Genomic DNA, 56,116 nt, shown 5'->3' on the forward strand with positions numbered 1-56,116 from the left:
GGATCCTCGCATCCGTTCTCCGCCGCCGTCGCCCTTCGCCGGCTCCCGAACCCCACCGGTTCTACCCCATCTACGACCCATCACGTCCGCACAGCGCACCCAAGCAGGTGCCCCATGACTGACCAGGAACGCTTGTCCACAATCCAGAGCTACGCCTGGACCCTCGAACTGCTCGGCGAAGCCCTGGTGCAGCATGACGAGATGCTCGAGTGTGAACACAACCCTCACTTGAGCTTCCGGAACACCGCAGGTATCCACCAGGCGATACGGATCATCAGCCAGTTGGCCAGTGAGCAGTGCGCGAAAGTGAGCCTGTTGAAGGGCGAAGCCTGCTAAGGAGGGGCACATCCGGTTACAGGGCGCGTTCAGGTACCTCCTGATCATGCGTTTTAGCCTGTAAACCGTTCCCTGCCTTGAACCGCGAACGCGGCCTCCGGTTCGTACCGGAGGCCCGCCCACATAGGGTGCCCTTCGATTGAAACCTCACCCGCTCACGCTTCGCGCACCGCCCCCGGCAACTGCACGGCCTTCGGTCGCAACAGCGTGCTCAACCCCAGCAACAACACCGCACCGATGGCCATTATCCCCCAGGCCCAGTGCAACGAACTGAGCTGGTCACGGACGATGCCGGCAATCAGTGGCATGGTCGCTGCGATCAGGTAGCCACCGCCCTGTACGAACGCCAGCAGGGCGCCGGCTTCGGTTGGCGAGTGGGTGTGGTCGAGGGTGACGATGAGCGACAACGGGAACAATGCGCCGATGCCAAGCCCCAGGCACAGGGTGGCCACCACCGCGAGCTGCACGGGGGCGAGCATCAGGCAGGCCAGGCCGGCAAGCAACAGCAGTATCACCACGGTCAGAGGCTGTCTGCGGTCTGGGTAGCGGTGAATGAGGGCTGAAACCAGTAGGCCGGCGATGACCTCGGTGACGGTGAGGGCGCCAAGCAGGTAACCCGCCTGGGTGGCCGTCCAGCCCAATTCAACATAGAACGGCGGCAACCAGGCCAGCACCAGGGTGTAGGCACCCGTGCCAATGCCGAAGAACAACAACAGCAACCAGGCTCGCCCGCTGCGGTACGGCAAGGTGGCATCGCTGTGGCTACCGGGGTCGCTGCCGGCGGAAAGCAACCAGGCGATCAAGCCGAACAGCGCCGGCAAGGCTGCAACCCCCAACGTCAGTTGCCAGCCGAAGGTGCTGGCACCCGGCGCCGCAAAGGCAGCGGCCAGCGCGGCGCCGCCCATGATGCCGGTGGTGAACAGCCCCATCAGCATGCCGGCGCTTTGCGGGTGGTTGCGCTTGATGAACGCGGGCATCAAAGCCTGGATGACCGCAATGCCGACCCCGCCCAACGCGGCTGTTGCGATCAGCGCCGTGCCGGACGTGATATAGGCCCGTGCGGCGCAGCTGATGACGATCAGCGTGATACCCATCGCCACACCTCGCACTTCACCTACCAGGCGCAGCAGCCAGGGGCCGGACAGCGCGAACAACCCCATCATCATCACTGGCAGGGTGGTCAGCAGGCCGCCTTGGGCGTTGCTCAGGCCCAGGTCTTGTTGCAGGGTGCCGAGCAAGGGGCCGATGGCCGCCATGATGGGGCGTAGGTTCAAGCCGATCAGCATGGCCAGTAGGCCGATGCACGCTTTGCTTGGCAGATCACGCATGTTGGAGTGGCTCCTGCAGGAAGGTGCATATCGCCTGGTTGAAGGCCTGGACGTACGGAATGTTGAATACGTGGCCGTCACCCGGCAAGGTGATCTGGCGGGCATGGTCGATACGTTGGGTGATGTCTTCGGCTTCCGAGCGTGGGCTGATGAGGTCGCCTTCGGCGGCGAGCACCAGGGTTGCCGCTTGGATTGCTGGCAATTGATTGCTCAGGTCGTAGCGCTTCATGCCATTGCACCAGCGGATCTGGCTTTGCGCTGACAGTTGAGCGGCCTGGGCGTGCCAGGCCTGGTACAGGCATTGGCCTTCGGCCGAGGCGGCATAATCAGCACCAACCAACGCCGGCCAGGTGGCCTTGAACCGCTTCAGGCAGCCGTCCGCTTGCGCAAGGTTTGCGGCCCAGTCGTTCAGCAGCCCCTGGCGGTACGTGCTGTTCATGCTGGCGAATGTGCCGGCGACCACCAGTTGCTGTACGGCCTCAGGTGCATGGCAGGCCATTTCGAGCGCCACCATGCCGCCCAGGGAGAGGCCGATCAGGTGGGTACTTTCCAGCCCCAGGTGGTCGAGCAGTGCCAGCATTTCCAGTGCCTGGGCATGGGCCGTGATACCTTCGGGCGCTTCGCTGGACGCGCCGTGGCCCAGCAGGTCGGATACGATAACGCGGTGGCCCAGGCTGAGCAGTGCACTGGCCTGGGGCGCCCAGGCGCGCCCGCTGTTGCCCAGGCCATGCAGCAGCAGCACCGGGCTGCCAGCGCCTGAGTCGTAGTAGTAGTGCCGATGCGGTCCGTGTATGAAAAATGCCATGTGTTCTCCTGATCCTTCAGTCGTATCGTCAGCAAGATAACTTAACGTTAAGATAGTTTAAAGGCGTCGGAGTTCAGGGGTTTGCGCGGGTTAACAATTGATCAATTGCCCGGTGAAGGGGAGCTATGAACGATCATGTGGATTTCGTCGTCGCGCAGTGGGCGCAGGCGATGCCCTCGGTGGACGTCACATCCATGGAGATTTTCGGGCGCATGGCGCGCATCCAGAAGCATCTGGAGCGCATGCGTGCCGAAGCGCTGGCACAGTACGGCTTCAAGGAAGGCGAGTTCGATGTGCTGGCGACGCTGCGAAGGGCAGGGGCGCCGTACCGCCTGACGCCAACCGAGCTTTACCGCTCGCTGCTGATCACATCCGGGGCGATGACCAACCGGCTGGCCCGGCTGGAAAGCGCCGGCATGGTCGAACGTATTGCCGACGATCACGACAAGCGCAGCTACCAGGTAGCACTGACCGCGGCAGGTAAGGTGTTGATTGAGAAGGCTCTGCTTACACATACTGAGATTCAGGAGCTGGTACTGGCCCCTTTGAGTGCGAAGCAGCGCGCAGGGTTTGCGCAGCTGTTGAAGCAGATGCTCGCGTGTCTGCCTGGCGAAGGGGCGCCCAGCCAATGAACTGGAAAATTCAGGAGGAATTTTCATGCTGCACAGCAACTACCTCAAGCAGTTGGATCTGCAGGACATCGTGGTGTTTCTCAACCTGCTCGAGTTGCGCAGCGCCAAGCGCACCGCCTAGTTGATGAGCGTCAGCCAGCCCACCGTCAGTTATTGCCTCAAGCGCCTGCGCGGCTGCTTCGATGACACGCTGTTCGCTTCTTCCCAGGGCGTGCTGCTGCCCACCACCAAGGCCGAGAAAATCGCGCCCTACCTGCGTATGGTGATGACTGCCAAAGACAAGCCCATCGCAACGGTCGTCGGCAACAATGTCGGCCAGTTGAAGGCTGGTGCGCCAATCGCTGTGGCCGTGCCGCTGGCCAGCTCCTACGTGGTGGCCGGACCCAAGCGAGGGTAAAGCCCTGCGGCAGCCAAAGCGAAGAAGGCAGTGTCGAGGCCAGCATCGCCACGGGCACGGAAAAGCAGTCAGGAAAAGTAAGATTGATGTGGGATGCAAATCGGGTCACGTTTGCGTAGCTATAAGCGGGGCAGCCTGACGTACTGCTGGCCGAAGGCACTTGCGAAAGCGGTGGCATGGGGATAAATTGCCTCAGTCGCCGAAGCATCGGTGATGCGACCTTGGCCGGTCGGATTCGAAAGGCGCATCAGCGCTCAGTCTTCATCGCAGGCGCTTTTTTTGTGCCCGCGATGTCGTGTTTTGGCGGTGGTGCGCGGGACACCTTCGGGTGTGCCGGGCTCCTTTCGTCCCGGTCGGCCAACCCGCGTACTGCTGCCACCTTAACTTGCTTGGCCGCGAGCGGTGGCAGTTCCACAACGAAAGGAACTCATGCATGACCACCCGAAATCCGTTACTGATCCTCGCATCCGTTCTCCGCCGCCGTCGCCCTTCGCCGGCTCCCGAACCCCACCGGTTCTACCCCATCTACGACCCATCACGTCCGCACAGCGCACCCAAGCAGGTGCCCCATGACTGACCAAGAACGCTTGTCCACAACCAGAGCTACGCCTGGACCCTCGAACTGCTCGGCGAGGCCTTGGTGCAGCATGACGAGATGCTCGAGTGTGAACACAACCCTCACTTGAGCTTCCGGAACACCGCAGGTATCCACCAAGCAATACGGATCATCAGCCAGTTGGCCAGTGAGCAGTGTGCGAAAACGAGCCTTTTGCAGGGCGAAGCTGGCGAGGCGGGGAAGGGAAGTCGGTGAGGTAGGTTGTATAAACGGCAAGTTACTGAACCGTTAACCAGGGCGGTTAGCAGTTCAGTAATTTGCCTGTGGGATTTTGGGGCTGCTTTGCAGCCCTTTCGCGACACAAGGCCGCTCCTACAGGGGGGTGCGGGTATCAGGCTCGAATTAGTGCTGGTACCACTCGCACGTAAATCAACTCACTGACCAACTCCACCATCGTCTGGGTGATCACCGCCGCGGCCGCCAGCCCACGTATGTCCTCCGGCAGCGCCAGCGCCAGGGGCAACACCACCAGGGAGTTGCGTGTCGCGGCGCTGAAGGTCGCCGAGCGTACTTCTTCCACCGGCAACTGGAACAGCCGCGCCGAGGCAAACCCGAGCACCGGCGCCAGCAGCATGAAGCCGATGTACACGGGGATCACCGGCAGCAGGCGGTCGAAATCGTGTACTACCACGGCAATCTGCGAGCCGATCACTGCCACCAGCACCAGTGCCATCGCCGGCACCGGCATCCACGCCCAGGCCTCATTCCACACAGAAACGCTACCTGACCGGCGTGCTCCGGCCGAGGTGAGCACCGCTAGGATCAGCGGCAGCCCAATCAGCAGCACGAACGCCTCCATGAATGGCGTGATGGAAATCGCCACTTCGCTGCTGTCACCCAGCATCAGCGCCAGGTACACCGGCAACAGCACCAGTTGCACCAGCAACAGCACGGGGGTGGCGGCGAGGGTAAGGCGCGAGTCGCCTTTGCCGATGTGGGTGAACACCACCACGTAGTCGATGCAGGGCGTCAGCAGCACCAGCAGGGCGCCGATGAGGATGGCCGGGTGCCCGACCAAGCCTCGGGTGGCGGCCCACACCAGTAGCGGGACGAAGATGAAGTTGGCCAGCAGCAGCGCGGCCATGAAGCGGCGGTTGCCCAGGCCTTGGCGCAGGTCGAGGAAGGGGATTTGCAGGAACATCGCGTATATCAGTACGGCGATGGCGGGGGTGACCAGTGCTTCCAGGTGGCGCGCGGTGTCGGTGGCCAGCAGGCCGAAGGCAGCGGCGGCGAGCACGGCGGCGAAATACAACGCAATCTGATGGGTTTCGAGTTGCTCTCTGGTCAAGGCGGCGTCCTGGCGTTCGCGGTGGGCGTGAGGGTGCACAGGGTAATATGCTGCGCCGCAATTGTGGTCGCCCGCTTGTTGTGGCTTGCAATGGCAAGGCTTGCCCGCAGGCATGAAAAAGCCCGGCACAAGGGCCGGGCTTTTCACATCAGGCTATCGCCAATCAGTTGCCGTACACCGGCAGCTTCTTGCAGATGGCCTTGACCTTTTCACGTACGGCGTCGATGACGGCGTCGTTGTTCAGGTCGGCGAGGATGTCGCAGATCCAGCCGGCCAGTTCTTTACACTCGGCTTCTTTGAAGCCGCGGGTGGTGACGGCCGGGGTGCCGAAACGCAGGCCCGAGGTCACGAACGGCGAACGTGGGTCGTTAGGTACCGAGTTCTTGTTGACGGTGATGAAGGCTTTGCCCAGGGCGGCGTCAGCGTCCTTACCGGAGATTTCCTGCTTGATCAGCGACAGCAGGAACAGGTGGTTCTGGGTGCCGCCGGAAACGACGTCGAAACCACGCTCGATGAACACGCTGGCCATGGCCTGGGCGTTCTTCACCACTTGCTGCTGGTAAGCCTTGAACTCAGGCTGCAGGGCTTCCTTGAAGCAGATGGCCTTGGCCGCGATGACGTGCTCCAGCGGGCCGCCCTGGGCGCCCGGGAAGACGGCGGAGTTCAGCTTCTTCTCGATGTCGGCGTTGGCACGGGCCAGGATCAGGCCGCCACGCGGGCCGCGCAGGGTCTTGTGGGTGGTGGTGGTGACCACGTCGGCGAACGGCACCGGGTTCGGGTACACGCCAGCGGCAACCAGGCCGGCAACGTGGGCCATGTCGACGAACAGGTAGGCACCTACTTTGTCGGCGATGGCGCGGAAGCGCGGGAAGTCCAGGACCTGCGAATAGGCCGAGAAGCCGGCAACGATCATTTTCGGCTTGTGCTCGACGGCCAGGCGCTCGACTTCGTCGTAGTCGATCAGGCCGTTGGCATCGATGCCGTACTGGATGGCGTTGTACAGCTTGCCCGAGGAGCTTACCGAAGCACCGTGGGTCAGGTGGCCACCGTGGGCCAGGCTCATGCCCAGGATGGTGTCACCGGCCGACAGCAGGGCCAGGTAGACAGCGGCGTTGGCCTGGGAGCCGGCGTGCGGCTGAACGTTGGCGTAGTCGGCGCCGAACAGCTCCTTGGCGCGGTCGATGGCCAGTTGCTCGACCACGTCGACGTACTCGCAACCACCGTAGTAACGCTTGCCCGGGTAGCCTTCGGCGTACTTGTTGGTCAGGACCGAACCCTGGGCTTCCATGACGGCTGGGCTGGTGTAGTTTTCCGAAGCGATCAGCTCGATATGCTCTTCCTGGCGCAGAGCTTCTTGCTGCATGGCTTCGAAGAGCTCGGCGTCGTACTTGGCAATGGTCAAATCACGGCTGAACATAACGGTCCTCAAGGATCGGGCTGAATTGGGGGGGCATTCTAACCGATTGATTCGCGCCTGGCATATGAAGTGGCATCAAGTCGCGGACCAATGGCTTTCATGTTGCATCCCGCGCCCTGCCTGGGCTGGATGGGGGTGGGAGTTGACTTTGAAGTCCGGTTTGAACAGGTCAGGGCCGCGCCGGCGGGCACCGGATCACTGGAACATGAACAGCGTCTCGTTGCTGAACTGCGCCTCGAACTGGCTGGCCGGCATCGGCCGCCCGAACAGGTAGCCTTGCACCTCGTCACAGCCATGCTCACGCAGGAACTCCAGCTGCTCGTGGGTTTCGACGCCCTCGGCGATCACCGCCAGGTTCAGGCTGTGCGCCATGGCGATGATCGCCCGGGCGATCTGCGCGTCCTGCTCGCCCTCGGGCAGGCCGTCGACGAAGGTGCGGTCGATCTTCAGCACGTCGATGGGGAACTGCTTGAGGTAGTTGAGCGACGAGTAGCCGGTGCCGAAGTCGTCCACCGCAATGCTCAGGCCCAGCACCTTCAGGCTGTCGAGTATCTGCATCGCTTCGTTCACATCGCGCATCAGGATGCTTTCGGTCAGCTCCAGCTCCAGGCACGCAGGCGGCAGGCCGGTTTCTTCGAGCACGGTGGCGATGCGCTTGCCCAGCTGGCCGTCGGAGAACTGCCGGGCCGAGATGTTCACTGACACCTTCGGCACGCGCACCTTGGCCTTGTGCCAGGCCTTGAGCTGGCGGCTGGCCTCGCGCAGCACCCAGTCGCCGACATCCACCACCAGCCCCAGCTCCTCGATCACCGGGATGAAGTCGCCCGGCGGCACCAGGCCGCGCGTGGGGTGGCGCCAGCGCAGCAGCGCCTCGGCACCGGTCAGGCGCTTGCCGTCGCCGCTGAACTGCGGTTGGTAGTAGAGGATGAATTCGTTCTGCTCCAGTGCATGGCGCAGGTCGCTTTCCAGCTCCAGGCGCTCCAGGGCGCTGGCGTTCATCTCGGCCTGGTAGAACTGGAAGTTGTTCTTGCCGCGCTCCTTGGCGTGGTACATGGCGGTGTCGGCGTTCTTCATCAGTTGGCTCAGTTCGCCGCCGTCCTGCGGGCTGAGGGCGATGCCGATACTGGCGGTGACGAAGAACTCGCGGCCTTCGAGCACGAATGGCCGCACCAGGCTGGCGAGGATGTTCTCGGCCACATGGATGGCGCGGTTGAGCGCTATTTCGCGGGTGGCGCGCGATTGCAGCAGCAGGGTGAACTCATCACCGCCCATGCGCGCCACGGTGTCGTCATCGTCGACACAGGCCAGCAGGCGCAGGGCCATGTCCTTGAGCATGCGATCGCCCGCGGCGTGGCCCAGGGAGTCGTTGATCGGCTTGAAACGGTCCAGGTCGAGGAACATCAGTACCACCCACGACTTCTGCCGCTCAGCTTGTTGCAGGGCAGTGTGCAGGCGGTCCTGGAACAGCGTGCGGTTGGGCAGGTGGGTCAGGGCATCGTAATAGGCCAGGCGATGAATGCGCTGTTCGCTGGCCTTGCGCTCACTGATGTCAGTGAAGAAACACACGTAGCTGGCCAGGTCGCCCTCGTCATCGAGCACCGCGGTTATACCGACCCAGGCTGGGTAGTGCTCGCCACTGCGGCGCTTGAGCCACACTTCGCCTTCCCAGCTGCCGCGCAGGTGCAGCTGTTTGAGTACGTAGCGCAGGTGGCCCTCCTGCTGGTCGTCCACAGTCAGCATGCTTGGCAGCTGGTCGAGCACATCGCTGACCGAATACCCGCTGACCCGGCTGAACGCTTCGTTGGCCTGCACGATGTAGCCGGCCGGGTCGGTGATGAGGATGGCCGAGGTTGAGTGTTCGAAGACCGTGGCGGCCATGCGCAGGTCTTTTTCCGCACGGCGTTGCTGGCTGATGTCGCGGCCCACGCCCAGCACACCCTCGAAGCGCTCGCGGTCGTCCCACACCAGCACCAGGCGCAGCTCGATAGGGATCTTGCGGCCATCGGCGCGCAGGCAGTCGAACAAAAACAGCTGGTTGGGCAGGTGCTGGCGCAGTTGTGCCAGCTGTTCCCGGTCGCCCATGGCCTTGCTGACCCGTTCCATCAGGCTGTAGATGCCGGTGAGCTGGGACGGGTTGGCGACAATCGACTGCCAGCCGTTTTCAAAGATCCAGTCGGTGTTGTAGCCCAGCACTGCCTGCACCGAGGGGCTGACGTAGTTGAGCTGCAGCTTGCTGTCGGTGGAGAAGATCACGTCGCTGATGCTTTCGGCGAGCATGCGGTAGCGCTGCTCGCTGTCGCGTAGCGACTGGCTGGCCTCGATCTGCACGGTGACGTCCTTGCCCACACCGATGATGCGGGTAACCTGGCCATCGCTGTCGCGGGTCAGCACTTGCTCACGGATGTCGTAGCAGCGCCAGCCGCCGTCGCGGTGGCGGAAGCGCAGCTGGCAATGCAGTGACTGGCCGTGGCCGTTGGTGCGTTGCTGCTGGCGCAGGGCCTGGTAGTGCGCCGCATCCTCGGGGTGCAGCAGCAGCTCCCAGAAGCGGTCGCCCATCTGCGCAAGCTCGGTGCGGTCGTAGCCCAGGGTCTGGCCGAGGTGGCGGTTGCTGAAGATCATCCGCTGGCTGAGCACGTCCTGCACGTACAACTGGTCGGGCACGGTACGCACCACGTCCGACCAGAAGCTTTCGCGCTCCAGCAGCGACAGCTCCACCTGCTTGCGGCTGGTGATGTCGCTGATGCTCAGGATCACCGCCTGGTAGTCGCGGCGCTGTTCCGGCAGCCGCGCCATCAGCCACAGGTGCAGCTCACCGCCCAGGGGGGCGGGCAGGCGCACTTCCAGTTCCAGCAGCGGGCGCTGCTCGATCAGCGCATCGATCAGTTGCATGCCGACGCTGTCCCGGCCGTCGCCGCTGCCGTCGATCAGCCGTTGCCAGGCGCCTGCGTGGCAGTCGACGTTGAGCAGTTGGCGCGCCACTTGGTTGATTTCGGTGATCTTCAGTTCCAGCAGCAGCGAGCGGCGCAGGCTGGAGTCGAGTGCCAGGCTCTGCTTGAGCGCGGCGAGGTTGCGCAGGTGGTAGCGGTCAAGCTGGCCGGGCAGGCTGGAGAGGTCGAGCACGCACAGGGCTACGCCGGTGCCCTCGAAGATTTCCTGGTAGCGCCGGCGGTCCTCCTGCAGGGCGCGCTGGCGGCGGCGCATGTTGATCAGCGCCAGTACCGGCAGCAGGGCACAGAACAGCGCCAGCAGGCACTTGCCCAGCAGTGCCGGCAACAGTTTCTGCTGGGCAAGGCCGGCATCGAACAGGCCCCGCAGCTGCCAGACACTGTTGTCGATGAAGACCAGCATCACGCTCTGCAACGGCTGGTCGCTGGTCTGTGCTGGGGCGTGGCGTTCCAGCACCTCGCCGCTGCGGCTGTTCTCCAGCAGCCACAGGGGGTGCCCGGGGCCGTCCAGGTGCTGGGTCAGGGTGCGGTAAAAATCGTTGGACAGGCGCAGCAGCCAGTAGCCGCGACCCTGCTCGGTGGCCTGGCGCAACAGCAGGTAGACGGTGCGGTTGTCCGCCGAGTTGGCGAAGAAGTAAGGCCGGCCCTGGTTCAAGCCGAACAGCTCGTCAATCAGCGGGCGGTCGGGGCTGCCGGCCAGGCTGTCGCCCTGTAGCCGCCCACTGTGGTCCAGCCAGGCCAGGTCGCGCAGGTTTGGCAGGCGCTCGCGCAGCGTGTCGAGCAGGCTGGGCAAGGCGGCAGGCGACGGCGCTTTGACATACGGCTGCACCACATTCAGCGCCTGCTGGGCCTTGAGCGCCATGTTCAGGCCCAAGTGGTCTGCCAGTTCGACGCTTGCGTCCAGGTGCTGCTGGCGCTGCTCGGCCTGGGTGTGGCGGAACTGCGAGAACAGTTGCCAAAGCAGCAAACCCAGCAGCAGCAAAGCCAGCAGGGCCAGCGCACCTTTGACCGAGCCGCGCACCGGAGCGGCTGGGGCCGGCGTGACAGTGCGCGGCGAGGACGGATGATTGAGATTGGTCAAACCTTGGTCCTGCTATTGGGCTGGCGACGGCAGGGATTGATATGCACGGTGTATGCCGGTGCCTGGGCGACCGCACCGCGGTTGCGCACTATAAGGCCGTATACCCGAAACGGGCTAGCATGCCTGTCATTATGGCAAAGTGCCAGCCCTGCTATCGGGTGCCGATGGTCGCGATGAAACCTGCCCGTTCGGCAATGCCTTGCTTGCTGTGCGAGAATGCCGCCCGCTTCAATGACAACGCATCGGAGATGTTCGGTTTTGGTTACTCACTTTTCCACCAATGGCCTCGATTCCGCCTGTGGGCGCAGCAGTCAGACCCTTGTCAGCACTGCCGTGACCGAGGATGTATCCTGCAAGTCGTGCCAGCGTTCGCTGGTCAAACCTGAGGCCTCGGCCTCGAAAGCCAAGGCGCCGTCGCTGGCCGAGCTGCGCAAGACCGCCAAGGCGGCAGTAGCCCCGGTCGAAGCTGGGGCTGAGGCTGCAGTGAAACCGGCCAGCAAGGCCGTGAACAAACCTGCCGCCAAGCCGGCCAAGGCTGCCGAGCAGCCTGCCCGCCAGGGTGGTTTCAGCGTGAAATCCGCCTGGGCCGCGCGCCTGGCCGGGCAGGGCGACCGTTGCCGCTTGCCGCGGGGCAAGGCAAAGCAGCGTCACGTCTGATTCGTGTGGGGCCAGCACCGGCCTCATCGCCGCCAATGGGCCGCACCGCGGCCCCTGTTGACCCCACCATCCGACCACCCTGTGCAACGCCGCGCGTTGGCGTAGAATGGTCGACTTTGTTCAATGACACCCCGTAAACACATCCGCCTGGCCACCTGGCCGGGGCGATCGTCGATGTCTTTACCTATCTGATTAGAGGGCTTGGTTTTGGCTCAATACGTCTACACCATGCATCGGCTGAGCAAGGTCGTGCCGCCGAAGCGGGAAATTCTCAAGAACATTTCCCTGTCGTTCTTCCCGGGCGCCAAGATCGGCGTACTCGGCCTGAACGGCGCGGGTAAATCGACCCTGCTGCGGATCATGGCGGGCGTCGACAAGGAATTCGACGGCGAAGCCCGTCCGATGCCCGACATCAACGTCGGCTACCTGCCCCAGGAGCCGCAACTGGACCCGAGCAAGACCGTACGCGAAGTGGTCGAAGAAGCGGTCAGCGTGATCAAGGACGCCCAGGCCCGCCTGGACGAGGTCTACGCTGCCTACGCCGAACCCGACGCCGACTTCGACAAGCTGGCCGCCGAGCAGGCCAAGCTCGAATCCATCCTGCAGGCTGCCGACGGCCACAACCTCGAGCGCCAGCTCGACGTCGCCGCCGACGCCCTGCGCCTGCCGGCCTGGGATGCCCGCATCGAACACCTGTCCGGTGGTGAGAAGCGCCGTGTGGCCCTGTGCCGTCTGCTGCTGTCGGCACCCGACATGCTGCTGCTCGACGAACCCACCAACCACCTGGACGCCGACTCGGTGGCCTGGCTGGAGCGCTTCCTGCACGACTTCCCGGGTACCGTGGTAGCGATTACCCACGACCGTTACTTCCTCGATAACGTCGCAGGCTGGATCCTCGAACTGGACCGCGGCGCCGGCATCCCGTACGAAGGCAACTACTCGGGTTGGCTGGAGGCCAAGTCGGACCGTCTGGCGCAGGAATCCAAGCAGCAGAGCGCCCACGAGAAGGCCATGAAAGAGGAACTGGAGTGGGTGCGCAAAGGCGCCAAGGCCCGCCAGTCCAAATCCAAGGCCCGTCTGCAGCGCTTTGAAGAGATGCAGTCGCAGGAATTCCAGAAGCGCAGCGAAACCAACGAGATCTACATCCCGGCTGGCCCGCGCCTGGGCGACAAGGTCATCGAGTTCAAGAACGTCTCCAAAGGCTATGGCGACCGGGTGCTGATCGACAACCTGTCGTTCGCCATGCCTAAAGGTGCCATCGTCGGCGTGATCGGTGGTAACGGTGCCGGTAAGTCGACCCTGTTCCGCATGCTGATGGGCAAGGAACAGCCGGACTCGGGCAGCATCGAGATCGGCGAAACCGTGCAACTGGCCTGTGTGGACCAGAGCCGCGAAGACCTGGACGGTGCCAAGACCGTGTTCCAGCAGATCTCCGATGGCTCCGACATGATCCGCATCGGCAACTACGAGATCCCGTCGCGCACCTACGTTGGCCGGTTCAACTTCAAGGGCGGCGACCAGCAGAAGTTCGTCAAGGACCTCTCCGGTGGTGAACGTGGCCGTCTGCACCTGGCCCTGACCCTGAAAGAGGGCGGCAACGTGCTGCTGCTCGACGAACCGTCCAACGACCTGGACGTCGAAACCCTGCGTTCGCTGGAGGAAGCCCTGCTGGACTTCCCGGGCGCCGCGATCGTGATTTCCCACGACCGTTGGTTCCTGGACCGTGTGGCTACCCACATCCTGGCGTACGAAGACGACTCGAACGTGGTGTTCTTCGAAGGTAACTACACCGAGTACGAAGCCGACCGCAAGAAGCGCCTGGGCGACGCCGCTGCCCAGCCGCACCGGGTACGGCACAAGAAGCTGGCCCAGTAAGCCGGTTTCCGATGCACAAGAATGGGGCCCTCAGGGGCCCCATTTTTGTGCTTGGCATAAAGTGGCCTGTCCCGCCAGGCGGGCTGATCGGCCATCGGAAGGCACCTTGTTTTGTATACACTTATATAAAACGCACCAAATAATTTCATAAAAACGACATTTCGCCCTATTCCAGTGCGATTGCTTCTTGGTACATTCCAGAAAAAACCAATAAGTCCAATCCCTCTTGGTGAGATGTCTACCCATGATCGAATCTGTCGACCATTTCCTCGAGCGCCTGAAGCAGCGCGACCCGGCCCAGCCCGAATTCCACCAGGCGGTGGAAGAAGTGCTGCGCAGCCTTTGGCCGTTCCTTGAAGCCAACCCACACTACCTGCAGGCCGGCATCCTCGAGCGCATGGTCGAACCCGAGCGCGCGGTGCTGTTCCGCGTGTCGTGGGTCGATGACCAGGGCAAGGTTCAGGTCAACCGCGGCTACCGCATCCAGATGAGCAGCGCCATCGGCCCCTACAAGGGCGGCCTGCGTTTCCACCCCTCGGTAAACCTGGGTGTGCTTAAGTTCCTGGCCTTCGAGCAGGTATTCAAGAACTCCCTCACCTCGTTGCCCATGGGCGGCGGCAAGGGCGGCTCGGACTTCGACCCCAAGGGCAAGAGCGACGCCGAAGTGATGCGCTTCTGCCAGGCCTTCATGAGCGAGCTGTACCGCCACATCGGCGCCGACCTGGACGTGCCTGCCGGTGACATCGGTGTGGGCGCCCGCGAGATCGGCTTCATGTTCGGCCAATACAAGCGCCTGGCCAACCAGTTCACTTCGGTGCTGACCGGCAAGGGCATGACCTACGGCGGCAGCCTGATCCGCCCTGAAGCCACCGGCTATGGCTGTGTGTACTTCGCCGAAGAAATGCTCAAGCGTCAGGGCCTGCGCATCGACGGTCGTCGCGTGGCAATTTCCGGTTCCGGCAACGTTGCCCAGTACGCCGCGCGCAAGGTCATGGACCTGGGCGGCAAGGTGATCTCGCTGTCCGACTCCGAAGGCACCCTGTACGCCGAAGCCGGCCTGACCGACGCCCAGTGGGACGCCGTGATGGCGCTGAAGAACGTCAAGCGTGGCCGCATCAGCGAACTGGCCGATCAGTTCGGCCTGGAGTTCCGCAAGGGGCAGACGCCATGGAGCCTGCCGTGCGACATCGCCCTGCCGTGCGCCACGCAGAACGAACTGGGCAGCGAAGACGCCCGCACCCTGCTGCGCAACGGCTGCATCTGCGTAGCGGAAGGCGCCAACATGCCGACCACGCTGGAGGCTGTGGATATCTTCCTGGAGGCTGGCATCCTGTACGCACCGGGCAAGGCATCCAACGCCGGCGGCGTGGCCGTTTCGGGCCTGGAGATGTCACAGAACGCCATGCGCCTGCTGTGGACCGCCGGTGAAGTGGACAGCAAGCTGCACCACATCATGCAGTCGATCCACCATGCTTGCGTGCACTACGGTGAAGAGGCCGATGGCAAGATCAACTACGTGAAAGGCGCCAATATCGCCGGCTTCGTCAAAGTCGCGGACGCCATGCTGGCCCAGGGCGTGGTCTGATTCGAAAGATTGGGGCCGCGCAGCGGCCCCTTTGTTTCAGGCCTCACCCACGATATCCATCACCTCGATCACCTGGTCCCCCGCCGGGCGCCGCCAAATCACTTCATCCCCAGGCCCTGCGCCCAGCAATGCCCGCCCCAATGGCGACCCCCAATTGATCAGCCCCCGGCTGGCATCGGCTTCATCCTCCCCAACCAGTTGCACGGTCTGTTCCTGCCCCTGCTCATCGGCAAACCGCACCCGGCTGCCAATCTGCACCTTGCTGGTCGAGGTGGCAGCTGGCACCACCTGCGCGCTCTGTACCCTGGCGCTGAAATAACGCAAGTCACGCTCGGCATCTGCCAGGCGTTGCTTGTCGCCCTGTTCGCCCAGGGCCTGCAGCTCGGCACGCAAGGCATTGAGTTCGGCCACGCGCTGCTGCAGCTGGCGCAGGCCATTGGTGGTGACGTAGTTGGGCTGGTCGCTGACGTGCCGCTCCACCGGCTGATTGGCCTGGGCGGCGGCTTGGTCCTCGTTGACGAATGCGCGGCTCATAGGGACCTCCTTTTGCTCAAAACAGCGTGAAAGAGCCGGTGGGTTCACACTCGCCGGCCTTGATGCGGCCGTCGTAGGAGCGGCCTTGTGTCGCGAAAGGGCTGCGCAGCGGCCCCGGCATTACTTGCCACGCCATAGGCCTTGGGGCCGCTGCGCGCCCCTTTCGCGACACAAGGCCCCTCCTACGAAGAGCAGGGCGCGTCAGTAGTGATACCACTTCAGCTCCAGCATCACCTCATTCTGGGCAGTAGCCAGGTGGCTGAACTCCCGTGAGGCACTCAGCCTCAGCCCCAGGTTCTGGCTGATCTCCCACTGCTGGTTCAGGCTCACACTGCGCCGCACTTCGCCATTGGTGAAGTAATCGCCTTTGGCTTCCAGTGTCATGTTGCCCAGCCCGTTGCGCCACAGCAGCCCGCCATTGAACCCCGCCGCCGGGGCGATGAACTGGGCGAAGTCGTTATGGTGCTCGACCCGCACCGTGCCCAAGGCAAAGCCCAGCAGCCCATCGGCCAACTGCCAGGTGCCGCCGGCACCGCCGTTGACATGGCTCACCAGCACTTCGTCGTCATGCTTGCCCGGCACCCGCTCCAGGCCACCGGCGACCTGCCACGACCAAGGCTTGAGCAGTTCGTTGCGAGGGGTCAGTGAGCGAATGGTGGCCAAGTCCAGGCGTTGCACTTGCCAGTCGTTGCCTTCGTACTGGCGCACCTTGAGCTGCAGGATCTCGATCTGCGCGCCGAGCGGGAAGCCGTAGGCATTGTCGTTCAGGTCGTGATACGCCATGCGCAGCCCGTATTCGGCATAGGCGCGGTCTTCCCGGGTGCCGACGCCAAGCTGCCAGGTGCGTGAGTCGTGCCCGTCCTCGGGCAGGCCGGGGCGTTCAATTTGCAGGGGCGGTGGCGGGTTGCGGTTGATCGCCCGCAACAGCTCAAAGCTGCGCCGTGCCTGGCCGGGGTCGCGCTCCTGGCCGTTGGCTCGGTAACGTTCCAGGCGGTAGGCGGCATCCTGCACCAAGGCCTGGCGCTCGCGGGGCAGGGCGGTGAATGCCGGGCTCTGCAACTGCGCAGTGTCGGCACTGACGGCCAGCACCTGGCGCTTCTCATCGAGGTCCAGCGGTTCGGCCCGGGCCAACAATTCCCGTTCACGCGAGGGCCGGTAGGTCTCGCTGGCGACCATGCCCGACTGTTTCACGGCCTTGACCGTGTCGGTGGGGATCGCGGTCAGCGGGAACTGCGAGGTCAGGTCCAGGCTCGGCCGCGCCACCTGCAGCAGTTCCAGCAGGCGGTAGGAGCAGTTTTCGTCGAAGAAGAAGTAATCGAACTGGACCTGCTTGAGTTCCCACACATGCTCGACCATGCGCCCGGTTTCTTCCGGGGTGAGGTCCAGCTGGTACTCCCACAGGTCGCGGTTTTCCAGGCTGCGGTATTCCGAGAGTTTTTCCTGGTAGGGCATCAGGGCGAACAGCCCGGGATAGCCGCCCATCAGGCCCTTCCAGGCGTACAGGATGCTGTTGTCGCTGCCTTCGATATAGGCGCCGAAGTTGATGGCGTAACTCAGCAGCGTGGTGTCGTCGCTGCGCGTGTTGGACTGGTCGATGCGCAGCAGGGTATGGCCGAACATCGATGACGGGCTGTTCAGGTAGGCCGCCGGGAAGATCAGTGCCGCGCTGTGCGGGTCGACCGATTTGTACCAGGCCTTGAACTCCTGGCAGTCCGGCTGCGGCAAACCTTGCAGGCCCAGTTGCTCGGTCAGCCAGCGGGTGCGTGCGGGGAATACGCATTGGGCATGCTTGTCGCCCAGGCTGGCCGGGGCATACAGCGCTTGCACCGTAGCCCGCAGTTCCTGGTCCGGGTGGTGCGCACCGTCCTCGGCGAGGAAGAATTTGCGGTCGTCTACATAGCTGCGCCAGCCGCCGAGCTTGGCGGTTTCGTAATGGCCCAGGGCAATCCAGTAGGGGGTATTGGCCAGTTGCTGGAGACGGCCTTCATCCAGCGCAGGCGCGGCATGAACAGGGGCGCAGGCACACAGCGCCAGGTAAGCGAGGCGTTTGAGCATGTCGGGCAACTACTTCTTAACGATGCCGATAAAAAGGCGAAAACCCGCCCCGAGCGGGGCGGGAGCAGCTGCGCTTAGGCTTCGGTAGCGTACTTGGCCAGGCGTGGGTCGTTCTTCAGAACGGCCAGGGTGTTGCTGTGGACAGTTTCGGCATTCACGTCAGCGCTGCTGAAGATCTGGTTGAAGTGCTGGTGGGTGACCGAGTTGAAGTAGCCGCGGTCTTCCGGTGCCACACCCAGTACCACCGCGTAGGTGGTGAGTGCTTCGCCCTGGCCCATGGCCATGTCTTCGGACAGTTCGTTCATCATGCCATTCATGGCGAACCAGGACTTGCCGCCATAGGTCAGCGAGGCCTTGGTGGAGCAGCCGTTGGTGCCGGAGGTCATGCCGAAGGTGGCGTTACCGGACGTACCGTTGGTGGTGGATGCCAGGAAGTGAGCCGGCGTGCCGCGCTGGCCTTCGAACAGCATGTTGCCCCAGCCGCAGTTCGGGCCGCCTGGCGCTTCGGCCATGGCATTGAGTGAGACTACGGTGAACAGAGTACCCAGAAGAATCCGTTTCATAGCATTTGTTCTCTATTTGTCTTAACCAAGGGTCAGGGTTGCTGGCAACTCGGTTGCCAGGTCGGGAAAGCTTTTCACCCACCCGCGCAGCTTGGAGTTTAGGCACGATCTAAAGGTTGCGTCGTTGATTGCGAAAAATTTGCTTGGGTCGCTAATCGATACTGCGACATAAAGTCCCGCTGAGCCTTGCAAGGCGCGCGCGGGCAGCGCCAGAATGCTGCGTATCTGCCCCGCCGAAGTAAGGAAACCCAATGCCCGATCCCGTCGCTGCGCGCCTGCGTCTCGCGCCTGAAGCTTTGACCAGGCGTTTTTCCCCCGAGCAGTTTGCCTTTGCCAATACCGACGATCTGGAGCCGTTTCGCGGAGTCCTGGGCCAGGAACGTGCTGTCGAGGCCCTGCAGTTCGGCGTGGCCATGCCACGCCCTGGTTACAACGTGTATGTGATGGGCGAGCCCGGCACCGGGCGCTTCTCGTTCGTCAAGCGCTACCTCAAGGCCGAGGGCAAGCGCCAGCAGACCCCGGCCGACTGGGTCTACGTCAACCACTTCGATGACACCCGCGAGCCACGGGCACTGGAGCTGCCGTCGGGCAGCGCCGCAGAATTCATCAGCGACATGGGCGGCCTGATCGACAACCTGCTGGCGACCTTCCCGGCGGTGTTCGAGCACCCGTCCTACCAGCAGAAGAAGGGCGCCATCGACCGCGCCTTCAACCAGCGTTACGACCGCGCCCTGGATGTCATCGAGCGCGCCTCGCTGGAAAAGGACGTGGCCCTGTACCGCGACGCCAGCAATGTCGCCTTCACCCCGATGGCCGACGGCAAGGCCCTGGACGAAGCCGAATTCGCCCAGCTGCCGGAAGAGGTCCGCGAGCAGTTCCACGAGGACATCGCCTTCCTTGAGGAGCGCCTCAATGAAGAACTGGCCAGCCTGCCACAGTGGAAGCGCGAGTCGAACAACCACCTGCGCCAGCTCAACGAAGAAACCATTACCCTGGCGCTGCAGCCATTGCTGGCGCCGCTGTCGGAAAAGTACGCCGAGAACGCAGCGGTGTGCGCCTACCTGCAATCGGTGCAGTTGAACCTGCTGCGTACCGTGGTCGAGCAACTGGTCGATGACAGCAAGACCGACGCCGTGGCGCGCAAGCTGCTCGAAGAGCAATACGCCCCAAGCCTGGTGGTCGGCCACCACGCCGTCGGTGGCGCCCCTGTGGTGTTCGAACCGCACCCGACTTACGACAACCTGTTCGGGCGGATCGAATACAGCACCGACCAAGGGGCGCTGTACACCTCCTACCGCCAACTGCGCCCAGGCGCGCTGCACCGTGCCAACGGTGGCTTCCTGATCCTTGAAGCGGAGAAGATGCTCGGCGAGCCGTTCGTCTGGGATGCGCTCAAGCGCGCCCTGCAGTCGCGCAAGTTGAAGATGGAGTCGCCGATCGGTGAGCTGGGCCGTGTCGCCAGCGTCAGCCTGACGCCGCAGATGATCCCGCTCAACGTCAAGCTGGTGATCATCGGCTCGCGTCAGCTGTACTACGCGTTGCAGGACCACGACCCGGACTTCCAGGAGATGTTCCGGGTGCTGGTGGATTTCGACGAAGACATGCCGATGGTCGACGAGAACCTCGAGCAGTTCGCCCAGCTGTTGCGCACCCGCACCAACGAGGAGGGCATGGCGCCGCTGACCAGCGATGCGGTGGCGCGCCTGGCCACCTACAGTGCGCGCCTGGCGGAAAACCAGTCGCGCCTGTCGGCGCGTATCGGTGACCTGTTCCAGCTGGTCAGCGAGGCCGATTTCATCCGCCAGCTGGCCAGTGACGAGATGACTGACGCCGGGCATATCGAGCGTGCGCTCAAGGCCAAGGCCACCCGCACCGGGCGCGTTTCGCAGCGCGTGCTCGACGACATGCTCGCCGGCATCATCCTGATCGACACCGAAGGCGCGGCTATCGGCAAGTGCAACGGCCTGACCGTGCTGGAGGTCGGCGACTCGGCGTTCGGCATGCCAGCGCGTATTTCCGCCACCGTCTACCCGGGCGGCAGCGGCATCGTCGACATCGAGCGCGAGGTCAACCTGGGCCAGCCGATCCACTCCAAGGGGGTGATGATCCTCACCGGTTACCTGGGCAGCCGCTATGCCCAGGAATTCCCCTTGGCGATTTCCGCGAGCATTGCCCTGGAGCAGTCCTACGGCTATGTGGACGGTGACAGTGCCTCGCTGGGTGAGGCCTGCACGCTGATCTCGGCACTGTCGCGCACCCCGCTCAAACAGTGCTTCGCGATCACCGGCTCGATCAACCAGTTTGGTGAAGTGCAGGCGGTGGGTGGGGTCAACGAGAAGATCGAAGGCTTCTTCCGCCTGTGTGAGGCCCGTGGCCTGACGGGCGAGCAGGGGGTAATCATCCCGCGTGCCAATGTGGCCACGCTGATGCTCGATGAGCGTGTGCTGCAGGCGGTCGAGAACGGCGTGTTCCACGTCTATGCGGTCAGCCAGGCTGACGAGGCGCTGAGCCTGCTGGTGGGTGAGGACGCCGGGGAGCAGGACGAGCAGGGCCAGTTCACCGAAGGCAGCGTCAACGCCCGGGTGGTCGAGCGCTTGCGCGAGATCGCCGAGATGATCAGCGAGGAAGACATCGAGAAGGCGGAAAAGGAACGCCTGGAAGAGGTGATTGCCCAGGCCAAGCCGGCCTGAGTCAATAAATCGGCGCTAGCGGCCATGTGCTACCGTTCAGCGCCGGTTTTCCATCTTTTTACGCCGCTATTCTATGCTGGAACTTAGGACGGTATCAGGGTTCAGGATGGAAACAGCCCGAACGTTTCGAGCTGAATACGGCTTATTGGAGGGGGACGCGGCCATGCGCAACCTCTGCCTCACTCGCCAGTGCCTGGGCCTGGTGACGCGTATCGAATGCAGCATTCGCCCGCTGGCCGGTGATAACGGCATGTGGACCTTGCTGTTCGCTGCCGGCATGGCCGGTGAACAACCCTCAGCCATCAAGGCCCAAGGGCCGTTCCATGGGCCGTTGGTGGCCGAGTCGGTGCTCAACGCCATTGTCGACAGCCTGACCCTGCATGGGTACCAGGTGGCCGAGGATCCGCAGATCTGGTGCCTGCACCTGCAGGCGCAGTTGCGCCGGATCAACGGTGAACGTTGTCGCAACCTGGGGGATTACCAGTTCCATCCTGAAACCTGAGCGCCTCTTCTGGCCCAATCGCCGGCAAGCCGGCTTGCACTGGGGCCTCACTGCTTACCAAGGCAGTGGTGTACCTGAGGTAGCCGGCTTGTCGGCGGTTGTGCTGCACGGCAGCCCCCTTCAAGCCGGGCTTTTGCTGTAACAGGTGGCTGGCTATACTCGGCGTCGCTTTTTTAGTCACCTGACGAGTCCCAACCCTCCATGGAACGTATTCTCGAAAACGCGATGTATGCCTCGCGCTGGCTGCTCGCCCCCATCTACTTCGGCCTGTCCCTCGGCCTGTTGGCCTTGGCGCTGAAGTTTTTCCAGGAAGTCATCCACGTCCTGCCCAACGTCTTTGCCCTGAGCGAAGCCGACCTGATCCTGGTGATCCTGTCGCTGATCGACATGTCGCTGGTGGGCGGCCTGCTGGTCATGGTGATGATCTCCGGCTACGAGAACTTCGTCTCGCAGCTGGACATCGACGACAGCAAGGAGAAGCTCAACTGGCTGGGCAAGATGGACTCTTCGTCGCTGAAGATGAAGGTCGCCGCCTCGATCGTGGCCATTTCCTCCATCCACCTGCTGCGGGTGTTCATGGACGCGCAGAACATTTCTACCGACTACCTGATGTGGTACGTGATCATCCACATGACCTTCGTGGTGTCGGCGTTCTGCATGGGCTACCTGGACAAAGTCACCAAGCACTGAGTGCTTTCGGGCCCCATCGCCGGCGTACCGGTGCTGGGGCCAGCGCGGCCCAACTGACGAGCGGCGTCAGCAATGCCTTGTGTATTCCCTGGTCCTGTACGAAAAATGAGCACTCATGCCTGGTTCCAGCAGCGAGGTGCTCTCATGAACCTGCATCAGCTCAACACCGAGGCCAGGGCCGGCCATGTCGACGAAGTGAACCTGATCGCCATCGAAGGTGGTGATTATCTGCTCGAGGCCCGCATCAAGGGCCACGCCCACCCCCTTGCCGATACCCGCGGTGAACGCCTGCGCGTGCACTCGGTGGAAGACGCCCGCAAGTTGCTGCAAGCCATCCCGATGGTCTCGATGAACCTGGTGCACTGGTCTGTGCAGGACGAAATGTGCGGCATGGGTTCGCACCCCGAAGAAGACCTCAAGGTACCCATTTCCCAGCGTTCGGCCTGGTAGCTGCTCGCAGCTTCCCAGTGTGCTAGGCTGCTCGCCCTTTTCATCAAGGGCGCGGCTGCACTGCGCCCTGCAGTGGAGCACGACAATGTCCGAACTCAACCTGTCCACCGACGAAACCCGCGTAAGCTACGGCATCGGCCGTCAGCTGGGCGGCCAGCTGCGCGACAACCCGCCACCGGGCGTCAACCTGGAAGCGATCGTGGCCGGCCTGACCGACGCCTTCAACGGTGCCGACAGCCGCGTCAGCGAAGCCGACCTGTCGGCCAGCTTCAAGGTCATCCGTGACGTGATGCAAGCAGAAGCGGCTGCCAAGGCTGAAGCCGCGGCTGCCACCGGCAAGGAATTCCTGGCCGAAAATGCCAAGCGTGAAGGCATCACCACCCTCGCTTCGGGCCTGCAGTTCGAAGTGCTGACCGCTGGCGAAGGCGCCAAGCCGACCCGCGAAAGCAACGTGCGTACCCACTACCACGGCACGCTGATCGACGGCACCGTGTTCGACAGCTCCTACGAGCGTGGCCAGCCGGCTGAATTCCCGGTCGGTGGCGTGATCGCTGGCTGGACCGAAGCCCTGCAGCTGATGAACGCTGGCAGCAAATGGCGCCTGTATGTGCCGAGCGAGCTGGCCTACGGCGCCCAAGGCGTTGGCAGCATCCCGCCGCACAGCGTGCTGGTATTCGACGTCGAGCTGCTCGACGTTCTGTAATGCCTCTGGGGCCGCTTTGCGGCCCATTCGCGACACAAGGCCGCTCCTACAGGCCCATGATGCTCTTGTAAGAGCGGCCTTGTGTCGCGAACGAGGGCAAAGCCCTCGCTATGCCGATCAATTCCAGTCTGTTCCCACCGGGCGCAATGCCCGCGCATAGCAAAACAGGAACAGATTGCGCACCAGCTCCTTGAGCACCACCGGCTCACTCGAATTCAGCCCGCTCATGTCCAGGTCGCCCTGGTCACGCAGCTCGTCGAGCGCTTCTTCTTCGAGCATGGCGCACACTTCGCCGGTTTCGCGATGCAGGATGCGCAGGTAAGGGTGGGGGCGGTCCAGCCAGGCGTCGATCAGATAAGTCATGGCTATTCTCCTTGGATAGCAGTCCAATGAGAATAATTCTTATTATCAAAATAGCAAGAGACTATTGGCTGTTTTTTATGTAATCAGACCTTGCGCACGAATTCCGACTTCAGCTTCATGGCGCCAATGCCGTCGATCTTGCAGTCGATGTCGTGGTCGCCGTCGCACAGGCGGATGTTCTTGACCTTGGTGCCGACCTTGACCACCAGGGAGGAGCCTTTGACCTTGAGGTCCTTGATCACGGTGACGGTGTCGCCGTCCTGCAGCACGTTGCCCACCGAATCCTTTTTCACCACGTCATCGCTGCCGGCATCGGCTTCGCCGTTGGCCGACCACTCGTGGGCGCATTCGGGGCAGATCAGCTGGGTGCCATCCTCGTAGGTGTATTCAGAATTGCATTTGGGGCAGGGCGGCAAAGTGCTCACTTCGGTTCCTTAAACAGACAGACGGTTAAAGGCCCATATTGTATAAGGTTTTAACGGGGAAGTGTTTTTGTCCGTACAAATGCATCGCGGGCAAGCCTGCTCCTCTGGAACCACGCGGATCCTGTGGAGCGGGCTTGCCCGCGAAGAGGGTGGCGCGATCTTAGTGTGTGCGCGCTACCGCAAACTCACTCAGCTCGACCAGTGCATCCCGGTATCGGCTGGCCGGCAGCACTTCCAGGCACTCAATGGCCCGCTTCACGTAATCACGTGCCAGCTGCGCGGTGTAGTCCAGCGCACCCGAAGCTTCGACCGCCACGCGGATCTGCTCCAGGTCTTCCAGGCCACCCTTCTGGATCGCCTTGCGCACCAGTGCTGCCTGTTCTGGCGTGCCTTCACGCATGGTGTAGATCAGCGGCAGGGTTGGCTTGCCTTCGGCCAGGTCGTCGCCGACGTTCTTGCCCAGGGTCTGCGAATCGCCTTTGTAGTCCAGCAGGTCGTCGACCAGCTGGAAGGCCACGCCCAGGTGGTCGCCAAAGGTACGCAGGGCCTCGCGCTGCTCGTCGGTGGCACCGGCCAGCGCGGCGGCGCTGTGGGTCGAGGCCTCGAACAGCATGGCGGTCTTGCCGCGGATGACCTCCATGTACACCTCTTCGGTGGTGCTGGCATCGCGCACGCGCGACAGCTGCAGCACTTCGCCTTCGGCGATCACCCGGGTGGCCTTGGAGAGGATCTGCATGACCGGCATGGAGCCCAGCTCGACCATCATTTCGAACGAGCGCGAATAAAGGAAGTCGCCCACCAGCACGCTCGGTGCGTTGCCCCACAGGGCATTGGCGGTGGAGCGGCCGCGGCGCATGCCGGACATGTCGACCACATCGTCGTGCAGCAGGGTGGCGGTGTGCAGGAACTCGATGGTTGCGGCGAGCAGGCGCAGGTCGTCACCCTCGCGGCCCAGGGCCTTGCCGCACAGCAGCACCAGCAGGGGGCGCAGGCGCTTGCCGCCGGCCGACGTGATATAGTCGCCGATCTTCGATACCAGCGGCACGCGCGAGGTCAGCTGCTTCTTGATGATCTCGTCGACGGCGCTGAAATCGTCAGCTACCGCGCGGTAGAAGGTTTGGGGTTGCATCGGCTGCTCCAGTGAGGTTGCGCGGCATGCTAGGTCGCGGGTCCCGGTGTGTCAAGGCGCGCCGCCCGGTGAGCGGGGCCGGTACTTGCAAGCAAAACCCGGGTTGCGTACAATCGCGCACCCTAACTTCCTGGGCAGCACCTGCCTTACGCAATTGCGCCGGGCCGTTCCAGCCCTGTGCAGCCATGCCAGCCAATACTCATCATATAAAGCGCTGGGTGAGCAGGATTATCGGAGAAATACCCATGTCTTACGCAGTAATCGTTACCGGCGGCAAGCAGTACAAAGTCGCTGAAGGTGAATTCCTCAAAATCGAAAAGCTGGAAATCGCCACTGGCGAATCCGTGACTTTCGATCGCGTTCTGCTGGTTGCCAACGGTGAAGAAGTCACCATCGGCGCTCCAGTCGTCGCTGGCGCTAAAGTTGTTGCCGAAGTCGTTTCGCAAGGCCGTCACGATAAAGTACGCATCATCAAGTTCCGTCGTCGTAAGCACCACATGAAGCGTATGGGCCACCGCCAGTGGTTCACCGAGATCAAAATCACCGGTATCCAGGCTTAATCGCTCAGATCCCCTGAATTTATTTGGAGAATTGAACCATGGCTCACAAGAAGGCTGGTGGTAGTACTCGTAACGGTCGCGACTCAGAATCGAAACGCCTTGGCGTGAAGATGTATGGCAGCCAGGTCGTCAAGGCCGGCAACATCATCGTCCGTCAGCGCGGCACCCAGTTCCACGCCGGCTACGGCGTTGGCATGGGCAAGGATCACACCCTGTTCGCCAAGATCGAAGGCGTGATCAAGTTCGAGAAGAAAGGCGAGTTCAACCGCCGTTACGTGAGCATCGTCGCCGCTTAATCGCGACGTCGCTCCAGAAGCCCCGTCATGCGACGGGGCTTTTTCGTTTGTGGTGAGCCTCTTGCAAAGCTGTTTGTATGGGCTGCCGGCGTGGGTTTCTTCGGTCGTACGGGGCCGCCGCGCTCATTTTTGCAAGAGCCTCAGGTTTTTTAAGTATTCAGCTCGTCGGAAGGCGAGAGGCGGTTTTTGAATGAAGTTTGTTGACGAAGTATCCATCCGGGTCAAGGCCGGTGATGGCGGTAACGGTTGCATGAGCTTCCGTCGCGAGAAGTTCATCGAGAACGGTGGCCCCAACGGGGGTGACGGTGGCGATGGCGGCTCGGTGTACATGGTGGCCGACGAAAACCTCAACACCCTGGTTGACTACCGCTACACCCGTCACCACGAAGCCCAGCGCGGCGCCAACGGTGGCAGCACCGATTGCACCGGCAAGAAGGGTGAGGACCTGTTCCTGCGTGTGCCGGTCGGTACCACGGTGATCGACGCTTCCACCCAGGAAGTGATCGGTGACCTGGTCACCCCTGGCCAGAAGCTGATGGTCGCCCAAGGCGGCTGGCACGGCCTGGGCAACACCCGTTTCAAATCCAGCACCAACCGTGCGCCGCGCCAGACCACCCCAGGCAAGCCGGGTGACCAGCGCGACCTGAAGATGGAGCTGAAAGTCCTGGCCGACGTGGGCCTGCTGGGCCTGCCGAATGCCGGCAAGAGCACCTTCATCCGTTCGGTGTCGGCCGCCAAGCCGAAGGTTGCCGACTACCCGTTCACCACCCTGGTGCCGAACCTGGGCGTGGTCAGCGTCGACCGCTGGAAGAGCTTCGTCGTCGCCGACATCCCTGGCCTGATCGAAGGCGCATCCGACGGTGCCGGCCTGGGTATCCGCTTCCTCAAGCACCTGGCGCGTACCCGCGTGCTGCTGCACCTGGTCGACCTGGCGCCGCTGGACGGTAGCAGCCCGGCCGATGCCGCTGAAGTGATCATCAACGAGCTGACCCGCTTCAGCCCGTCGCTGACCGACCGTGAGCGCTGGCTGGTGCTGAACAAGGCGGACATGCTGATGGACGACGAGCGCGACGAGCGCGTCAAGGAAGTGGTCGAGCGTCTGCAGTGGGAAGGCCCGGTCTACGTGATCTCGGCTATCGCCAAGCAGGGCACCGAGCAACTCACTCATGACCTGATGCGCTACATCGAAGACCGTGCCGATCGCCTGGCCAATGACCCGGCCTACGCTGAAGAGCTGGCCGACCTCGACCAGCGCATCGAAGACGAAGCCCGTGCCCAGCTGCAGGCCCTGGACGACGCCCGTACCCTGCGTCGTACCGGCGTCAAGAGCGTGCATGACATCGGCGACGATGACGCGTGGGACGATGATTTCGAGGACGACGAAGACGGCCCGGAAATCATTTACGTGCGCGACTGACCGGTTGCAGTACACTAAACGCCGCTCTCTGGAGCGGCGTTTTTGTATCCACGGTATCTACAGATTCGACATAGGTTGGAAGAGAAGATGCGAAGCAAGGTGACTGGCGCCAAGCGCTGGGTCGTGAAGATCGGTAGTGCGCTGCTCACGGCCGATGGCAAGGGCCTCGACCGCGGTGCCATGGCCGTATGGGTCGAGCAGATGGTTGCCCTGCGTGAGGCGGGCGTTGAGTTGGTGCTGGTGTCCTCCGGGGCCGTGGCTGCCGGCATGAGCCAGCTGGGCTGGACCGCACGACCGAGCGCGATGAACGAGCTGCAGGCTGCCGCTTCGATCGGCCAGATGCGCCTGGTGCAGGCGTGGGAGTCGAGCTTTGGCGAGCATGGCAAGCACACCGCGCAGATCCTTCTGACTCACGACGACCTGTCCGACCGCAAGCGTTACCTCAACGCCCGCAGCACGCTGCGTACGTTGGTCGACCTGGGCGTGGTGCCGGTGATCAACGAAAACGACACCGTGGTTACCGACGAGATCCGCTTCGGCGACAACGATACCCTGGCCGCGTTGGTGGCGAACCTGGTCGAAGCCGACCTGCTGGTGATCCTCACCGACCGTGACGGCATGTTCGACGCCGACCCACGCAACAATCCAGAGGCACAGCTGATCTACGAGGCCCGTGCCGATGACCCGTCGCTCGACGCCGTAGCCGGCGGTACCGGCGGTGCCCTGGGCCGTGGCGGCATGCAGACCAAGTTGCGCGCCGCGCGCCTGGCAGCCCGTTCCGGCGCCCATACCATCATCATCGGTGGCCGTATCGAACGCGTACTCGACCGCCTCAAGGCTGGCGAGCGTCTGGGTACCCTGCTGTCGCCTGAGCGCGGCATGCTGGCGGCGCGCAAGCAGTGGCTGGCTGGCCACTTGCAAACCCGCGGCACGCTGGTGCTGGACGCCGGCGCGGTTCAGGCCCTGCGCCAGGCCAACAAGAGCCTGCTGCCGGTAGGCGTGAAGACCGTCCAAGGCAGCTTCCGCCGTGGCGAAATGGTGGTGTGCGTAGGCCCGGACGGCCTTGAAGTGGCGCGTGGCCTTGCCAACTACAGCGCGCTGGAAGCACAGAAAATCATTGGCCAATCGTCCGATGCCATCGAGTCCCTGCTTGGCTACAGTGCCGAGCCGGAGCTGGTCCACCGCGACAACCTGGTGCTGGTATGAACATGCTCAAGCGCGTGATTGCCGTGGCAGCCCTGGCGCTGCCGATGCTGGCAGGGGCCGAGGAAATCGGCCAGGTATCTACTGTGTTCAAGTTCGTCGGGCCCAACGATCGCATCGTGGTCGAGGCGTTCGACGACCCCAAGGTCGAAGGTGTGACCTGCTACCTGTCGCGCGCCAAGACGGGCGGAGTGAAGGGTGGCCTGGGCCTGGCCGAGGACCGTGCGGAGGCGTCGATTGCTTGCCGCCAGGTCGGGCCGATCAACTTCAAGGGTGAGTTGAAAGACGGTGAGGAGGTGTTCAAGGAGCGCACCTCGCTGGTGTTCAAGACCATGCAGGTGGTGCGCTTCCTGGACAAGAAGCGCAATACACTGGTGTACCTGGTGTACAGCGACCGCATGATCGAAGGCAGCCCGCAGAATGCGGTGACGGCGATTCCGATTCTGCCTTGGGCTCACTGATACTTTAGGGGAGGCCTTTGGCCTCCTTTCGCGACACGAGGCCGCTCCTACAGGCGAACGTATATGCCTGTAGGAGCGGCCTCGTGTCGCGAAAGGGCCGCAAAGCGGCCCCAGTTCCTCAGGCCAGCTCCTCTGCCTGATCCTCGCGCACGATCGCTTTCTCCACATCACGTCGGCTGATGTACTTCCAGTCCGCCTCGTCGATATAGATGCCATTCGGCCCGCTACCGCCTTCCAGGTCGATCGCCACATGCGCCGATACCTGTGGCTTCACGCTCGCCAGAATCGGCACGAAGCCCAGCTGCATATGCCTGTAGGAGCGGCCTCGTGTCGCGAAAGGGCCGCAAAGCGGCCCCTGTTCCTCAGGCCAGTTCTTCGGCCTGATCCTCGCGCACGATCGCTTTCTCCACATCACGTCGGCTGATGTACTTCCAGTCCGCCTCGTCGATATAGATGCCATTCGGCCCGCTGCCGCCTTCCAGGTCGATCGCCACATGCGCCGATACCTGTGGCTTCACGCTCGCCAGAATCGGCACGAAGCCCAGCTGCAGGCTGGTCTCCAGCAGTGCGGCCTGGTTGCGCTCGTCGATGTCCGCCGCTTCGTCGAGGTAGTAAGGCAGGCGGATGCGCCCGGCCAGGTCGCGGTCCATCAAGTGCAGCAACAGGTACATGTTGGTCAGCGCCTTGATGGTCATGGTGGTGCCGTTGGAAGCGGCGCCGTCGATGTCGGCGTGGATCACCGGCTGGCTGTTGATCTTGGTGATCTCGAAAGCCAGTTCGAACAGGTCTTTGAGGCCCAGCTGGTTGTGGTTGGCCGCCACCAGCCGTGCCAGGTATTCCTTGGCTTCTTCGTTCTTGTGATCCTGCTCCGAATTCTGAGTCAGGTCGAACACCGACAAGGTCTCGCCTTCCTCGTACTGGCCGGCGCTGTGGATGATCTGGTCGATGTGCTTGAGCGCTTCCTTGTTCGGCGCCAGTACCACGCGGAAGCTCTGCAGGTTGGAAACCTGGCGCTTGTTGATCTCGCGGTTGAACAGGGCCAGCTGGTGTTCGAGGCTGTCGTAGTCGCTGCGGATGTTGCGCAGGGTGCGGGCGATGTCGGTGACTGCCGCGCGGCGCGCCTTGGCCAGGGTCAGGGCCTCGTCGGTGCGGTGCGCATAGGCATTGACCAGCAGTTGCAGGCGCCGCTCCATGTCGTCTTCGCTGTCGAACTTGGCCACGCCCTTGAGGCGTACCTGGGCGTACAGCGCCTCGATCTGGTTGTCGACGCGCTGCAGGCCCTGCCAGCTGTCCTGGTAATCGTTGAGCAGGGGCAACAGGTTGTCCATGGAGTCGTCGACCGCTTCCATGAACGGCGTGCCGAACGGCAGGTCGGCAGGCAGCAGCTGGCGACGGCGCAAGGCGTCTTCCAGGGTGCGCTGCTTGGCTTCCAGGTCGGCGATCTGGCGGCCGACCAGCTGCAGCTTGGCCGACAGTTGCTGGACGCGCTCGGTGAACGCATCGCTGGAGCGCTTGAGTTCGTCCTGGGCCGCTTCCAGTTGCGCCAGCTGCTCCATCTTCTCCGGTTCTTCAGCCGCCAGGGTTTCGCTGCGACGGTAGTCCTCCAGGGCCTTCTGCGCATCCAGCACCTGTTGGTACAGGGCTTCGGTCTGCGCTTTGGACGCGGTACGGTCGGCGGCCACCGATTGCTGGGTCTTGAGCTGCTTGAGCTCGCGCTCCAGGCGGTCCTTCTGGTCGCGCAGGGCGGCGCGGTCGGCCAGGGCTTGCAGGGCCGGTGGGTCGATGTGCGAAAGGTCGATGGAAATGCCTGGGGCCTCGAAGCGCTCGCCCTTGAAGCCATCGAGCACCGCTTCCAGCGATTTCACCCACAGGTCGCTATCGTCCAGTTCGATACCGCGCTCGCCCAGCGGCAGGCTGAACAGTGCGCCGTTGAACAGGCGCATCAGGCGGTCGACGTCTGCCTGCGAAAACTCTTCGCGCAGGCGGGCGTAGCTGTTGTTGTCGGCGTGGTCGAGCTGCTGCTTGACCTGCTTGAGGCGCTTTTCCAGGTCGCGCACACGCTCGTCGAGGTCCTCGGCAGAGAACTGCCGCGACTGGGCCAAGGCGCCGGCCAGCTCGTCGTGGGCATCCTTGGCGGCCAGCAGTTGCTGCTCCAGCACTTTGACGTCATCAACCAGGGCGAAGCGGTGCTTGAGTACCGACAGCTCGCCGAGCCAGCGCTGGATACCGGTGATTTCACGCTCCAGGCGCATCAGCTCCTGGGTGCCGCCACGCTGGTCGTTCTGCAGGCGGTCCTGCTCGCCCCGGTAGTGCTCGGCCTGGATTACCAGCTCTTCCTTGCGCGCCATGGCGTATTCCTGCCAGGTGCCCAGCAGGTTGTCGAGCAGTGGCGAGAGGCGGTGCAGCTTGCCGCGCAGGATGTCGCGCTGGGCCACGCCGCCGGCCAGGGCTTCGACCAGGGGGCCGGCGGCAACCAGGGCGTTGTAGTCCTGCTCCATGCGGCGTACGTCGCGGAAGGCTTCTTCGCAGGCGGCGATGTAGTCGACGCTGCCCGAGCGCAGGCTGTGCTCGAACGCGTCGAGGAACAGCTGTTTGAGCTTGGCGGCGGTGATTTCGCGCATGTGCAGCAGGTTGATGAACAGTGCGCGGAAGGTTTTCAGGCTCTGCTCGCTGGTCGAGCGCAGCGGGATCATGGTCAGGTCCAGCGGCACCGAGGTGTGGCCGCCGACCAGCAACCGGCGCAGTTCGTCCGGCTTGAGCTCGTAGGCTTTGAGGCCCAGGCGCTCGAGGTTGGTGAACAGCTCTTTCTGGCGCAGGCAGGTGTCGTTCTTCTGGTAGTGATCCAGGTCCAGTTCACCCTTGTAGGCAAAGAACTGGTGGCCGAAACCGCCACCCGGCCCGCGACCGACCACGCCGATCACGTGGGGGCCGTGGGGCAGGTTCAGTTCGCAGAGGATGTACGAGGTGTCGCTGGCGAAGTAGAAACGGCGCGATTGCTCCAGGCTGTACTTGCCGAAGCTCATGTCGGACATGCGCGCCAGGATCGGGAACTGCAGGGCGTTGATCGAGGCGGATTTGCCCAGGTTGTTGGCGCCGTAGACCGACAGCGGGTGCTCCAGCGGGAACAGGCCCAGGCTGTAGCCGGCGGTGTTGAGCAATGCGAAGCGGCGGATGCCGTAGCGTTCCTGGCTCATGCGTCAATCTCCTGTTGCTCTTCGCGGATGGCCCGGGCCAGGGCCTCTTCTTCGCTTTCTTCGCCCTCGAACGGGGTGAGGTCGAGCGGGTCGTCGGTGCGGGCCAGCGCTTCGGGGCTTTCTTCCTCGACCAGCACCGGCGTTGGCAGCGGCAGGTCGCTGTGCAGGCTGGCGGCCAGGTCGCGGTCCTGCTGCACCGACAGGCACACGTCGAGGAAACGGTGCATCGGCGGCAGGAAGCGGTAGATCCCGCCTTCTTCGTGGGCGAAGCCGAGCTGGGTCATGCGGCGCATGATCTTTTCTTCCAGCTCGTCGACAGTCTGCACTTCAGCCTGCAGAAACAGGTCACGGTATTTTTCCAGCAGCGAGGGCAGCTCGTCGCGCCCGATGCTGCCGCCGTCGAGCACCGCCATCGGGTCGCGGCCCTGGTCGGCCAGGTGTTCGACCAGGATGAAGGTGAACAGCGACAGGCGTTGGGCGGTCTTGTTGACCTGCGCGGCGGCCTGCTCGGGGACGAAGTAATAGAAGCCGCGGGTATCGCACACCAGCTCGAAGCCCAAAGCCTTGAACAGGGTGCGGTACTGGTCCTGGAAGTTCGACAGCTGGGCGTACAGCTCCGGGTCGCGGCGGCTGACGTGGAACCCTTTGAACAGCTCGCGGAAGATCGGCGCGAGCTGGGACAGTTCGGAAAGATCAAGATGCATTGGCTGGGCTCGCGTTGGTTTCAGGTTGCGCTTCGCGGCTGGATGTCAGGGCGAACGAGCGCAGGCTGACCAGGTGTTCGTGGGTGGTGTACTCGCGGCGTTCGAGGCGTTCGCGCTTGAAACGCTTCTCACGCGACAGGCGCGAGAACCAGTACAACAGTTCGTCGGTGGCGCCTTCGGGCTCCTGGTCCAGCAGCCAGACCATCAGGTCAGGCAGTGGCAGGGCATCCTCGCAGCGTTCGAGCATTTCCTTGACCGTGCGTGGCGCGCGCGGCAGCGGGCCAGTCTGGGTCTTGTGCGCCTTGGGGAACTTGGCCGGTTTCGGCTCGAAGCGGGCGAGGGCATAGACGTACGCCTCGACCTGGCTGGCGCTGCCCAGGAAGGTACTCTGCGGCCGGGTGAACAATGGCATGGCGGCCTGCGGCACGGCGTCGATACCCTTGCGCCGGATCACCGACAGGGCCAGGGCGGCGCCGCGGGTCACGGCATTGTGCCGGCGCGCCTCTTCGCGCAGCGGCAGCAGCAGTTCACGGGCGTGGCGCAGGGTCAGCTGGGCGCTGGTCTGCATCTCGAGGATGCGCGCATGGGTGCGCAGCAGCATGTCGTCGTCGACCAGGTGGCCCAGGCGCGCCTGTTCGCCGAGCAGTTTCAGCAGCACGGTCTCGACCTTGCGCACGCCCTGTTCGAAGGCGCCGTCGGCATTGACCAGCTGGATCATCGGCTCGACGTATTCGTCCCAGGTCGCCAGGACTTCGGCATAACGCTGGCGTAGCGGGATCTGGCGGTTGCTGGTCTTGGCCCGTTCGGCCACGGCGACCAGCGCCTGTTCGTCGTTGTCGAGCTTTTTCAGCACGTCGCGCACGCGCATGTCGAGCAGGCGCAGCTGGCGCGCCAGGTCATCGCTGTCGCGGTTGTCGAAGGCATCCTGAATGTGCCCGGCAAGGCGCTCCAGGTGGCGCAGGTAGGCCTCGATCTCCAGGCACAGGCCCAGGCGGTGCTCGCGGCGCAGGTAGGCGAGGAAGTCGTGGATCTGGGCGTTGAGCTCGAAACGGTTCGGGCTCTTGGCCACCGGGACCAGGATGTCCAGGCGGATCCACACGTCGAGCAGCTGGGTGATGTCCTGCGGCGTGCTTTCCACTTGCTGGCGGCCCAGCTGCTGGCGCAGTTCGACCAGGCTCAGGGTGCCTTGGTCGAAACGCTCGCACAGCGGCTCGATGAGGGCCCAGTGTTCGGCTAGGGCGCGCAGGACGCGCTTGGGTTCGATCATTGGCGTCTACTCGTTGCCAAGTAAAAAGGGGGCGATTGTACTGCATCCGGGGGGGAGGATTTCACCCCTTGGTCTGTAATGAGGGATAACCCCGGATTGGCTGGGGGTTTCCCTGGCCCCTCGGCGGTACAGGCAGCAATTTTCTGCCGACCAGTTGCGGCGCTCGGCAGCCAACAGCGTTAGAATGCCCGATTGTTCAAGCCCCCCGGATACCCGTGCCTTGCTGACCGAGTCCCGCCGCCGCGCCTACCTTTCCGCCATGCAAGTGGTGCATTGGCTGCCGCGCGCCGAACTGCCGTTCGCTGCGCCGTCGCGGCCCGAGCTGCTGTTGCCGCAGGTTCCGGTCGAGCACGCCGCGTTCGAGGCCAGGCCTTCGCCAGTCCCTGCCAACGAAGCGCCGGTCGCACCCCAGGCGCGCTCCGGCGAACGGCCGAAAATCGAAATTCCGCGCCCGGGCAACACGCCAAAGCCCGCCGCCAAACCGGTCGAGGCCGAGGAACAAGCCCCTGCGCCACGCCCGGCCCCCGTGCCGCCACCGCGTTTTTCGCTGCAACTGCTGCGCGCCGGCAACTGCCTGCTGCTGGTGGAGTTGGCCACCGGCCAACCCTTCCAGAGCCGCGACCCATCCTACCTGCTGCTCAAGGACATGCTGCGCGCCGCAGGCCTGCCAGATGCCCCGCAGATCATCGGCGAGCCGGTGCGCTGGCCGCTGCTGGTGCGTGGCAACATGGACCAGGGGCCGGATGCCGCGCGTGATTTCGTCCAGGGCTTCATCCAGGCGCGCCTTGAAGAAGCCCCTTGTACCTGCCTTTGGCTGATCGGCATGCCGGCCTTGCGCTTTGCCGCCAATACCGACGCCCAGGCCTATTACCAAGTACTCAAGCTCGACGGCCTGGGCGATGCCTGGGCCTTGCCGGGCCTTGAACTGTTGATGGACGAGCCGCAGCGCAAGGCGGACGTCTGGAAAGCGATGCGCCAGCTGATGGCGCGCTGGAAGAGCGTTGAATGAGTGAATCGATCAGTTTCCGCCCCATGACCGAGGCGGATCTGGATGCCGTGCTTAAGATCGAATATGCCGCGTTCAGCCATCCCTGGACCCGCGGGATTTTCCAGGATGCGCTCAAGTCCTACGAAGTGTGGTTGATGTTCGATGGTCAGCAGCAGGTCGGCCATGGTGTGATCAACGTGATCATCGACGAAGCGCACCTGCTGAACATTACCGTCAAGCCGGAGAACCAGGGGCGTGGCCTGGGTTTGCGCTTGCTCGAGCACCTGATGGCTCGGGCCTATCAGCTCAATGGGCGCGAGTGTTTCCTGGAGGTGCGGGCCAGCAACCAGTCGGCCTATCGCTTGTATGAGCGGTACGGCTTCAACGAGATCGGCCGTCGGCGTGATTACTACCCGGTGGCTGGCGGGCGCGAGGATGCGCTGGTGATGGCTTGTACGTTGCTCGAAGACTGACTTTCAATCCTTCCTGCTCTGTTGCCAGTAATTTGTGCATGCTTAACTCCTTGTAATGGCCGCCCCGATGGGCGGCCGTGCTCATGCTGGGGCAGAGGGAGCGGGGATGAGAAGGACGAAATGGCTGCTGATGGCCGCAAGCGTGATGCTGGGTGGCGTGGCTCAGGCCGATGAGCGTGACCTGTGGATGTTCGCGCAATGGGCCGGGGATCATCACACCCGCCCTTTTCGGGAGATGCTGGTGGACGCCCGCCTGTATGGCGTGGTGCCGATTCATCAATTGCTGCGCTCGGCGTCGGACTGGCGGCTGTGCAAGGCTTCACCGTTTGCCGTGCCGCCGCCTGGCAACTGGCCGGCGGTGCGCTCTACGCTGGCGCTGATCAATACGCTGGAAAAGCAAGGCATCCTGCGCCAGTTCGAAGTGGTCTCCGCCTACCGTGACCCCGGCTTGAACAGGTGCGCAGGTGGGGCCGCGGGCAGTGCCCATACCCGTGCTTTCGCAGTCGATATCCTCCTGCCGGCCTGGGCCGACCCCAACCCGTTGTGCCGCTTCTGGCAGCAGCATGGCCAGGCCTGGGGCATGGGGCTGGGGCGCTACCCGACAGGCCGCATCCATATCGATACCGCGGGTTATCGCACCTGGGGCGGTGATGGCAGTGCTGCGTCGTCGTTCTGCAGCAAGCCCAGGTGAGCGAGGCAGGCCTGGCTTTCTCCCACTACCCAATCGGCAAAGCATTGGCGCTTGCCGCCGTCATCCAGCGGTTGCGGGCTTAGCAGGTGATAGGCGGATCCATCGCGCAGAAAGCCGAATGGCGCCTGCAACTGCCCGCTGTCGAGTTCGTCGCGCACCATCAGCGCCGAGGCGATCGCCAGGCCCAGGCCGGCACTGGCGGCCTGCAGTGACAGGTAGAAGTGTTCGTAGTCGCTGCGTTGGCAGTGTCGCGCTTGCTGGCCACTCAGGCGCAGCCACGCGGGCCAGGCACTGGGGCGAGTGTTGCTGTGCAACTGGCGTTGGCCATCGAGTGCGGTGCCGCCATCGCGGTTGACCGGGCCGATCCATTCGTCGCAGACCTTCAGCGCGTGCAGGGTGGGCGGCCAATGGAAGTCATCACGTCGCAGTGCCAGGTCAACGCCGCTGCGGGCAAAGTCCAGCGGCCCACCGGAGGCCACCAGGTGCAGTTGCAGGTCCGGGTGGGCGGCATGAAAGCGGGGCAGGCGGGGGATCAGCCAGCGCATGGCGATGGTCGGCTCGCAAGAAAGGACCAGCACATTGTCCGGTTCCTGCTGCTGCAGGCGCTGCACTGCGCTTTCGAGTTGCTCGAAGATGGCCTGGGTGGTGCCGTGCAGTGCGCGACCGGCCGGAGTCAGGAAGATTGCCCGGTTACGGCGCTCGAACAGCTCGACACCTAGGCTTTCCTCAAGCAGGCGAACCTGGCGGCTGACGGCGCCATGGGTGACGTGCAGGCGTTCGGCGGCCCGCACGAAGCTTTCGGTTTCGGCGGCGATGTCGAAGTAACGCAAGGCAGTGAGTGGGGGAAGTTTCATGGGCTTTAAGTTGCCAGCGACGGCACGGCACCTGTGTGAGAAAAACTAGCGGATTCGCGTAACTATAAATCGATTTTCCCAGAGCACTGCTATTTCGATAATGGCGACATCTGTGCATTTTCATCGCCTATCGAGGACTTCCTTCGTGACTGAGCTTTTCGCTATCGCCCTTTTCACCCTGCTGGCCGTCGTCAGCCCTGGTGCGGATTTCGCCATGGTCACCCGCAGCAGTTATGCACAGGGCCGCAAGGCCGGCCTGGCGGCGGCTGTGGGTATAGCCCTCGGCGTTCAGGTGCATGTGCTGTACACGGTGTTGGGCATCGCCGTGGTCATCAGTCAGAGCCCTGCGCTGTTCCTGGCCATGAAAATGCTGGGCGCGGGATACCTGATCTATCTGGGATATCAGTCGCTGACCAGCACCACCCGCATCAGTCTTGATGGCCAGGAATCGGCTGTGGGGCTGCTGGCTGCCTTGCGCACGGGCTTCCTGACCAACGCCCTCAACCCCAAAACCATGCTGTTCGTGATCAGTGCCTACACCCAGGTCGTGCAGCCAGGTAGCCCGTTGGCGCTGGACTTCGCTTATGGTGCGTTCATGTCGCTGGCCCACTGGGCGTGGTTTAGTCTGGTGGCGGTGTTTTTTTCCAGCGCCGGGTTGCGCAAGGTAATGATCGAGCGCCAGCGGCTGGTCGACCGCCTGATTGGTGTCGCGCTGATAGGGCTTGGCTTGGCAGTGGCGGTGTCGGGGGTGCGCTGAAAGCGATAGAGAAGGGTGCAAACTTTTTTGCAGGCAAAAGAAAAGGGCCTACCTTGCGGTAAGCCCTTTTCAAGTTTGGTGGCTACACAGGGACTTGAACCCCGGACCCCAGCATTATGAATGCTATGCTCTAACCAACTGAGCTATGTAGCCGATGGCGCGCATTATTCCCTTGTGATGCCCCTGTGTCAACACTCATTTAAAAAAATTTGCACGCTTTCAAAAACTTAGCCGCCCAGCCTGTTTTCAGCGCACGATCAGCCATTGACCGAGAATGCTGTACACCTGCAGGCGCTGCTCGGCAATCAGGGCGTCGAGGGTTTCTCTGGCGCGGTCGAGGTTGAAGTCGCCACTTACCCGCCGATCAGCCACCTGTTCGTCCATCATCCATACGCGGCGGCCCTGGTAGCTGGCCAGGCGTTCGATGACTTGGCCCAACGGCATGTCGATGGCGCGCAGGTGGCCGCTGCGCCAGGCGTTCGCGTTTTTGACATCGACCTTCTGCACGGGGTTGATCCGGGCATCGGTGAAGGTCACCCGCTCACCCGCCGACACCATGCGCTGGTCGCTACCCTGGGCGATCATGGCCTTGCCATTGAGCACCACCAGTTCGTCATGCCCGGCATGGCGCGCCACCATCAGGCGAGTGCCGAATACCTGGATACGCGCATCGTCCACCTGCAGTTCAAGGGCGCGGCCGTCGAGCATCACGTGCAGCTCGACCTGGCCCTGCACAACCTGCAGCAGGCGGGTACGCCCGCGCAGGTCGGCATTCAGTGCACTCGCGCTGTCCAGGTGCAGGGTTGAGCCATCGGCCAGGCGTACGCTGCGCCGCTCGCCAGCGCCAGTGTGCAGCTCGCTGCCCAGGCGCTGCATCAGTGGCCAATACAGGTACGCCAACACGGCCAGCGCCAGCAGGAACAGCAATGCCAGCCCTTTGCCGAGGTGGCTGCGTCGCACGGTGACCTGGCGCGGGCGAGGCCGTGCCGGTGGCGCTTGCAATTGCTGCCAGCAGGCTTCGAGCTCGGCGTAGGCATGGGCATTGAGCGGGGCCTGGCACCAGCGGGCGAAGGCCTGGCGTTCCCGGTCATCGCAGCCTGGTTGGCGCAGGCGGGAGAACCACGCCAGTGCTTCCTGTTGGGCGTCGGCCTGAATCTGCGTGGCGGGCATCGGGCTCATGCTGAAATGTGCTCGCTAAAGGGCGTTTGCGCCCAACAATTGCGGGGGATTTGGTGCGAGGATGCTAAATATATTGAGAACCATTTGCAAGTACGCAGTAATAGAGGGATAAAAAGGTAGCTATGTATCCATTTGTTTCCTGATAATCGGATCCCAAACCTGCGGACGGAACTCAAGCTCATGGCCATCAGCAGCACCTCCACCGCCAGCACCGGTTCGGCAAGCCAAGCCAACCCACTGGTGATGCGCATCATCGCCTTCTGCGCGCTGGCGCACCTGATCAATGACCTCATCCAGTCGGTGCTGCCGGCGATCTACCCGATGCTCAAGGCCAATTACGACCTGAGCTTCACCCAGATCGGCCTGATCACACTGACCTTCCAGATAACGGCGTCGCTGCTGCAGCCCTGGGTCGGCTTCTTCACCGACCGCCGGCCGACACCGAACCTGTTGCCGCTCGGCACCCTGTGCACGTTGGTAGGTATCGTCATGCTGGCCTTCGTCGGCAGCTTCCCGATGATCTTGCTGGCTTCTGCGCTGGTGGGTATCGGCTCGTCGACCTTCCACCCGGAGACCTCGCGGATTGCGCGGCTGGCCTCAGGTGGGCGTTTCGGCCTGGCGCAGTCGACCTTTCAGGTCGGTGGCAACGCAGGCTCGGCCTTCGGCCCGCTGCTGGCGGCAGCCATCGTCATCCCGTTCGGCCAGACCCATGTGGCCTGGTTCGGCGTGGCTGGCCTGCTGTTCTTTGCCGTGACCCTGATGCTGCGCCGCTGGTACACCGAGCATCTCAACCAGGCCAAGGCGCGCAAGGTGGTGCAGGCCACCCATGGCATCTCGCGCAAGCGTGTGATCGCGGCGTTGGTCGTGCTGGGCCTGCTGGTGTTCTCCAAGTACTTCTACATGGCCAGCTTCACCAGCTACTTCACCTTCTATCTGATCGAGAAGTTCGACCTGTCGGTGGCCAGCTCGCAACTGCACCTGTTCCTGTTCCTTGGCGCGGTCGCGGCCGGCACCTTCTTTGGTGGCCCGATCGGTGACCGCATCGGGCGCAAGGCGGTCATCTGGTTCTCGATCCTTGGTGTGGCGCCGTTCACCCTGGCGCTGCCGTACGCCGATCTGTTCTGGACCACCGTGCTGAGCGTGGTCATCGGCTTCATTCTGGCGTCGGCGTTCTCGGCGATCGTGGTGTACGCCCAGGAGCTGGTACCGGGCAGTGTGGGCATGATTGCCGGGGTCTTCTTCGGGCTGATGTTCGGCTTTGGCGGGATTGGCGCAGCGCTGCTGGGGTACGTTGCGGATTTGCGCGGTATCGAGTACGTGTATGGCGTGTGTTCGTTCCTGCCGTTGTTCGGCCTGTTGGCCGTGTTTCTGCCCAATACCGGTAAGCGCTGACAGCGTAGGGGCTGCTTTGCAGCCCAATCGCCGGCAAGCCGGTGCCATGGACCGCAGCGGCTGAATCGCCGGCAATTGACGGCTCAGCCTGGCTTGGCCTAGAGTGCCGCCTCTTTTCCCCAACCTGCGTAGTAGCCAAAGCAATGTGCCGTACCCAGTCCCTACCACACGCCCGCCAGCCTGCCCTCCAGGCCATGCGTCGCGCGTGGCCGAGCGATACGGTGCTCAAGCGTCGCCGCAGTGTGCTGTTTGCCTTTACCTTCTCGCCACACCTCGCCCTGAACTGACCTGCGCTCCTGCGTCGTCCGCCGTCCCGGCGTGCGCCTGGGCGCCTGTATCTGCGCGTCTTTTCAGTTTGCTGGGAGTGGTACATGAACATGCGTTTGCTGGCGGGCCTTCTGTTCGCCGTGTCTGTGGTCGGCTTTAGCCTGGGGGCCAGCCTGCCGCTGGTGTCGTTGCGTTTGCATGAGGCCGGTGCCGGCACCTTGCAGATCGGCATCATCTCGGCCATCCCCGCTGCGGGGATGATGCTTTCGGCGTTCATGGTCGATGCCTGTTGCCGGTACCTGACCCGGCGCACCATCTACCTGCTTTGCTTCAGCCTGTGCACCGTGAGCATCGCCTTGCTGGAATGGGCATTCGATTCGGTCTGGATGCTGGCCCTGCTGCGCCTGGGCCTGGGTATCGGCATGGGCATCGCGATCATCTTGGGCGAGTCATGGGTCAACGAACTGTGCCCCGATCACAACCGCGGCAAGATCATGGCGCTTTACGCCACCAGCTTCACCGGCTTCCAGGTACTCGGCCCGGCGATGCTCGCAGTGATTGGCGCCAACAGCCCGTGGATCACCGGTGTGGTGACCTTCTGTTATGGCCTGGCGCTGCTGTGCATTGTGCTGACCGTACCCAACGATCATGTGGAGCATGGTGAAGAAGGCGAGAAAAGCTTCGGCCTGGCGGGCTTCTTCCGCGTCGCCCCGGCGTTGTGCGTGGCTGTGCTGTTCTTCTCCTTCTTCGATGCGGTCGTGCTGTCGTTGCTGCCGGTGTATGCCACCAGCCATGGTTTTGCCGTGGGCGTGGCGGCGCTGATGGTGACGGTGGTGTTCGCCGGTGACATGGTTTTCCAGTTGCCGTTGGGCTGGCTGGCCGACCGGGTCGAGCGCACCGGGCTGCACCTGGTGTGCGGGCTGGTGGCGATGGCGATCGGTATTGCCTTGCCATGGCTGCTGGACATGGCCTGGCTGCTATGGCCGCTGCTGGTGGTGCTTGGCGCTGTGGCAGGGGGTATCTATACCTTGGCGCTGGTGCTGATCGGGCAGCGTTTCAAGGGCCAGGACCTGGTCACCGCCAATGCCAGCGTTGGCCTTTTGTGGGGCGTGGGCAGCCTGGTCGGGCCGCTGGTCAGCGGCGCGGCGATGGATGTGGCGCCGCATGGGCTGCCGATGGCGCTGGCGATCATGGCGGGGCTGTTCGTGTGCTTTGCCCGGCAGTCGTACCGGCGGGCCGGTAAGCTGCGGGCAGTGGCGGACTGAGGATTGTTGTTGCCAGTGCTGGCCCTATCGCCGGCAAGCCGGCTCCTACAGGTGCACCTGAGGCCTTGAGGGTAGTGGGGGCCTGGCAGCCTGGGTCAGAAGCTGCCACGCAAGGTCACTGACACATTGCGCGGGTCACCCCAGTAATACCCGGTCGGTGTCGGCGCCACCTGGCGGTAGTACTTCTTGTCGAAGATATTGTTGGCATTGAGCTGCAACGAGTAATGCTCGTTGAACCGGTAATTGACCATCGCGTTATACACCGCATACCCCGCCTGCGAGGCCTCGGCGCTGCCGCTGCGGTTGTAGATGTCGCTCTGCGCCTGCACGCCGCCGCCAACTGTCCACGCTTGCAGCTCGCCCGGCAGGCGATAGCTGGTGAACAGGCGCAGCATGCGCTTGGGGTCGGTGGTGCGGATGGCGTTGCCGGTGTTGCTGATGGTGTCCTTGAGTTGCTTGGTGGTGTTGTAGGTGTAGCCACCGGTCACGTTCCAGCCTGGCAATACTTCGCCGGAAATCTCCAGCTCGAAGCCTTGGCTGCGGTTCTTGCCTGCAGCCACCTTGCAATAGCCCGAGGTGTAGTTGGGCGGGCAGGGGTTGGGGCCGCTCAGGTCATCCAGGGCGTTGCCCACCTGGTAGATGCGGAAGAACGCCAGCGAGGTGTTCAGCCGCCCCTCGTAGAACTCGCCTTTGATTCCGGTCTCGTAAGCTTCGCCTGTGGTGGGCTCCAGCACCGAGCCGCTGACGTCGGTGGCGGTCTGCGGGTTGAAGATTTCGGTGTAGCTGGCGTAGGTGCTGAAGTTATCGTTGAGGTCGTAGATCAGCGCCGCATACGGCACGATCTTGTTGTCGACGCTGAACTTGCCGTTCGACTTGACGTTGTTTTCCTGCTCGTAGTCATACCAGTTGGCCCGTGCCCCGATGATTGCCGTGAGCGGGTCTGCCAGGGAAATGCGCCAGGTGGCGTAGGCCGCTTCCTGGGTGGTGCGCGTGCGCACCGGATGGGCGGTGATGTTGATGTCCGGTTCGGCCAGGCTGGTCTTTGGGTCCCACTCGCGGATGTCGAAAACACCGGAGGATACGAAGTTGGTGGCCGAGGCGTAGGAGTCATTGCGAATGCGCTCGACACCCAGCATCAGGTCATGGCTGCGCCCGAGCAGCTCGAACGGCCCGTTGAGGGTGGCGCTCAGGTTGTTCTGCAGGCTCTCGCCGCCGTCGCCCTCGGTAACCTGATAGTTCATCAGGTAGGGGTTGTTGCTGGGGTTGGCAGCGCCACTGGCGCGGGTGAAGTAGGTCTGCTTGAAACCGTGGTCATCCAGCTCGAAGTGCGTGCGCTGGGCCATCAGCTTGAGCGACCAGTCGTTGTCGAAACGGTGTTCGAGCTCGGCAAAGGTCTGCAGGTTGCTGCGGTCCCAGCGGTTCCAGTCGGCACCCAGGTAAGTGCTGCGGCCAAGCGCAAGGGGCGAGCCATCATAGTCGGCGGGCAGGTTGCCCCAGGCGCCGGTGGCATCGAGCTTGGTCCACTCAAGGCCAGTGGTCAGGGTGGTGCTTTCATTCAGATCGAAGGCCAGCACACCGTAGAACACCTCTTTGCGCTCCTGGCGCGAGTCCTGGAAATGGTCTTTGTCATCGTGTACGGCGATCACCCGGCCTCGCACGTTGCCGGTTTCTGTCAGCGGGCCGGAGATATCGGCGACATAACGCTGGGCATCCCAGGAGCCGAGGGTGACGCTGCCTTCGCCCTGGAATTCGTGCGTCGGGCGTTTGCGCACCAGGTTGACGGTGCCTGACGGGTTACCCGCGCCGCGAATCATGCCGGTGGCCCCGCGCAAGATCTCGGCCCGGTCGATGATGGCCGAATCGCTCTGGATGAATGAACCACCGCCGCTGCCCTGTACCACGGTGGCGCCATCGTACTGGATGGCATCGATCGCATAGCCGCGTGAGTAGTACTGCACGCGTTCGCTGTCGGTGAGGTTCACCACCACACCAGGCGTCTGCTCCAGCAGGTTGGTCAGGTTGGTGATGTTCTGGTCGTCGATGCGCTGGCGGGTGACCACGGTCACCGACTGCGGGGTGTGGCGAATGCTTTGTGCGGTCTTGCCGATGGTGACCGCACCGGTCGTGTAGGAGCCACTGTGCTCGGTGGTTTCCCCCAGGCGATCGCTGGAAATGCTGGTGGCACCCAGTTGCAGTGCACCACCGGCGTCCAGTGCGGGTATCAGCAGAAAGCTGTTATCGCCTTCCTGTTGCACTTGCACATCGCTGCCCATCAGCACGAGGGTCAATGCTTGGGCCGGCTCGTGGCGCCCCTGCACGCCTTGGGTGGTCTTGCCCTGCAGGCTGTTCGCATCGAACGACAGGCTCAGGCCGCCTTGCCGGGCCACCTGGTCCAGTGCCGGGGCCAGAGGGCCTGCGGGGATGCTCCAGTCGATTTGCCGGTGCTGGCTGGCGGGTGCAGCCGCGACCTGTGCGGGCAGTGCCAGGGCGCTGCCCAGGCCGAGGCCGAACACGGCGGCGCGCACGGCATGGCGCAGCCTGTCGTTGCGGGGGGAACACGGGTGGATCATGGACCGCTCCTGAAGGTTTCGTAGACCACTTTTCGGGCTTTGTTCCTTCAGGCCGGACGAGAATGAGATTCCACCTCATTCTTTTTCAAAAAAGATCAGGCTGCCCCGACGCTGACCCAATAGCGTGTGCGGTAATCGACACGTACCGGCAGGCTGCGGGTGAGCAGTTGCAGAATCTGCTCGGTATCGTTCAGCTGGTAAGTGCCGGATACCTTCAGCGCGGCCACCTCGCCAGCGCAGCGCAGCAGGCCCGGGCGGTAACGGGCCAGTTCGGCGCAGAACTCGCCCAGTGGCATCTGTTGCACGCTGAGCACACCGTCGGTCCAGCCCCACGGGTCGCCATGCAACGAGGCAAGCGCGTGAGCCCCGTGCGGCGATACTTGCAACACCTCGCCCGCCTGCACCACGCGTGGTGAAGGGGAGGCCGGGAACAAGGTGACTTTGCCGCGGCGCACGGCCAGCAACAGGCCCTGATCGTTTTCGCGCAGCAGCAGTTGGCCGTCCTGGGTAGCCAGGGCGCCGACCCGGGTGGTGATGCGGAACGGGCGGTTGTCGCCAGGGTTGCTGGCCAGGCTGACTTCGCCGCGCAGCAGGGTCAGTTCGCGCAGCTCGGCGCTGTAGTGCAGGTCGATGGCGCTGGCCGTGTTGAGCTGGATCTGGCTGCCATCACTACCCTGCAACCGGCGACGTTCGCCAGTGCCGGTGCTGTTGTCGGCCATCAGGGCGGGCAGGCCGAGCGGCTCGCGCGCGGCCCAACCGGCGCTGCCGCCGATCGCCAGCACCGCCAGCAGTTTGAGGTGGTCACGGCGGTTGATGCGCTGGCGTTGGCGGCCATCGAGGGTGCGCCGGCTAAGGTCGCTGGGGAGCCCCGCCAGTTCGTCGCTGAGGGTGCTCACCCGCTGCCAGGCCTGGGCGTTGTGCGGGTGGTGGGCCAACCATTGCTGGAACTGCTGTTCGGTAGCCGGGCTTGGGGTGTCGAAGCGCAGCTTCACCAGCCATTCGATGGCCTGGTCGACCTGGGCCTGCGCGGGTACTTGATCAGAGCTCGGCATAGCGCAACCGGTAGCAGACGCCCAGGGCCTTGGCCAGGTCGCGTTCCACGGTGGCACGCGAAACGCCAAGGCGAAGGGCGATCTGCGCGATGCTCAGGCCATCGAGCTGGGCCAGCAAAAAGGCCTGGCGGGCGCGGGGCCTGAGCTGGTGCAGGGCACGGTCAAGGCGCTCGAGGGCATCCAGAATCACCAGGCGATGTTCTTCGCTGGGCACTTCGCCTTCGGGTACATGGGCCAGGCTTTCCTGGTAGGCGCGCTCCAGGGCGCGACGGCGGAACTGGTCGATCATCAGGCCGCGAGCGATGCTGCTCAGGTAAGCCCGCGGTTCTTTGATCGGCGAAACCTGGCGTGCACGCAGCAGGCGCACGAAGGTGTCCTGCGCAAGGTCTGCAGCGTGTTCCTGGCAGCCGACCCGGCTGCGCAGCCACCCACGTAGCCAAGCGTGATGGGACTGATAGAGCAGGGCGACTTCGGCCGGTTTGAGCGTGTCGTTGAGCTGCATCGTAGCGGCTGATCCCAGGAAGCATGCGTGACTGTGAATAGTTCTCAATTCTATGCATGGATGATGGCACTGGGCAATGGTTGCCCGGAATTAGCTGCGCAAGATTCGGCGTTTCCACGATCAGTGGCTGGGCTAAGCTGGTCCTGCCTTGAACCCACTGGAGCTATGGATGATCCTGGCCGACCTCTCGCCTGAAGCCTATCGCGAAGCCACCGATTACCTGGCCGCGCTGGACCCTGACTGGGCGCGGCACATTGCTGCGACCGGGCCGTGCCTGCACCGGGCGACACCGGGGCGCGAGCCCTATGAGGCGCTGGTACGGGCGATTGCCTACCAGCAGCTGCATGCCCGTGCGGCCGAAGCGATACTGGGGCGATTGCTGGCGCTGTTTCCTGACGATGGGTTTCCCGCGCCGAGGCAGTTGCTTGAGGTGGCGCCGGAAACGATGCGTACCTGTGGGTTTTCCGCGAGCAAGCTGGCGACAATCCACGGGATTGCCCAGGCCGCGCTGGACGGGGCGGTGCCGTGCCGGGAAGAGGCATTGGGCATGAGCGATGAGGCCTTGATCGAGCGCCTGGTTGCCTTGCGCGGCGTGGGCCGCTGGACCGTCGAGATGCTGCTGATCTATAGCCTGGAGCGCTCGGATGTGTTGCCGGTGGACGATTTTGCGGTGCGTGAGGGGTATCGTCGCCTCAAGGGGCTGGGCAAGGCGCCGACGCCGGCGCAGATGCGGTCGCTGGGCGCCGGGTGGCGTCCGCACCGCACGGTGGCAGCCTGGTATCTGTGGCGGGCCTGAGACGAATCAGCTTGGTTGAGGCATACCGCAATGACCCCCTACACCACTGACGAACAACGCTGGCAAGCTGTCTACACCCGCGACGCGGCAGCAGCAGGCCATTTCGTCTACGCCGTGCGCACCACCGGCATTTATTGCCAACCCGGCTGCAAATCGCGCATGGCCAAACGCGAGAACGTCGAATTCTTCACCGCTGCCGCCGCCGCGCAGGCCGCAGGCTATCGTCCCTGCCGGCGCTGCCAGGCCAAGCCGTCGAGCATTCGCCGCTGCGAACTGGTAGCCCGCGCCTGCCGCCTGCTCGAAACCCCGGACAATCCACCCGGCCTCGGCCAGCTCGGGGCACAACTGGGGGTCAGCCCGTACCACTTGCACCGCCTGTTCAAGGCTGCAACCGGCCTCACGCCAAAGGCCTATGCCACAGCCTTCCGCGCCCGGCGCCTGCGCGAGCGGCTGGGCGAGGGGAAAACAACGGTGACCGATGCCATCTTTGATGCCGGTTACAACTCCAATAGCCGTTTCTACGAAAGCGCCGATCAGCGCTTGGGCATGCGCCCGCGCCAGTACCGCGCCGGTGGCGCGGGTATGGCCATTCATTTCGCCGTAGGGCAGTGTTCACTGGGGGCGATCCTGGTGGCGCAAAGCGAAAAAGGCATCTGCGCAATCCTGTTGGGTGATGCACCTGAAGCGCTGCTCGAGCAATTGCAGGATCAATTCCCTAACGCTCGCCTGATCGGCGGCGATGCCGAGTACGAACGACTGGTGGCGCAGGTGGTGGGCTTCGTCGAGGCGCCCGCCCTGGGCCTGGACTTGCCTCTGGATGTGCAGGGCACCGCGTTTCAGGAGCGGGTCTGGCAAGCCCTGCGCGAAGTCCCGCTGGGCGGCCGGGTAAGCTATACCGAGATTGCCGAGCGCATTGGCGCGCCCAAAGCGGTGCGTGCCGTGGCCATGGCTTGTGCGGCCAACCGTATCGCCGTGGCGATTCCTTGCCATCGGGTGGTGCGCCGAGACGGCGACATCAGCGGCTACCGCTGGGGGGTGGAGCGCAAGCGGCAACTGTTGGAGCGAGAAACGGCACTCTCCTGAAGGCCGCAAGCCGCGTAGAATCCACCGCCAAATAGCCTTGTGATGAGGAACGTTCGATGAGGCGTGTCTGCCTTGCCCGATTTTACCTGGGTGTAATGGCCCTGATGCTGGCGCTTGCGTCGCCGGCCTGGTCGGCTTCCGTGCCGGTTGCCAACCTGGTTGCCAGCGAGCTGCCGGTGCTGGATGAAAACGCAAGTATCGAGCAGTTGAGCGACAGGCTCGACCAGATTCGTCAGGGCGTGACCAGCAACGCCAACGACGACCTGCTCTCGCAACTGCGCATGGCTACCGTGCAGGTCCAGCGACAGGCCGATGCGTTGAGCACCTTGCGCGCTGCTGACGTGCAGAAGCTCGACGACAAGCTCAAGGTCATCGGCCCGGTACAGAAGGATGAAGCCGCGACCCTGGCCTTGCAGCGCAAGGAGCTGGAGGCGCAGAAAAAGTCCGTGCTCGCCGAGCAGGATCAGGCCACCAAGCTGACTCAGTCGGCGCGCGACCTGTCCACGCAAATCGTCAACCTGCGCCGTAGCCAGTTCAACTCGCAAGTGACCAGCCGGGCGGCCACCCCGCTGAGCCCGGCTTTCTGGCAGTCGCTGATCCGTCCTACCGAGGACGATGTGATGCGCCTGCGTGACTTGCGCGGCGAGGCGGCCGATGCCGTCGCCAGTGCCTTGAGCGCTGAACACCGCGGGTTCTTCATCACTAGCCTGGTGGCCGCGATCCTGGTCTGGACACTGGTCCGCCTGGTCCTTGAGCGCCTGCTCGCTGCCGCCATGATTCGTTGGCTGCCCGAAGGCCGCCTGCGCCGAAGCGCATTGGCCTTGAGCGTGAGCCTGGCCACCCTGGGCACTATCGCCGGCGCCGTGTCGCTGCTGCGTTGGGGCCTTCAAAGCAGTGCCATGCTGGGCTCGGACATGGCCAGCCTGACCAACCACTTCCTCATGCTCGTGGTGTTCAGTGCCTTCATCACCGGCCTTGGCCGGGCCATGTTGATGCTGCAACGGCCTTCCTGGCGTTTGCCGCCGATCCCCGACGAAGTGGCCAGTGCTCTGGGTTGGTTCCCCAAGTTGCTGGCCCTGGCACTGATGGTGATGCTGACCTTCGAGCGCATCAACAGTGTGATCGGCACCAGCCTGGCGCTGACTGTCGCCACCAACGGCCTGACCGCGCTGGTGGTGGCCGCCATCTTCTCCGCGGCGCTCATACGTTACCGCCGGACCTTGCGCAAACATGAGCTGGCGCGCCCGACCGGCCTGGCAGGGCTGATCCCGTTCGTGATCGTGGTGTGGGTCGGGCTCATCTTGCTGACGCTGCTGGCCGGCTACCTCACCCTGGCTTACTTCCTCACTGCCAAGCTGCTGTGGATCAGCATGGTCGCCACCTGCGCCTACCTTTTGACCACCTTCCTGGCTGATCTGTGCGAAACCCTGCTGTCGCCGCGTCAACCCGGCGGCCTGGCGCTGGCGTCGTCGCTGGGCCTGGCACCACGCCATCAGGCCCAGGCCAGCACCATCCTGACCGGTGTCAGCCGCACGGTCCTGCTGTTCCTGGCCGTGATGCTGGCGTTGATGCCGTCGGGCACCAGCCCCGGCGAGCTGCTGCTGAGCCTGGGCGATTGGGACGGCACCGGTGGCAAGTTGCTTGGCAACCTGAACATCGTGCCGCAAGACATCCTGCTGGCCGTGGCGATGCTGTTAGGCGGCATGCTCGGTATCCGTGTGCTCAAGCGCTGGCTGAGCGAGCGCCTGCTGCCGGAAACTGACATGGACGCCGGCATGCGTGCCTCGCTGGTAACCCTGGTCGGTTACCTGGGCTTCCTGTTCCTGGCCATGCTGGTGATGTCGACCCTGCGCATCAACCTCACCAGCCTGACCTGGGTGGTCAGTGCGCTGTCGGTGGGTATCGGTTTCGGCTTGCAGCAGATCGTGCAGAACTTCATTTCCGGTCTGATCCTGCTCACCGAGCGCCCGGTCAAGGTGGGCGACTGGGTGAGCCTGGCGGGCGTCGAGGGTGACATTCGCCGGATCAACGTGCGCGCCACCGAGATCCAGATGTCCGACCGCTCCACGGTGATCGTGCCCAACTCGCAGTTCATCTCGCAGAACGTGCGCAACGTGACCATGGGCAATGCCTTGGGCGTGGTGGGCATCACCCTGACCCTGCCGCTGGAGACCGATGCCAACCAGGTGCGCGACCTGCTGCTGAACGCCTTTCACGAGCATGAGGCGATCCTGGACGCGCCGGCTGCTTCGGTAACCTTCAAGGACCTGACGACCAGCGGCATGGTGATCAGTGTCAGCGGCTATGTGGCGGGGCCGCGGCAGGTGTCAGGGGCGCGCAGCGACCTGCTGTTCACCATCCTGGGGCGCTTGCGTGATGAGGGCATTCCCCTGTCTTCACCGCAGAGCATGGTGCTGGTGCAGGAGGGCGCACGCCCGGCTGACGAGCCGGCGTAATACCCTGGCGCGCAAGACGGCCGCCGGCGCTTGGGCCGCCTGGCGGCCCCTGGGGCAATCAGCCCAGGCACCGCGTCACATGCTTGACCGACAGGTAGCCCGACAACCCCCAAGGCCCGAGCTCCCGCCCGATCCCGCTACCCTTGGTGCCGCCCCAGGACGTTTCGACGAACACCGCTTGTACCGAGTTGATCCACACATGCCCGACTTCCAGCGCATCGGCCACCCGCTCGGCGCGCTCCAGGTCCGCTGAGCAAACGGTGGCGACAAGGCCGAAACGGCTGTCGTTGGCCTCGGTAATTGCCTGTGCTTCGGTCGAGAATCGACGCGCGCACAGCACCGGCCCGAAGATTTCTTCATTCCACAGGCGGCTGTCCACGGGGACGTCGGCATACAGCGTCGGGCTGACAAACCAGCCGTCGCGGTCCAGCGCCTTGCCACCGGCCAGGCACTGCAGGCCCTCTTCACGGGCGGTGGCAAAGTAGCTGGCAACCTTCAACCATTGCGCCTGGCTGGTCAGCGGGCCCATGTCCACTTCTTCAGTCAGTGGGTTACCGACGCGCAGCGTTTCCAGTGCCTGTTGCAGGCGTGGCAGCAGCGCATCGGCAATGCCATCGTGCACCAGCAAGCGCGAGGTGGCCGAGCACATTTGCCCGGCGTTCCAGGTGATACCGGCGACGATCCACTCCACTGCCTGGTCCACATCGCAATCATCGAACACCACGATCGCCGATTTGCCGCCCAACTCCAGGGTCACGGGCCGGCACTGTGCCGATGCGCTGCGCATCACCTGGCTGCCGACGCTGTTGCTGCCGGTGAACGACAGCTTGTCCAGGCCGCTGTGGCTGCTCAGTGCCGCGCCGGTCTCGGCCTTGCCGTTGACAATGTTCAGCACGCCGGCAGGCAGGCCTAGGGTATCGGCGATCTGGCCGTAGGCCTGCTCGATCAGCGGGGTGACTTCCGAGGGCTTGAGCACCACGGTGCAGCCTGCCGCCAAGGCCGGGGCGAGCTTCCAGGCGCTGGTCACCAACGGGAAGTTCCACGGCACGATCAGGCCGACCACACCCACCGGCTCCAGCCGGGTGCGGGCGGTAAAACCCGGTGCGGCCAACGCCACTTCGCGATTCCTTTCCGGCAGTTGCTCGGCCAGGTCGGCGTAATAAGCGAAGGTGGCTATGGCATCGTCCAGGTCGATTTCGGCCTCATGGCGAGGCTTGCCGTTGTTGCGCATTTGCAGGCTGATCAGTGCTTCACGGCGTTGCCCAAGCTGCTCGGCAAAACCGCGCAGGTACGCCGCACGCTCGTTGGCGCTGACCTGCTTCCAGGTGGGCAGGGCATTGCGCGCCGCCGCCACGGCCTGGTCGACCTGAGCAACGCTGGCGGCCATCAGTTCGGCAAAAGGTTGGCCCAATGCAGGGTCATTGACGCTGATGCAGTCGCTGCCCTGGCCTTCGACCCAGCGGCCGGCGATGTAGTGGGAAGTGGTCATGGTCGTTATCCAGTCAGGCCATTTCGGCAGGTTTCAGCACCGGCGTGTGCGCGGTGCTTTTGCAACGCACCCAGCGCGGGCCGTTGGGGCCATACACGCCAGCAGGTTCAGGGAACAGGTTGAGCAGCAGCAGGTACAGCACACCAGCCATGCCCAGGGTTACCGGCAGGCTCACGTCGATGCCGCCAGCCAGGTCGCCCAGCGGGCCGACGAACTGCCCAGGCAGGTTGACGAAGCTCATGCCTACCACCGCGCTGGGGACCCACGCGCCCATGCCGCGCCAGTTCCAGCCATGCAGGAACCAGTAGTGACCGCCGCGCTGGCCGCGGGTGAACACTTGCAGGTCGTCGGCGTGGTAGAAGCCGCGGCGGGTGATCAAGCCGAGAATCATGATCACCATCCACGGGCTGGTGCAGGTAATGATCAGCACGGCGAAGGTCGAAACGCTCTGCACCAGGTTGAAGGTGAAGCGGCCGATGAAGATGAAGGCAATAGCCATTACCCCGATCAGCACGGTGGCGCCTGCGCGGCTGAGCAGCCGCGGGAACACGCTCGACATGTCCAGCCCGGTGCCGTAGAGCGCAGTGGTGCCGGTGGACATGCCACCGATCACCGCGATCAGGCACACCGGCAGGAAGAACCAGCTAGGCGAAATCGCCAACAGGCCACCTACGTAATTGTTGGCGACGATGTAGTCCGCGGCGTGGGTGGCCACCAGGGTGGCGGTGCACAGGCCGAACAGGAACGGGATCAGCGTGGCGGCCTGGGCGGCGATCACCGCCAGCATGATGCGCGCCTTGGGCGTTTGCCGCGGGATATAGCGCGACCAGTCGCCGAGGAAGGCGCCAAACGATACCGGGTTGCTCATGGCCAGAATCGCCGCGCCGACGAAGGCTGCCCAGAATCCGGCCTGGCCAAGGTTGACGCTCCCGGCGTAGCCCGCATCGAACGGGCCGGCAAAGGCGAAGATGCCCAGCAGGAACAGCAGGCTCGAGGCCCATACGGCAACCTTGTTGACCCACAGCATGAAGCGGAAGCCGAAGATGCACACCACCAGCACCAGGATGGCGAACAGGCCGTAGGCCAGGCCCAGGGTCAGGTCGGTTTCGGGCAGCCCGGCCAGGCGCTTGGCGCCGCCGACCAGGGCATCGCCGGAACTCCATACCGACAGCGAGAAGAACGCCACGGCGGTGAGCAGCGACAGGAACGAGCCGACGATGCGCCCATGCACGCCGAAGTGCGCGCCCGACGACACCGCGTTGTTGGTGCCGTTGAGCGCGCCGAACAAGCCCATGGGCGCAAGGATCAGCGCACCCACGCCGACGCCGAGCAGGATCGCCCAGACCCCGGCCTGGAACGACAGCCCGAACAGTACCGGGAAGCTGCCCAGCACGGCGGTGGCAAAGGTGTTGGCACCGCCGAAGATCAGGCGGAACAGGTCCAGCGGGGAGGCGTCGCGTTGATCGTCAGGGATCTGTTCGACGCCATTGGTCTCGATACCGGTCGAGTGGCTCATGGTGATGCTCCAGCGCGGTTGTTGTAGGCCGGCGCGGTGCGCGGGCCCTCTTGTGGGTGCGATGGCAGGGCGGCAGGGCCGCGTAAAGGTGAATCAGGCGACGGTGACGACCGACAGGTGCTCATGGCAGGCCAGCCAGCGTTCGCCGTGGCGGCGGAACACGATGGTTTCGCGCTCGGCCAGTTGGTGCTGCTCGCCGGCGATGCGGATGTGCGTGGCAACATCGTGCATGAAGATCGCCACATCACCTTGCAGGCTCACCTGCGCATTGCTCGAAACGCAGCCGAGCACGGCAAAACCCTCGGCCTGCCATTGGGCCCAGAGGTCTTCGTAGGCGCCGCGCGACAGCAGCGGTTGCGCCAGGGTGTGGAAAAGAAAGGTGGCGTCTTCGCTGAAGCAGGCGAAGTAGCGGGCGGTGTCGTTGCTGGCGAAGGCGGCTACAAGGTCGGCGGCGGCCTGGCGTACCTGAAGTGTCTGGTCCACGGGAGTGGCCTCACGGTTATTGTGATTGTGGTGAAGCGATTCTGGTGGGGGTTGGCGGGTGAACAAATCGCTGGGGGGAAATAATTAGTTCAGGAATTTGTGAAGTGAAGTGCGATGAACCAGGCGCTTAGCCTGACTCAGGAATCACTCCAGGAAGATTGGTCGCGAGGCAAGTCGCCTCTGGGGTCATTAACGATGAGTAACTCACCAGCAATCCCGGCGGTAAAAACGGACTACCCTGCTGGAACTCGGCCACGGCAGTGGCCGGCTCCAGGGATAGGTAAAGCGCCTCAAGCCCTTTGCGATTGGCGCGGCCACCTTGGGTAGCCGCGCCGGTGCCGGATGTTGGTGTTATTGCCCATTTCGGTGTGTGCAGCCGGTAGCAGGGCAGGTTCTTCAACGCGATGATTTTCATCCTTGAGAACCGGCTTCCCACGACTGCAGGAAGGCGATCAACTGTTCAGTTCGGCCGTCGCTGACAACCTCTTCTGGCGTTCTGTAGTCGAATGTCGACAGCGGTTCGTTCTTGAACCAGAAAATGGCCTTGGTCATGTCCGTGCCCATGTCAGTTACAGCACGCAAGACCCGCACGGCATCACGTATGTACGCCTGGATCTTCTCCGACTCGGGGGCGTTGCGCACGGTGTTGCGATGGACATGGGCGCGGGTTGCGAATGTCTGCTGGTCCATCGAGAACACCTTCAGGAACCGCTCAGGGGAGAACATGACCCGATTGACTTCCCGAAGCGCTTCCATCAGCCCCTCGAAACTTGTGGGTTGAAGTTCCAATACTGCATTGCTGGCCATGATTGACCTCCTGAGGGGGTTTGCTTCTCACAAGCACAATTTTTGCACAATTTGAGCATAAATCAAGATCTTTGCACGCAGGCTGGGACCGCGCTGTCATCGGTTCTGCACCGCCGCCTTGGATCCGACTGGCGGTCTTACTCACCCCCCATCCTTGCCTACGCTGAAACTCCCACCCCAACGTTAGCAAGGAGATCGGTCATGGCCTTCCAATACAAGCGTCTGGACAAGAACAACGCCGCGGTTCTGCTGGTCGATCACCAGACCGGCCTGTTGTCGCTGGTCCGGGATATCGACCCCGACCGTTTCAAGAACAACGTGTTGGCGCTTGCCGACCTGGCCGAGTACTTCAAGCTGCCCACCATCCTCACCACCAGTTTCGAAACCGGCCCCAACGGGCCGCTGGTGCCCGAACTCAAGGAGCAATTCCCCGACGCCCCCTACATCGCCCGGCCGGGCAACATCAACGCCTGGGACAACGAAGATTTCGTCAAGGCGGTGAAGGCCACCGGCAAGAAACAGTTGCTGATCGCCGGCGTGGTCACGGAAGTCTGTGTGGCCTTCCCGGCGTTGTCGGCGCTGGAGGAGGGCTTCGAGGTGTTCGTGGTCACCGATGCCTCCGGCACCTTCAATGAGCTGACCCGTGATTCGGCCTGGCGGCGGATGGAGGCAGCCGGGGCGCAACTGATGACCTGGTTCGGCGTGGCCTGCGAGCTGCACCGTGATTGGCGCAATGATGTTGAAGGCCTGGGCACGTTGTTCTCCAACCATATTCCCGATTACCGCAACCTGATGACCAGTTACAGCAAGTTGGCCAAGTAAAACGGCAGGGATCGACCATACTGACTGTTCATTCGCACCAAGGAGCGTGTCATGGCCAAGCCGTCCAGGAAGAAAGACTTGCAGGCGCCCGCCGAGAAGCTGGGCGGCAAGGCCTATGACAAACAGCTGAAAGACCTGCATGTGGAATTGGTGAAGCTGCAGGAATGGGTCGTGGCCAAGGGCCTGAAGGTGTGCATCGTATTCGAGGGCCGTGATGGTGCCGGCAAGGGCGGCACCATCAAGGCCATCACCGAGCGGGTCAGCCCACGGGTGTTCCGCGTGGTGGCGCTACCGGCGCCGACTGAACGGGAAAAGTCCCAGATGTATGCCCAGCGCTACCTCAACCACCTGCCGGCAGCGGGGGAGGTAGTGATCTTCGATCGCAGCTGGTACAACCGCGCAGGCGTTGAGCGGGTGATGGGCTTTTGCACCGACGAGCAGGCCGGCAAGTTCCTCGCGGTGGTGCCCTTGCTGGAGAAGCTGATGGTCGAGTCGGGGATCATCCT

General features: G+C 63.5%; 50 protein-coding genes, 1 tRNA gene and 3 pseudogenes (1 of these 54 running past the window's edge). 28 read left to right on the forward strand and 26 right to left on the reverse strand.

The annotated features are described in order from the left end of the window. Positions 1–114 precede the first annotated feature (114 nt). Entirely contained in the window at positions 115–336 is a 222-nt protein-coding gene (locus EGJ09_RS04795; RefSeq protein ID WP_012316324.1) for a hypothetical protein, read from the forward strand. Positions 337–491: 155 nt separating this feature from the next. On the opposite strand, the gene EGJ09_RS04800 is transcribed toward EGJ09_RS04795, so the two are convergent. Together EGJ09_RS04800 and EGJ09_RS04805 are read right to left on the reverse strand one after the other, a co-directional pair. Continuing rightward, positions 492–1,664 carry an MFS transporter gene (locus tag EGJ09_RS04800; protein ID WP_125923373.1) on the reverse strand — a complete coding sequence of 391 codons (1,173 nt, stop codon included), beginning with the start codon at positions 1,662–1,664 and terminating at the stop codon, positions 492–494. After that, positions 1,657–2,469 carry an alpha/beta fold hydrolase gene (locus EGJ09_RS04805; RefSeq protein WP_125923374.1) on the reverse strand — a complete coding sequence of 271 codons (813 nt, stop codon included), beginning with the start codon at positions 2,467–2,469 and terminating at the stop codon, positions 1,657–1,659. Before EGJ09_RS04805 ends, EGJ09_RS04800 begins: the two co-directional genes overlap by 8 nt. Positions 2,470–2,594: 125 nt before the next feature. Here EGJ09_RS04805 and EGJ09_RS04810 point away from each other — a divergent pair, with 125 nt between their 5' ends. The 3 genes and pseudogenes from EGJ09_RS04810 (at position 2,595) to EGJ09_RS26715 (ending at position 4,309) form a co-directional block, all read left to right on the forward strand. Beyond that, positions 2,595–3,101 carry a MarR family winged helix-turn-helix transcriptional regulator gene (locus tag EGJ09_RS04810; protein WP_012316321.1) on the forward strand — a complete coding sequence of 169 codons (507 nt, stop codon included), beginning with the start codon at positions 2,595–2,597 and terminating at the stop codon, positions 3,099–3,101. Positions 3,102–3,360: 259 nt separating this feature from the next. Then, positions 3,361–3,579: pseudogene (locus EGJ09_RS26910) on the forward strand (XRE family transcriptional regulator); the annotation flags it as partial. A 488-nt stretch (positions 3,580–4,067) separates the two neighbouring features. Further along, positions 4,068–4,309: pseudogene (locus EGJ09_RS26715) on the forward strand (hypothetical protein). Positions 4,310–4,445: 136 nt separating this feature from the next. Here the strand turns inward: EGJ09_RS26715 and EGJ09_RS04825 are convergent. From EGJ09_RS04825 to EGJ09_RS04835, 3 genes are all read right to left on the reverse strand, one after another. Beyond that, complete coding sequence (locus tag EGJ09_RS04825) at positions 4,446–5,402, reverse strand: arsenic resistance protein (RefSeq protein WP_125923375.1); 957 nt, start codon at positions 5,400–5,402, stop codon at positions 4,446–4,448. Between the two features lie 163 nt (positions 5,403–5,565). After that, positions 5,566–6,819, reverse strand: coding sequence for a serine hydroxymethyltransferase (glyA, locus tag EGJ09_RS04830; protein ID WP_012316314.1), 1,254 nt, complete (start codon positions 6,817–6,819; stop codon positions 5,566–5,568). A gap of 195 nt (positions 6,820–7,014) precedes the next feature. Further along, positions 7,015–10,845 (reverse strand): GGDEF and EAL domain-containing protein, encoded by a 3,831-nt coding sequence (locus EGJ09_RS04835; protein ID WP_125923376.1) that lies wholly within the window; start codon positions 10,843–10,845, stop codon positions 7,015–7,017. Positions 10,846–11,103: 258 nt separating this feature from the next. Here EGJ09_RS04835 and EGJ09_RS04840 point away from each other — a divergent pair, with 258 nt between their 5' ends. From EGJ09_RS04840 to gdhA, 3 genes are all read left to right on the forward strand, one after another. Next, on the forward strand, positions 11,104–11,502 hold the full coding sequence (locus tag EGJ09_RS04840) for a hypothetical protein (RefSeq protein ID WP_046784618.1): 399 nt from the start codon (positions 11,104–11,106) through the stop codon (positions 11,500–11,502). A 207-nt stretch (positions 11,503–11,709) separates the two neighbouring features. After that, positions 11,710–13,377 carry an energy-dependent translational throttle protein EttA gene (gene ettA / locus EGJ09_RS04845; protein WP_012316311.1) on the forward strand — a complete coding sequence of 556 codons (1,668 nt, stop codon included), beginning with the start codon at positions 11,710–11,712 and terminating at the stop codon, positions 13,375–13,377. Positions 13,378–13,621: 244 nt separating this feature from the next. Next, positions 13,622–14,962 carry an NADP-specific glutamate dehydrogenase gene (gdhA, locus tag EGJ09_RS04850; RefSeq protein WP_046784598.1) on the forward strand — a complete coding sequence of 447 codons (1,341 nt, stop codon included), beginning with the start codon at positions 13,622–13,624 and terminating at the stop codon, positions 14,960–14,962. 36 nt (positions 14,963–14,998) lie between these two features. Here the strand turns inward: gdhA and EGJ09_RS04855 are convergent, their stop codons facing one another. From EGJ09_RS04855 to EGJ09_RS04865, 3 genes are all read right to left on the reverse strand, one after another. Continuing rightward, on the reverse strand, positions 14,999–15,496 hold the full coding sequence (locus EGJ09_RS04855; RefSeq protein ID WP_125923377.1) for a GreA/GreB family elongation factor: 498 nt from the start codon (positions 15,494–15,496) through the stop codon (positions 14,999–15,001). Between the two features lie 201 nt (positions 15,497–15,697). After that, positions 15,698–17,551 (reverse strand): DUF4105 domain-containing protein, encoded by a 1,854-nt coding sequence (locus tag EGJ09_RS04860; RefSeq protein ID WP_046784596.1) that lies wholly within the window; start codon positions 17,549–17,551, stop codon positions 15,698–15,700. A 74-nt stretch (positions 17,552–17,625) separates the two neighbouring features. After that, positions 17,626–18,114, reverse strand: coding sequence for a DUF3015 domain-containing protein (locus tag EGJ09_RS04865; protein ID WP_012316307.1), 489 nt, complete (start codon positions 18,112–18,114; stop codon positions 17,626–17,628). A 251-nt stretch (positions 18,115–18,365) separates the two neighbouring features. Between EGJ09_RS04865 and EGJ09_RS04875 the strand changes: the two genes are divergently transcribed. The 5 genes from EGJ09_RS04875 to EGJ09_RS04900 all read left to right on the forward strand — a co-directional run bounded on the left by EGJ09_RS04875 (position 18,366) and on the right by EGJ09_RS04900 (position 23,149). Further along, the gene (locus EGJ09_RS04875; protein WP_046784595.1) at positions 18,366–20,804 is read left to right on the forward strand and encodes a Lon protease family protein; all 2,439 of its coding nucleotides are present in this window, start codon (positions 18,366–18,368) and stop codon (positions 20,802–20,804) included. Positions 20,805–20,967: 163 nt separating this feature from the next. Further along, positions 20,968–21,306 (forward strand): hypothetical protein, encoded by a 339-nt coding sequence (locus EGJ09_RS04880; RefSeq protein WP_012316305.1) that lies wholly within the window; start codon positions 20,968–20,970, stop codon positions 21,304–21,306. A gap of 201 nt (positions 21,307–21,507) precedes the next feature. Next, positions 21,508–21,996 carry a TIGR00645 family protein gene (locus tag EGJ09_RS04890; protein ID WP_012316304.1) on the forward strand — a complete coding sequence of 163 codons (489 nt, stop codon included), beginning with the start codon at positions 21,508–21,510 and terminating at the stop codon, positions 21,994–21,996. Positions 21,997–22,140: 144 nt separating this feature from the next. Then, on the forward strand, positions 22,141–22,446 hold the full coding sequence (locus EGJ09_RS04895) for a DUF6482 family protein (RefSeq protein WP_046784593.1): 306 nt from the start codon (positions 22,141–22,143) through the stop codon (positions 22,444–22,446). A gap of 85 nt (positions 22,447–22,531) precedes the next feature. Then, positions 22,532–23,149, forward strand: a complete 618-nt coding sequence (locus EGJ09_RS04900) for an FKBP-type peptidyl-prolyl cis-trans isomerase (RefSeq protein ID WP_012316302.1) — start codon at positions 22,532–22,534, stop codon at positions 23,147–23,149. Positions 23,150–23,266: 117 nt separating this feature from the next. Here EGJ09_RS04900 and EGJ09_RS04905 read toward each other — a convergent pair whose 3' ends face one another. The 3 genes from EGJ09_RS04905 to EGJ09_RS04915 form a co-directional block, all read right to left on the reverse strand. After that, positions 23,267–23,512, reverse strand: coding sequence for a hypothetical protein (locus EGJ09_RS04905; RefSeq protein WP_039603155.1), 246 nt, complete (start codon positions 23,510–23,512; stop codon positions 23,267–23,269). Positions 23,513–23,595: 83 nt separating this feature from the next. Beyond that, positions 23,596–23,937 (reverse strand): zinc ribbon domain-containing protein YjdM, encoded by a 342-nt coding sequence (locus EGJ09_RS04910; protein WP_012316300.1) that lies wholly within the window; start codon positions 23,935–23,937, stop codon positions 23,596–23,598. Between the two features lie 160 nt (positions 23,938–24,097). After that, positions 24,098–25,066, reverse strand: coding sequence for a polyprenyl synthetase family protein (locus tag EGJ09_RS04915; RefSeq protein WP_125923379.1), 969 nt, complete (start codon positions 25,064–25,066; stop codon positions 24,098–24,100). A gap of 245 nt (positions 25,067–25,311) precedes the next feature. On the opposite strand from EGJ09_RS04915, the gene rplU reads away from it, so the two are divergent. The 5 genes from rplU to EGJ09_RS04940 all read left to right on the forward strand — a co-directional run bounded on the left by rplU (position 25,312) and on the right by EGJ09_RS04940 (position 29,003). Beyond that, positions 25,312–25,626 (forward strand): 50S ribosomal protein L21, encoded by a 315-nt coding sequence (gene rplU / locus EGJ09_RS04920; protein WP_008092021.1) that lies wholly within the window; start codon positions 25,312–25,314, stop codon positions 25,624–25,626. A gap of 38 nt (positions 25,627–25,664) precedes the next feature. Beyond that, on the forward strand, positions 25,665–25,922 hold the full coding sequence (gene rpmA, locus EGJ09_RS04925; RefSeq protein WP_008092023.1) for a 50S ribosomal protein L27: 258 nt from the start codon (positions 25,665–25,667) through the stop codon (positions 25,920–25,922). A 190-nt stretch (positions 25,923–26,112) separates the two neighbouring features. Then, positions 26,113–27,339 (forward strand): Obg family GTPase CgtA, encoded by a 1,227-nt coding sequence (cgtA, locus tag EGJ09_RS04930; protein ID WP_046784592.1) that lies wholly within the window; start codon positions 26,113–26,115, stop codon positions 27,337–27,339. Between the two features lie 87 nt (positions 27,340–27,426). Continuing rightward, on the forward strand, positions 27,427–28,545 hold the full coding sequence (proB, locus tag EGJ09_RS04935) for a glutamate 5-kinase (RefSeq protein ID WP_012316297.1): 1,119 nt from the start codon (positions 27,427–27,429) through the stop codon (positions 28,543–28,545). Continuing rightward, entirely contained in the window at positions 28,542–29,003 is a 462-nt protein-coding gene (locus tag EGJ09_RS04940) for a CreA family protein (protein WP_039603157.1), read from the forward strand. Before proB ends, EGJ09_RS04940 begins: the two co-directional genes overlap by 4 nt. Positions 29,004–29,121: 118 nt before the next feature. Here EGJ09_RS04940 and EGJ09_RS26425 read toward each other — a convergent pair. The 4 genes and pseudogenes from EGJ09_RS26425 to mksB all read right to left on the reverse strand — a co-directional run. Beyond that, a pseudogene (locus EGJ09_RS26425) lies at positions 29,122–29,307 on the reverse strand (hypothetical protein); the annotation flags it as partial. Between the two features lie 58 nt (positions 29,308–29,365). After that, complete coding sequence (gene mksF, locus EGJ09_RS04945) at positions 29,366–32,197, reverse strand: Mks condensin complex protein MksF (protein ID WP_115273842.1); 2,832 nt, start codon at positions 32,195–32,197, stop codon at positions 29,366–29,368. Then, positions 32,194–32,901: an Mks condensin complex protein MksE gene (gene mksE, locus EGJ09_RS04950; protein ID WP_046784590.1), complete on the reverse strand. Its 708-nt coding sequence runs from the start codon at positions 32,899–32,901 to the stop codon at positions 32,194–32,196. Before mksE ends, mksF begins: the two co-directional genes overlap by 4 nt. Beyond that, entirely contained in the window at positions 32,891–34,168 is a 1,278-nt protein-coding gene (gene mksB / locus EGJ09_RS04955; protein ID WP_012316293.1) for an Mks condensin complex protein MksB, read from the reverse strand. The genes mksE and mksB overlap by 11 nt, the downstream gene beginning before the upstream one ends. A gap of 220 nt (positions 34,169–34,388) precedes the next feature. Between mksB and EGJ09_RS04960 the strand changes: the two genes are divergently transcribed. From EGJ09_RS04960 to EGJ09_RS04970, 3 genes are all read left to right on the forward strand, one after another. After that, on the forward strand, positions 34,389–35,177 hold the full coding sequence (locus EGJ09_RS04960) for an energy transducer TonB (protein WP_125923461.1): 789 nt from the start codon (positions 34,389–34,391) through the stop codon (positions 35,175–35,177). Then, entirely contained in the window at positions 35,174–35,629 is a 456-nt protein-coding gene (gene rimI / locus EGJ09_RS04965) for a ribosomal protein S18-alanine N-acetyltransferase (protein ID WP_012316291.1), read from the forward strand. Before EGJ09_RS04960 ends, rimI begins: the two co-directional genes overlap by 4 nt. A gap of 106 nt (positions 35,630–35,735) precedes the next feature. Next, a complete protein-coding gene (locus EGJ09_RS04970) occupies positions 35,736–36,320 on the forward strand; it encodes a D-Ala-D-Ala carboxypeptidase family metallohydrolase (protein ID WP_174141596.1) in 585 nt (194 codons plus the stop codon). Here EGJ09_RS04970 and EGJ09_RS04975 read toward each other — a convergent pair. Next, the gene (locus tag EGJ09_RS04975) at positions 36,260–37,174 is read right to left on the reverse strand and encodes a LysR substrate-binding domain-containing protein (RefSeq protein WP_119687789.1); all 915 of its coding nucleotides are present in this window, start codon (positions 37,172–37,174) and stop codon (positions 36,260–36,262) included. The two genes, EGJ09_RS04970 and EGJ09_RS04975, sit on opposite strands and share 61 nt — an antisense overlap. Positions 37,175–37,319: 145 nt before the next feature. Between EGJ09_RS04975 and EGJ09_RS04980 the strand changes: the two genes are divergently transcribed. Next, entirely contained in the window at positions 37,320–37,931 is a 612-nt protein-coding gene (locus EGJ09_RS04980) for a LysE family translocator (protein ID WP_119687788.1), read from the forward strand. A gap of 76 nt (positions 37,932–38,007) precedes the next feature. Here the strand turns inward: EGJ09_RS04980 and EGJ09_RS04985 are convergent. Together EGJ09_RS04985 and EGJ09_RS04990 are read right to left on the reverse strand one after the other, a co-directional pair. Then, positions 38,008–38,084 (reverse strand) — tRNA-Met (locus EGJ09_RS04985). Between the two features lie 93 nt (positions 38,085–38,177). Beyond that, the gene (locus tag EGJ09_RS04990) at positions 38,178–39,110 is read right to left on the reverse strand and encodes a FecR domain-containing protein (RefSeq protein WP_125923380.1); all 933 of its coding nucleotides are present in this window, start codon (positions 39,108–39,110) and stop codon (positions 38,178–38,180) included. 180 nt (positions 39,111–39,290) lie between these two features. Between EGJ09_RS04990 and EGJ09_RS04995 the strand changes: the two genes are divergently transcribed. After that, positions 39,291–40,502 carry an MFS transporter gene (locus tag EGJ09_RS04995; protein ID WP_115273844.1) on the forward strand — a complete coding sequence of 404 codons (1,212 nt, stop codon included), beginning with the start codon at positions 39,291–39,293 and terminating at the stop codon, positions 40,500–40,502. Between the two features lie 371 nt (positions 40,503–40,873). Next, positions 40,874–42,034: an MFS transporter gene (locus tag EGJ09_RS05000; protein ID WP_115273845.1), complete on the forward strand. Its 1,161-nt coding sequence runs from the start codon at positions 40,874–40,876 to the stop codon at positions 42,032–42,034. Positions 42,035–42,129: 95 nt separating this feature from the next. On the opposite strand, the gene EGJ09_RS05005 is transcribed toward EGJ09_RS05000, so the two are convergent. From EGJ09_RS05005 to EGJ09_RS05015, 3 genes are all read right to left on the reverse strand, one after another. Further along, positions 42,130–44,604, reverse strand: a complete 2,475-nt coding sequence (locus tag EGJ09_RS05005) for a TonB-dependent siderophore receptor (RefSeq protein WP_125923381.1) — start codon at positions 44,602–44,604, stop codon at positions 42,130–42,132. 95 nt (positions 44,605–44,699) lie between these two features. Continuing rightward, on the reverse strand, positions 44,700–45,656 hold the full coding sequence (locus tag EGJ09_RS05010) for a FecR domain-containing protein (protein ID WP_125923382.1): 957 nt from the start codon (positions 45,654–45,656) through the stop codon (positions 44,700–44,702). Further along, positions 45,643–46,158 carry a sigma-70 family RNA polymerase sigma factor gene (locus EGJ09_RS05015; RefSeq protein WP_046784582.1) on the reverse strand — a complete coding sequence of 172 codons (516 nt, stop codon included), beginning with the start codon at positions 46,156–46,158 and terminating at the stop codon, positions 45,643–45,645. The genes EGJ09_RS05010 and EGJ09_RS05015 overlap by 14 nt, the downstream gene beginning before the upstream one ends. 169 nt (positions 46,159–46,327) lie before the next feature. Between EGJ09_RS05015 and EGJ09_RS05020 the strand changes: the two genes are divergently transcribed. The 3 genes from EGJ09_RS05020 to EGJ09_RS05030 are packed head-to-tail and all read left to right on the forward strand — an operon-like array spanning position 46,328 to position 50,493. Beyond that, entirely contained in the window at positions 46,328–46,954 is a 627-nt protein-coding gene (locus tag EGJ09_RS05020; RefSeq protein WP_046784581.1) for a DNA-3-methyladenine glycosylase, read from the forward strand. Positions 46,955–46,984: 30 nt separating this feature from the next. Continuing rightward, positions 46,985–48,037, forward strand: coding sequence for a bifunctional DNA-binding transcriptional regulator/O6-methylguanine-DNA methyltransferase Ada (gene ada / locus EGJ09_RS05025; protein WP_125923383.1), 1,053 nt, complete (start codon positions 46,985–46,987; stop codon positions 48,035–48,037). 56 nt (positions 48,038–48,093) lie between these two features. Further along, positions 48,094–50,493 (forward strand): DUF3772 domain-containing protein, encoded by a 2,400-nt coding sequence (locus EGJ09_RS05030; protein ID WP_125923384.1) that lies wholly within the window; start codon positions 48,094–48,096, stop codon positions 50,491–50,493. A 58-nt stretch (positions 50,494–50,551) separates the two neighbouring features. Here EGJ09_RS05030 and EGJ09_RS05035 read toward each other — a convergent pair whose 3' ends face one another. The 5 genes from EGJ09_RS05035 to EGJ09_RS05055 all read right to left on the reverse strand — a co-directional run bounded on the left by EGJ09_RS05035 (position 50,552) and on the right by EGJ09_RS05055 (position 54,788). Continuing rightward, complete coding sequence (locus tag EGJ09_RS05035; RefSeq protein ID WP_046784578.1) at positions 50,552–51,982, reverse strand: aldehyde dehydrogenase family protein; 1,431 nt, start codon at positions 51,980–51,982, stop codon at positions 50,552–50,554. 13 nt (positions 51,983–51,995) lie between these two features. Beyond that, positions 51,996–53,498: a cytosine permease gene (locus EGJ09_RS05040; RefSeq protein WP_125923385.1), complete on the reverse strand. Its 1,503-nt coding sequence runs from the start codon at positions 53,496–53,498 to the stop codon at positions 51,996–51,998. A 93-nt stretch (positions 53,499–53,591) separates the two neighbouring features. Next, complete coding sequence (locus EGJ09_RS05045) at positions 53,592–53,981, reverse strand: nuclear transport factor 2 family protein (RefSeq protein ID WP_039601730.1); 390 nt, start codon at positions 53,979–53,981, stop codon at positions 53,592–53,594. Between the two features lie 127 nt (positions 53,982–54,108). Further along, positions 54,109–54,396: an RES family NAD+ phosphorylase gene (locus tag EGJ09_RS05050; RefSeq protein ID WP_125923386.1), complete on the reverse strand. Its 288-nt coding sequence runs from the start codon at positions 54,394–54,396 to the stop codon at positions 54,109–54,111. Next, positions 54,393–54,788 carry a hypothetical protein gene (locus tag EGJ09_RS05055; RefSeq protein WP_046784575.1) on the reverse strand — a complete coding sequence of 132 codons (396 nt, stop codon included), beginning with the start codon at positions 54,786–54,788 and terminating at the stop codon, positions 54,393–54,395. Before EGJ09_RS05055 ends, EGJ09_RS05050 begins: the two co-directional genes overlap by 4 nt. 201 nt (positions 54,789–54,989) lie before the next feature. On the opposite strand from EGJ09_RS05055, the gene ycaC reads away from it, so the two are divergent. Further along, positions 54,990–55,610, forward strand: coding sequence for an isochorismate family cysteine hydrolase YcaC (ycaC, locus tag EGJ09_RS05060; RefSeq protein ID WP_046784574.1), 621 nt, complete (start codon positions 54,990–54,992; stop codon positions 55,608–55,610). 51 nt (positions 55,611–55,661) lie between these two features. Next, on the forward strand, positions 55,662–56,116 hold the 5' portion of the coding sequence (gene ppk2 / locus EGJ09_RS05065; RefSeq protein WP_125923387.1) for a polyphosphate kinase 2. 364 nt of this gene lie beyond the right edge of the window; the window shows 455 of its 819 coding nt (coding positions 1–455); it begins with the start codon at positions 55,662–55,664; its stop codon lies off the right edge, out of view.

Source organism: Pseudomonas sp. p106 (assembly GCF_003936645.1).
GTDB lineage: Bacteria > Pseudomonadota > Gammaproteobacteria > Pseudomonadales > Pseudomonadaceae > Aquipseudomonas > Aquipseudomonas putida_E.

Bases quoted from the DNA above. Each gene is read 5' to 3' on its own strand.
- EGJ09_RS04795 (WP_012316324.1), top strand. From the start codon at position 115: ATGACTGACCAGGAACGCTTGTCCACAATCCAGAGCTACGCCTGGACC.
- EGJ09_RS04800 (WP_125923373.1), bottom strand. From the start codon at position 1,664: ATGCGTGATCTGCCAAGCAAAGCGTGCATCGGCCTACTGGCCATGCTG.
- EGJ09_RS04805 (WP_125923374.1), bottom strand. From the start codon at position 2,469: ATGGCATTTTTCATACACGGACCGCATCGGCACTACTACTACGACTCA.
- EGJ09_RS04810 (WP_012316321.1), top strand. From the start codon at position 2,595: ATGAACGATCATGTGGATTTCGTCGTCGCGCAGTGGGCGCAGGCGATG.
- glyA (WP_012316314.1), bottom strand. From the start codon at position 6,819: ATGTTCAGCCGTGATTTGACCATTGCCAAGTACGACGCCGAGCTCTTC.
- gdhA (WP_046784598.1), top strand. From the start codon at position 13,622: ATGATCGAATCTGTCGACCATTTCCTCGAGCGCCTGAAGCAGCGCGAC.
- EGJ09_RS04855 (WP_125923377.1), bottom strand. From the start codon at position 15,496: ATGAGCCGCGCATTCGTCAACGAGGACCAAGCCGCCGCCCAGGCCAAT.
- EGJ09_RS04860 (WP_046784596.1), bottom strand. From the start codon at position 17,551: ATGCTCAAACGCCTCGCTTACCTGGCGCTGTGTGCCTGCGCCCCTGTT.
- EGJ09_RS04865 (WP_012316307.1), bottom strand. From the start codon at position 18,114: ATGAAACGGATTCTTCTGGGTACTCTGTTCACCGTAGTCTCACTCAAT.
- EGJ09_RS04875 (WP_046784595.1), top strand. From the start codon at position 18,366: ATGCCCGATCCCGTCGCTGCGCGCCTGCGTCTCGCGCCTGAAGCTTTG.
- EGJ09_RS04880 (WP_012316305.1), top strand. From the start codon at position 20,968: ATGCGCAACCTCTGCCTCACTCGCCAGTGCCTGGGCCTGGTGACGCGT.
- EGJ09_RS04890 (WP_012316304.1), top strand. From the start codon at position 21,508: ATGGAACGTATTCTCGAAAACGCGATGTATGCCTCGCGCTGGCTGCTC.
- EGJ09_RS04895 (WP_046784593.1), top strand. From the start codon at position 22,141: ATGAACCTGCATCAGCTCAACACCGAGGCCAGGGCCGGCCATGTCGAC.
- EGJ09_RS04900 (WP_012316302.1), top strand. From the start codon at position 22,532: ATGTCCGAACTCAACCTGTCCACCGACGAAACCCGCGTAAGCTACGGC.
- EGJ09_RS04905 (WP_039603155.1), bottom strand. From the start codon at position 23,512: ATGACTTATCTGATCGACGCCTGGCTGGACCGCCCCCACCCTTACCTG.
- EGJ09_RS04915 (WP_125923379.1), bottom strand. From the start codon at position 25,066: ATGCAACCCCAAACCTTCTACCGCGCGGTAGCTGACGATTTCAGCGCC.
- rplU (WP_008092021.1), top strand. From the start codon at position 25,312: ATGTCTTACGCAGTAATCGTTACCGGCGGCAAGCAGTACAAAGTCGCT.
- rpmA (WP_008092023.1), top strand. From the start codon at position 25,665: ATGGCTCACAAGAAGGCTGGTGGTAGTACTCGTAACGGTCGCGACTCA.
- cgtA (WP_046784592.1), top strand. From the start codon at position 26,113: ATGAAGTTTGTTGACGAAGTATCCATCCGGGTCAAGGCCGGTGATGGC.
- proB (WP_012316297.1), top strand. From the start codon at position 27,427: ATGCGAAGCAAGGTGACTGGCGCCAAGCGCTGGGTCGTGAAGATCGGT.
- EGJ09_RS04940 (WP_039603157.1), top strand. From the start codon at position 28,542: ATGAACATGCTCAAGCGCGTGATTGCCGTGGCAGCCCTGGCGCTGCCG.
- mksF (WP_115273842.1), bottom strand. From the start codon at position 32,197: ATGAGCCAGGAACGCTACGGCATCCGCCGCTTCGCATTGCTCAACACC.
- mksE (WP_046784590.1), bottom strand. From the start codon at position 32,901: ATGCATCTTGATCTTTCCGAACTGTCCCAGCTCGCGCCGATCTTCCGC.
- mksB (WP_012316293.1), bottom strand. From the start codon at position 34,168: ATGATCGAACCCAAGCGCGTCCTGCGCGCCCTAGCCGAACACTGGGCC.
- rimI (WP_012316291.1), top strand. From the start codon at position 35,174: ATGAGTGAATCGATCAGTTTCCGCCCCATGACCGAGGCGGATCTGGAT.
- EGJ09_RS04970 (WP_174141596.1), top strand. From the start codon at position 35,736: ATGAGAAGGACGAAATGGCTGCTGATGGCCGCAAGCGTGATGCTGGGT.
- EGJ09_RS04975 (WP_119687789.1), bottom strand. From the start codon at position 37,174: ATGAAACTTCCCCCACTCACTGCCTTGCGTTACTTCGACATCGCCGCC.
- EGJ09_RS04990 (WP_125923380.1), bottom strand. From the start codon at position 39,110: ATGAGCCCGATGCCCGCCACGCAGATTCAGGCCGACGCCCAACAGGAA.
- EGJ09_RS04995 (WP_115273844.1), top strand. From the start codon at position 39,291: ATGGCCATCAGCAGCACCTCCACCGCCAGCACCGGTTCGGCAAGCCAA.
- EGJ09_RS05000 (WP_115273845.1), top strand. From the start codon at position 40,874: ATGAACATGCGTTTGCTGGCGGGCCTTCTGTTCGCCGTGTCTGTGGTC.
- EGJ09_RS05005 (WP_125923381.1), bottom strand. From the start codon at position 44,604: ATGATCCACCCGTGTTCCCCCCGCAACGACAGGCTGCGCCATGCCGTG.
- EGJ09_RS05010 (WP_125923382.1), bottom strand. From the start codon at position 45,656: ATGCCGAGCTCTGATCAAGTACCCGCGCAGGCCCAGGTCGACCAGGCC.
- EGJ09_RS05015 (WP_046784582.1), bottom strand. From the start codon at position 46,158: ATGCAGCTCAACGACACGCTCAAACCGGCCGAAGTCGCCCTGCTCTAT.
- EGJ09_RS05020 (WP_046784581.1), top strand. From the start codon at position 46,328: ATGATCCTGGCCGACCTCTCGCCTGAAGCCTATCGCGAAGCCACCGAT.
- ada (WP_125923383.1), top strand. From the start codon at position 46,985: ATGACCCCCTACACCACTGACGAACAACGCTGGCAAGCTGTCTACACC.
- EGJ09_RS05030 (WP_125923384.1), top strand. From the start codon at position 48,094: ATGAGGCGTGTCTGCCTTGCCCGATTTTACCTGGGTGTAATGGCCCTG.
- EGJ09_RS05035 (WP_046784578.1), bottom strand. From the start codon at position 51,982: ATGACCACTTCCCACTACATCGCCGGCCGCTGGGTCGAAGGCCAGGGC.
- EGJ09_RS05040 (WP_125923385.1), bottom strand. From the start codon at position 53,498: ATGAGCCACTCGACCGGTATCGAGACCAATGGCGTCGAACAGATCCCT.
- EGJ09_RS05050 (WP_125923386.1), bottom strand. From the start codon at position 54,396: ATGAAAATCATCGCGTTGAAGAACCTGCCCTGCTACCGGCTGCACACA.
- EGJ09_RS05055 (WP_046784575.1), bottom strand. From the start codon at position 54,788: ATGGCCAGCAATGCAGTATTGGAACTTCAACCCACAAGTTTCGAGGGG.
- ycaC (WP_046784574.1), top strand. From the start codon at position 54,990: ATGGCCTTCCAATACAAGCGTCTGGACAAGAACAACGCCGCGGTTCTG.